49 protein-coding genes (1 of these 49 only partly in view) are annotated in these 57,671 nt (G+C 35.4%); 28 read left to right on the top strand and 21 right to left on the bottom strand.

Annotated elements, in window-relative coordinates:
• Positions 1–523 carry the 3' end of an NAD(P)-dependent malic enzyme gene (locus tag ACX5JI_RS18635; RefSeq protein WP_459502535.1) on the top strand. Its footprint begins 677 nt before the window's first position, so only the last 523 of its 1,200 coding nucleotides appear in the window; its start codon lies off the left edge, out of view; the stop codon is at positions 521–523.
• Between the two features lie 321 nt (positions 524–844).
• Here ACX5JI_RS18635 and ACX5JI_RS18630 read toward each other — a convergent pair whose 3' ends face one another.
• Together ACX5JI_RS18630 and ACX5JI_RS18625 are read right to left on the bottom strand one after the other, a co-directional pair.
• Positions 845–1,384, bottom strand: a complete 540-nt coding sequence (locus ACX5JI_RS18630; RefSeq protein WP_459502534.1) for a DUF4871 domain-containing protein — start codon at positions 1,382–1,384, stop codon at positions 845–847.
• Between the two features lie 120 nt (positions 1,385–1,504).
• Positions 1,505–2,431, bottom strand: a complete 927-nt coding sequence (locus tag ACX5JI_RS18625) for a DMT family transporter (RefSeq protein ID WP_459502582.1) — start codon at positions 2,429–2,431, stop codon at positions 1,505–1,507.
• 119 nt (positions 2,432–2,550) lie between these two features.
• On the opposite strand from ACX5JI_RS18625, the gene pdxR reads away from it, so the two are divergent.
• Positions 2,551–3,948, top strand: a complete 1,398-nt coding sequence (pdxR, locus tag ACX5JI_RS18620) for a MocR-like pyridoxine biosynthesis transcription factor PdxR (protein WP_459502533.1) — start codon at positions 2,551–2,553, stop codon at positions 3,946–3,948.
• 39 nt (positions 3,949–3,987) lie between these two features.
• Here the strand turns inward: pdxR and ACX5JI_RS18615 are convergent, their stop codons facing one another.
• The 3 genes from ACX5JI_RS18615 to ACX5JI_RS18605 all read right to left on the bottom strand — a co-directional run bounded on the left by ACX5JI_RS18615 (position 3,988) and on the right by ACX5JI_RS18605 (position 6,852).
• On the bottom strand, positions 3,988–4,500 hold the full coding sequence (locus ACX5JI_RS18615; RefSeq protein ID WP_459502532.1) for a GNAT family N-acetyltransferase: 513 nt from the start codon (positions 4,498–4,500) through the stop codon (positions 3,988–3,990).
• 160 nt (positions 4,501–4,660) lie between these two features.
• Entirely contained in the window at positions 4,661–6,037 is a 1,377-nt protein-coding gene (locus ACX5JI_RS18610) for a sensor histidine kinase (RefSeq protein ID WP_459502531.1), read from the bottom strand.
• Between the two features lie 143 nt (positions 6,038–6,180).
• Positions 6,181–6,852, bottom strand: coding sequence for a response regulator transcription factor (locus ACX5JI_RS18605; protein WP_459502530.1), 672 nt, complete (start codon positions 6,850–6,852; stop codon positions 6,181–6,183).
• Positions 6,853–7,189: 337 nt separating this feature from the next.
• Here ACX5JI_RS18605 and ACX5JI_RS18600 point away from each other — a divergent pair, with 337 nt between their 5' ends.
• A complete protein-coding gene (locus ACX5JI_RS18600; RefSeq protein ID WP_459502529.1) occupies positions 7,190–7,312 on the top strand; it encodes a hypothetical protein in 123 nt (40 codons plus the stop codon).
• Positions 7,313–8,151: 839 nt separating this feature from the next.
• Here the strand turns inward: ACX5JI_RS18600 and ACX5JI_RS18595 are convergent.
• On the bottom strand, positions 8,152–8,673 hold the full coding sequence (locus ACX5JI_RS18595; RefSeq protein WP_459502528.1) for a GNAT family N-acetyltransferase: 522 nt from the start codon (positions 8,671–8,673) through the stop codon (positions 8,152–8,154).
• Positions 8,674–8,987: 314 nt separating this feature from the next.
• Entirely contained in the window at positions 8,988–9,797 is an 810-nt protein-coding gene (gene fdhD, locus ACX5JI_RS18590) for a formate dehydrogenase accessory sulfurtransferase FdhD (protein WP_459502527.1), read from the bottom strand.
• A gap of 339 nt (positions 9,798–10,136) precedes the next feature.
• On the opposite strand from fdhD, the gene fdhF reads away from it, so the two are divergent.
• From fdhF to ACX5JI_RS18555, 7 genes are all read left to right on the top strand, one after another.
• Positions 10,137–13,079 (top strand): formate dehydrogenase subunit alpha, encoded by a 2,943-nt coding sequence (fdhF, locus tag ACX5JI_RS18585; protein WP_459502526.1) that lies wholly within the window; start codon positions 10,137–10,139, stop codon positions 13,077–13,079.
• A gap of 12 nt (positions 13,080–13,091) precedes the next feature.
• The gene (locus ACX5JI_RS18580) at positions 13,092–13,574 is read left to right on the top strand and encodes a helical membrane plugin domain-containing protein (protein WP_459502525.1); all 483 of its coding nucleotides are present in this window, start codon (positions 13,092–13,094) and stop codon (positions 13,572–13,574) included.
• 153 nt (positions 13,575–13,727) lie between these two features.
• Positions 13,728–15,599: a glycerophosphoryl diester phosphodiesterase membrane domain-containing protein gene (locus ACX5JI_RS18575; RefSeq protein WP_459502524.1), complete on the top strand. Its 1,872-nt coding sequence runs from the start codon at positions 13,728–13,730 to the stop codon at positions 15,597–15,599.
• Positions 15,600–16,005: 406 nt separating this feature from the next.
• Complete coding sequence (gene ald / locus ACX5JI_RS18570; RefSeq protein ID WP_459502523.1) at positions 16,006–17,136, top strand: alanine dehydrogenase; 1,131 nt, start codon at positions 16,006–16,008, stop codon at positions 17,134–17,136.
• Between the two features lie 104 nt (positions 17,137–17,240).
• Positions 17,241–18,656, top strand: a complete 1,416-nt coding sequence (locus ACX5JI_RS18565; RefSeq protein ID WP_459502522.1) for an amino acid permease — start codon at positions 17,241–17,243, stop codon at positions 18,654–18,656.
• Between the two features lie 377 nt (positions 18,657–19,033).
• Complete coding sequence (locus tag ACX5JI_RS18560) at positions 19,034–19,411, top strand: ArsR/SmtB family transcription factor (RefSeq protein WP_459502521.1); 378 nt, start codon at positions 19,034–19,036, stop codon at positions 19,409–19,411.
• A gap of 26 nt (positions 19,412–19,437) precedes the next feature.
• Entirely contained in the window at positions 19,438–21,804 is a 2,367-nt protein-coding gene (locus tag ACX5JI_RS18555) for a heavy metal translocating P-type ATPase (protein WP_459502520.1), read from the top strand.
• A gap of 104 nt (positions 21,805–21,908) precedes the next feature.
• On the opposite strand, the gene ACX5JI_RS18550 is transcribed toward ACX5JI_RS18555, so the two are convergent.
• Together ACX5JI_RS18550 and ACX5JI_RS18545 are read right to left on the bottom strand one after the other, a co-directional pair.
• Complete coding sequence (locus ACX5JI_RS18550; protein ID WP_459502519.1) at positions 21,909–23,333, bottom strand: alpha/beta hydrolase family protein; 1,425 nt, start codon at positions 23,331–23,333, stop codon at positions 21,909–21,911.
• A 240-nt stretch (positions 23,334–23,573) separates the two neighbouring features.
• Complete coding sequence (locus tag ACX5JI_RS18545; RefSeq protein ID WP_459502518.1) at positions 23,574–25,043, bottom strand: nicotinate phosphoribosyltransferase; 1,470 nt, start codon at positions 25,041–25,043, stop codon at positions 23,574–23,576.
• Between the two features lie 293 nt (positions 25,044–25,336).
• On the opposite strand from ACX5JI_RS18545, the gene ACX5JI_RS18540 reads away from it, so the two are divergent.
• Positions 25,337–26,608 carry a helix-turn-helix domain-containing protein gene (locus ACX5JI_RS18540; protein ID WP_459502517.1) on the top strand — a complete coding sequence of 424 codons (1,272 nt, stop codon included), beginning with the start codon at positions 25,337–25,339 and terminating at the stop codon, positions 26,606–26,608.
• Positions 26,609–26,857: 249 nt separating this feature from the next.
• Positions 26,858–28,558 carry a M4 family metallopeptidase gene (locus ACX5JI_RS18535; RefSeq protein WP_459502516.1) on the top strand — a complete coding sequence of 567 codons (1,701 nt, stop codon included), beginning with the start codon at positions 26,858–26,860 and terminating at the stop codon, positions 28,556–28,558.
• Positions 28,559–28,740: 182 nt separating this feature from the next.
• Here the strand turns inward: ACX5JI_RS18535 and ACX5JI_RS18530 are convergent, their stop codons facing one another.
• Positions 28,741–29,289: a TVP38/TMEM64 family protein gene (locus ACX5JI_RS18530; protein ID WP_459502515.1), complete on the bottom strand. Its 549-nt coding sequence runs from the start codon at positions 29,287–29,289 to the stop codon at positions 28,741–28,743.
• Positions 29,290–29,786: 497 nt separating this feature from the next.
• On the opposite strand from ACX5JI_RS18530, the gene ACX5JI_RS18525 reads away from it, so the two are divergent.
• Together ACX5JI_RS18525 and ACX5JI_RS18520 are read left to right on the top strand one after the other, a co-directional pair.
• Positions 29,787–30,305, top strand: a complete 519-nt coding sequence (locus ACX5JI_RS18525) for an RNase A-like domain-containing lipoprotein (protein ID WP_459502514.1) — start codon at positions 29,787–29,789, stop codon at positions 30,303–30,305.
• A gap of 15 nt (positions 30,306–30,320) precedes the next feature.
• Complete coding sequence (locus ACX5JI_RS18520; RefSeq protein WP_459502513.1) at positions 30,321–30,593, top strand: hypothetical protein; 273 nt, start codon at positions 30,321–30,323, stop codon at positions 30,591–30,593.
• Between the two features lie 4 nt (positions 30,594–30,597).
• Here the strand turns inward: ACX5JI_RS18520 and ACX5JI_RS18515 are convergent, their stop codons facing one another.
• From ACX5JI_RS18515 to ACX5JI_RS18505, 3 genes are all read right to left on the bottom strand, one after another.
• Positions 30,598–31,851, bottom strand: coding sequence for a VanW family protein (locus tag ACX5JI_RS18515; protein WP_459502512.1), 1,254 nt, complete (start codon positions 31,849–31,851; stop codon positions 30,598–30,600).
• A gap of 243 nt (positions 31,852–32,094) precedes the next feature.
• Complete coding sequence (locus tag ACX5JI_RS18510) at positions 32,095–33,108, bottom strand: LCP family glycopolymer transferase (RefSeq protein ID WP_459502511.1); 1,014 nt, start codon at positions 33,106–33,108, stop codon at positions 32,095–32,097.
• A 193-nt stretch (positions 33,109–33,301) separates the two neighbouring features.
• Complete coding sequence (locus tag ACX5JI_RS18505; protein WP_459502510.1) at positions 33,302–34,480, bottom strand: NupC/NupG family nucleoside CNT transporter; 1,179 nt, start codon at positions 34,478–34,480, stop codon at positions 33,302–33,304.
• Between the two features lie 91 nt (positions 34,481–34,571).
• Here ACX5JI_RS18505 and gloA2 point away from each other — a divergent pair, with 91 nt between their 5' ends.
• From gloA2 to ACX5JI_RS18485, 4 genes are all read left to right on the top strand, one after another.
• Positions 34,572–34,958, top strand: a complete 387-nt coding sequence (gene gloA2, locus ACX5JI_RS18500; RefSeq protein WP_459502509.1) for an SMU1112c/YaeR family gloxylase I-like metalloprotein — start codon at positions 34,572–34,574, stop codon at positions 34,956–34,958.
• 147 nt (positions 34,959–35,105) lie between these two features.
• On the top strand, positions 35,106–36,422 hold the full coding sequence (locus ACX5JI_RS18495; RefSeq protein ID WP_459502508.1) for a hemolysin family protein: 1,317 nt from the start codon (positions 35,106–35,108) through the stop codon (positions 36,420–36,422).
• Between the two features lie 352 nt (positions 36,423–36,774).
• Positions 36,775–38,208, top strand: a complete 1,434-nt coding sequence (gene aspA, locus ACX5JI_RS18490; protein WP_459502507.1) for an aspartate ammonia-lyase — start codon at positions 36,775–36,777, stop codon at positions 38,206–38,208.
• A gap of 165 nt (positions 38,209–38,373) precedes the next feature.
• The gene (locus ACX5JI_RS18485; protein ID WP_459502505.1) at positions 38,374–39,144 is read left to right on the top strand and encodes a class I SAM-dependent methyltransferase; all 771 of its coding nucleotides are present in this window, start codon (positions 38,374–38,376) and stop codon (positions 39,142–39,144) included.
• Positions 39,145–39,346: 202 nt separating this feature from the next.
• On the opposite strand, the gene ACX5JI_RS18480 is transcribed toward ACX5JI_RS18485, so the two are convergent.
• The gene (locus ACX5JI_RS18480) at positions 39,347–40,966 is read right to left on the bottom strand and encodes a lactate permease LctP family transporter (RefSeq protein WP_459502504.1); all 1,620 of its coding nucleotides are present in this window, start codon (positions 40,964–40,966) and stop codon (positions 39,347–39,349) included.
• 587 nt (positions 40,967–41,553) lie between these two features.
• Here ACX5JI_RS18480 and ACX5JI_RS18475 point away from each other — a divergent pair.
• The 3 genes from ACX5JI_RS18475 to ACX5JI_RS18465 all read left to right on the top strand — a co-directional run bounded on the left by ACX5JI_RS18475 (position 41,554) and on the right by ACX5JI_RS18465 (position 42,410).
• Positions 41,554–41,847: an ArsR/SmtB family transcription factor gene (locus tag ACX5JI_RS18475; RefSeq protein WP_459502503.1), complete on the top strand. Its 294-nt coding sequence runs from the start codon at positions 41,554–41,556 to the stop codon at positions 41,845–41,847.
• Between the two features lie 110 nt (positions 41,848–41,957).
• The gene (locus ACX5JI_RS18470) at positions 41,958–42,137 is read left to right on the top strand and encodes an acid-soluble spore protein H (RefSeq protein ID WP_459502502.1); all 180 of its coding nucleotides are present in this window, start codon (positions 41,958–41,960) and stop codon (positions 42,135–42,137) included.
• Positions 42,138–42,218: 81 nt separating this feature from the next.
• On the top strand, positions 42,219–42,410 hold the full coding sequence (locus ACX5JI_RS18465) for an amidohydrolase family protein (protein WP_459502501.1): 192 nt from the start codon (positions 42,219–42,221) through the stop codon (positions 42,408–42,410).
• Between the two features lie 230 nt (positions 42,411–42,640).
• On the opposite strand, the gene ACX5JI_RS18460 is transcribed toward ACX5JI_RS18465, so the two are convergent.
• Together ACX5JI_RS18460 and ACX5JI_RS18455 are read right to left on the bottom strand one after the other, a co-directional pair.
• On the bottom strand, positions 42,641–44,032 hold the full coding sequence (locus ACX5JI_RS18460; RefSeq protein ID WP_459502500.1) for a peptide MFS transporter: 1,392 nt from the start codon (positions 44,030–44,032) through the stop codon (positions 42,641–42,643).
• Positions 44,033–44,416: 384 nt separating this feature from the next.
• Positions 44,417–45,382 (bottom strand): ABC transporter substrate-binding protein, encoded by a 966-nt coding sequence (locus tag ACX5JI_RS18455; RefSeq protein WP_459502499.1) that lies wholly within the window; start codon positions 45,380–45,382, stop codon positions 44,417–44,419.
• Positions 45,383–45,554: 172 nt separating this feature from the next.
• On the opposite strand from ACX5JI_RS18455, the gene ACX5JI_RS18450 reads away from it, so the two are divergent.
• The 3 genes from ACX5JI_RS18450 to fpuD are packed head-to-tail and all read left to right on the top strand — an operon-like array spanning position 45,555 to position 48,480.
• Entirely contained in the window at positions 45,555–46,559 is a 1,005-nt protein-coding gene (locus ACX5JI_RS18450; RefSeq protein ID WP_459502498.1) for a FecCD family ABC transporter permease, read from the top strand.
• Positions 46,556–47,614 (top strand): FecCD family ABC transporter permease, encoded by a 1,059-nt coding sequence (locus ACX5JI_RS18445; RefSeq protein ID WP_459502497.1) that lies wholly within the window; start codon positions 46,556–46,558, stop codon positions 47,612–47,614. The genes ACX5JI_RS18450 and ACX5JI_RS18445 overlap by 4 nt, the downstream gene beginning before the upstream one ends.
• A gap of 53 nt (positions 47,615–47,667) precedes the next feature.
• Positions 47,668–48,480, top strand: a complete 813-nt coding sequence (gene fpuD, locus ACX5JI_RS18440) for a petrobactin ABC transporter ATP-binding protein FpuD (protein WP_459502496.1) — start codon at positions 47,668–47,670, stop codon at positions 48,478–48,480.
• Between the two features lie 24 nt (positions 48,481–48,504).
• Here the strand turns inward: fpuD and ACX5JI_RS18435 are convergent, their stop codons facing one another.
• The gene (locus ACX5JI_RS18435) at positions 48,505–49,248 is read right to left on the bottom strand and encodes a class I SAM-dependent methyltransferase (protein WP_459502495.1); all 744 of its coding nucleotides are present in this window, start codon (positions 49,246–49,248) and stop codon (positions 48,505–48,507) included.
• Positions 49,249–49,461: 213 nt separating this feature from the next.
• Here ACX5JI_RS18435 and ACX5JI_RS18430 point away from each other — a divergent pair, with 213 nt between their 5' ends.
• Together ACX5JI_RS18430 and ACX5JI_RS18425 are read left to right on the top strand one after the other, a co-directional pair.
• Positions 49,462–50,652, top strand: a complete 1,191-nt coding sequence (locus ACX5JI_RS18430; protein WP_459502494.1) for a glycine C-acetyltransferase — start codon at positions 49,462–49,464, stop codon at positions 50,650–50,652.
• Positions 50,653–50,686: 34 nt separating this feature from the next.
• Positions 50,687–51,661: an L-threonine 3-dehydrogenase gene (locus ACX5JI_RS18425; protein WP_459502493.1), complete on the top strand. Its 975-nt coding sequence runs from the start codon at positions 50,687–50,689 to the stop codon at positions 51,659–51,661.
• A gap of 83 nt (positions 51,662–51,744) precedes the next feature.
• Here the strand turns inward: ACX5JI_RS18425 and ACX5JI_RS18420 are convergent, their stop codons facing one another.
• Positions 51,745–52,023, bottom strand: a complete 279-nt coding sequence (locus ACX5JI_RS18420) for a hypothetical protein (RefSeq protein WP_459502492.1) — start codon at positions 52,021–52,023, stop codon at positions 51,745–51,747.
• A gap of 174 nt (positions 52,024–52,197) precedes the next feature.
• Between ACX5JI_RS18420 and ACX5JI_RS18415 the strand changes: the two genes are divergently transcribed.
• Positions 52,198–52,620: an NUDIX hydrolase gene (locus tag ACX5JI_RS18415; RefSeq protein ID WP_459502491.1), complete on the top strand. Its 423-nt coding sequence runs from the start codon at positions 52,198–52,200 to the stop codon at positions 52,618–52,620.
• Positions 52,621–52,751: 131 nt separating this feature from the next.
• On the opposite strand, the gene ACX5JI_RS18410 is transcribed toward ACX5JI_RS18415, so the two are convergent.
• The 3 genes from ACX5JI_RS18410 to ACX5JI_RS18400 all read right to left on the bottom strand — a co-directional run bounded on the left by ACX5JI_RS18410 (position 52,752) and on the right by ACX5JI_RS18400 (position 57,214).
• Entirely contained in the window at positions 52,752–54,635 is a 1,884-nt protein-coding gene (locus tag ACX5JI_RS18410; protein ID WP_459502490.1) for a vWA domain-containing protein, read from the bottom strand.
• Positions 54,636–54,638: 3 nt separating this feature from the next.
• The gene (locus ACX5JI_RS18405) at positions 54,639–55,532 is read right to left on the bottom strand and encodes an ATP-binding protein (RefSeq protein ID WP_459502489.1); all 894 of its coding nucleotides are present in this window, start codon (positions 55,530–55,532) and stop codon (positions 54,639–54,641) included.
• A gap of 152 nt (positions 55,533–55,684) precedes the next feature.
• Complete coding sequence (locus tag ACX5JI_RS18400; RefSeq protein WP_459502488.1) at positions 55,685–57,214, bottom strand: cardiolipin synthase; 1,530 nt, start codon at positions 57,212–57,214, stop codon at positions 55,685–55,687.
• A 170-nt stretch (positions 57,215–57,384) separates the two neighbouring features.
• Here ACX5JI_RS18400 and ACX5JI_RS18395 point away from each other — a divergent pair, with 170 nt between their 5' ends.
• Positions 57,385–57,657, top strand: coding sequence for a hypothetical protein (locus tag ACX5JI_RS18395; protein ID WP_459502487.1), 273 nt, complete (start codon positions 57,385–57,387; stop codon positions 57,655–57,657).
• Positions 57,658–57,671: the final 14 nt, after the last annotated feature.

Below are 57,671 nucleotides of genomic sequence, written 5' to 3'. Positions count from 1 at the left end.
TGAATCATGGATGAATCCAGCGCAAATAGAGATTGCAAAAGAAACAAATCGTGAACATGTACGGGGAACACTAAAAGAGGCGATCCATGAAGCCGATATCTTTATCGGTGTATCTGCTCCAAATGTGTTATCGAAAGAATTTGTACAGACAATGAGTGAAAAACCAATTGTGTTTGCAATGGCGAACCCAATCCCAGAAATATATCCAGAAGATGCACGAGAGGCTGGAGCAGTGGTCGTTGGGACAGGACGTTCTGATTATCCAAATCAAGTAAATAACGTATTAGCATTCCCAGGTATATTCCGCGGAGCGTTAGATGTACGAGCAACAGATGTTACGGAAGAAATGAAATTAGCGGCAGCATATGGAATCGCTAACATAATTACTGATGCAGAACGAAATGAAAATTATGTCATTCCTAACCCACTAGATAAAAGAGTTGTTCCAAGTGTGGCAGCTGCAGTAGCGAAGGCAGCAATTGAATCAGGTGTGGCACAAATTAAGAAACTACCAATTTATTAAAAAATGTTAAAAAAGTACCTCATTAAAAAGGTACTTTTTTTAATGAGATAAGGGATCAAAATAATGAGGAAACCTTATCTTTTTTTACGTAATTGTATGATTCATGATACATATTCCGCGGTTCATTATTTGTTTAGCTCCATTGCTACTTGCTTTCCGTTTACAAAAACTTCTACTACTGCTACAACTACTTCCATCACTTTTTTCATCTCTCATCTCTCCTTGTTTATTACTTGCTTTCTTACGTTTAGTATAAGGGAGAGAAGGGGAGGCAACCATCGAAGTAGGTGACAAGGTAATTACATTGTTGTAAGGAAAAAATTAAGCTTTGTCACTTTTTTCTACATGAATAGTAATTTGTTCATAATACTTCTCATTAATATATATATTTAATACCCATAATCCAGGAGAAGGTAGCGCCATAAGAAGGGGGATTTCTTTTACATTTGCATGAATGGGAGTAGAGGCAGTCCAAGTCTGTTCGGAAGTTTCATCTTGAAAGAGTACGGGAGTGGGCGCTGTAGCTCCTTGTTTTAGAGCGATAATAGATAGTTTTCCAGATGGCATTTGTGGATCGAGAAAGAACCACATTTGTTTATTTTTCTCACCAGCAACGATACTATTGTCTGCAATTGCAATCCTTCCTTCAATGCCTTTTAACGGCATCTTTCCTTCTACAAAGGACGGGCTTTCTTGCCAGTTCACATCCTTTAAGACACTAAGGTGAAAAAAGGAGGGTGCATTATTTTGAGGTTTAGAAGCTTCGGTTATTTCTTTTATAGGTACTTTGGAATCTTGACCTAGTGAAGTACAGCCAGTAATGAGACAGGAGAAAAGTAGCGCGATTCCAATTTTTTTCATTTTGCCACGCTCCTATTTTTTCATTGTTAGTGTAATTGTATTTGCTAGAAGACGGGACAATTCCTTTTTATTCATAAAAAGAGGTCATAAATTTAGTATGACCTTTTTTGACATTTTGTATTATATTTGTTCAGTTGTGAATGCAGGGGCTGCTTCTTTTTCCGGCATTGTTAAGAAAATAACAGCAATGACTATACATATACCGCCCAGAAGTTGATACGCTCCGAAAGATTCGTTTAGCCAAGTGATGGAAACAATAGCTGCTACAAGTGGTTCAATACTAGATAAAATACTGGTCTCTGTCGCTGATAAATATTTTAGACTACCAATGTAGAGAAGGAAAGAAAGTGTTCCACTTATAATAGTTAAAATCAGCAGAGAGAACGTTGGCCATGTAAAGGTTTGTGAAAGGTGATTCCATTCAAAAGAGCGATTGTAAATAAATAGTGCAATACCTCCGATTAACATACCCCAGCCAATAATAATAGTTGTCCCCCATTGTTTAATAAGGGAAGCTGGGTGAAGCGTGTAGAAGGCAAAGCCAATAGCTGTTAATAGACCAAATAAAACCGCTTCTTTCGATAAAACAATATTTTGGACGGATCCGTTCGTAATGATAAAGTATGTTCCTGCCAACGCAGCGACGATTGCTAATGCTTGCATAGTGGAAGGAAGTTTTTTATGTTGCATCGCAACATAAATAGTAATGAGAACTGGACCTAAAAATTGGAATAGAGTAGCGGTAACAGCGTTGCTAATATGAACTGTTTCGATAAAAGCATACTGTGCGCCAAGCATCCCGAAAATAGAGAAAATGATAAGTTGTAAAAGATGGCGTGGCTTTTGCCAAATACGAAATATATTTTGTTTTTTTGTAAGCAAGAAACATAAAATAAAGCCCCCAGCAAGCAATAGGCGAATTACTAAAAAATCAATAGATGATACTTTAGTATGTTGAAAAAGCCATTGAATCATTGGGCCTGATAATCCCCATAAAGTCGCTCCTGTAATAATCATAATGAGGCCAAGTCGTCTGTTATTTTTCATCATCATGCTGCTCCTTTCTATGATTGATTTTTTTAGATTTACATGATAAAAGGAATTATATATAACTTCTGGTACTGTAAAAAGTGTCAGTATTATGTTTTATAAAGGGGTCAGATTTCATGTTACAATTAACACCCAATCTAAATATGGAGAAAAAGATTCCGTTGTATGTACAGTTATATGAGTATATAAGAACAGAAATAAGAAGTGGAAAGATCCCTCCTTTGACGAAGCTCCCAGCCAAAAGAAAGTTAGCAACATATCTGCAAGTGAGTAAAAATACAGTAGAATCAGCATATGAACAGCTTCTTGCCGAAGGATATATTGAATCTGTTTCACGTACGGGCTATTTTGTATGTGAAATTGAACAACTGGTCCATACAGTGAAAAAAAGAGAAGTCGTTAAGGAAGTATTGTATAAAGAACAGAAATATAAATATGATTTCACACAAACAGGCGTAGATGTGAAAACATTTCCATTTTCTGTATACCGAAAAATTTCAAACGAGGTATGGCAACTAGAAAATAAAGAACTACTCTTTCTTGGTCATCCACAAGGGGAAGTAAGTTTACGTGAAGAGATTGTGAAATATTTATATGAATCAAGAGGTGTGAGATGTTCGGCAAGTCAGATTGTAATAGGAGCCGGAACACAGTTCTTAATAAGAATGTTATTTCAGTTGTTAGAGGGAAGTCATTTTGCAGTTGAAAATCCTGGATATCATCGGAAATTAGTTGTCTTTGAGAAAGGAAAAGAGAATGTTCAAATGCTCTCGCTTGATGAGGATGGGATTTGTATTTCAGATTTAGAAAATAGTAATGCGAATGTTGCATTCGTCACCCCATCTCATCAATTTCCGTGTGGAATGATTATGCCAATTAAAAGAAGAATGCAATTATTGCATTGGGCGCAAAAAGGGAGTGGGCGCTATATTATTGAAGATGATTATGATAGTGAATTTCGTTACTCTGGAAAACCAATTCCAGCATTACAAGGGCTTGATACAGAGGGGAATGTAATTTACATGGGGACACTTTCAAAAGCATTACTTCCATCATTACGAATGAGCTACATGGTGCTTCCAAAACAATTAATCGAGTTGTATCAAACACAATATTTATTTTATACACAAAGTGTTTCAAGAATTGATCAAGAAATCATTAGAAGGTTTTTAAATGAAGGACATTGGGAGAAGCATATTCATAGGATGCGAGTTGTTTATCGAAAAAAGAGAGATGCACTTGTCTCCGCGATAGAAAAATACTTTTCTAACAAGGTGGAAGTGATAGGAGAAGATTCTGGTCTACATATCTTATTAAAGGTTCACAATGGAATGTTCGAAGAAGAATTAATAAAGAGGGCAACTGACAAGAGTATAAAAGTATATCCGGTTTCTATGTACTATGAAGAAGCAAGCACGTTAAAAAATACAGTTTTACTTGGATTTGCTATTTTATCAGAGGCAGAGATTGAAGAGGCAATTCAATTGTTATATCAAGCATGGTTTTTATCGTAAAGTGTAATAAAAAAATCCTCAAGTATATGAGGATTTTTTTTATTTCTCTTCGTCTAAAAATAAAACCATATGTTCTTCATCCCAGTACTGACCGTTATATTTTAAAGAACGCTCTTGTACACCGAATGTCTTAAATCCTAGTGATTCGTAAAGTTTTTTGGCACCATCGTTTCCAACGACAACATCAAGCATAATTTGTTCTACTTCTAATGTTTTAGCAAGCTCAATACATTCTTTAATAAGGGCTTTTCCAGCTCCAAGTCCGCGTGCCTTTGGAGATACATATACGGAACCAATCTTTGCCTTATGTTCTTGTTTTACGTATGGTTTCGTTTCCAGTGTTGCCACGCCAATTAGCTTATCATCTTTAAAGGCACCAAGTGTATAGTTTTCATCTTGTGCTAATTTTTGTGCTTTATATTCAATCGGGCATTCTTTATTAATAATATCTTCATAAGAAGAGCTGAAAGCCTCAGGATTTTGTTTTAATCCTTCTACACGAAGTTCTAAGTAAATTTCTGCTTCGTCTTTTGTTAATACATGGATATCCAATTATATCACCCTCCATATCTTTGACAAGTGTAGTTATATTTTATATTGAAATAAGAATAATTTCAAAAGGTTCGTTCGTACTATTCGTATTTATTAGCTATTAATATAATATCACCAGCAGTTTTAAAGGGAAGATGCTACTGGTGATGTAACTTACGTATTATTCGATTGGTAATTTAATAATAAATTCTGTTCCAATTCCGAGCTCACTTTTTACTTGTATGGAGCCGTTATGTAACTCAACAATTTCTTTTGCCACAGCTAAACCAATTCCTTTACCGCCTGTCGCTCGAGTTCTTGATTTATCAACTCGGTAAAAACGATCAAAAATATGCGGAATATCTTCTTGTGGAATCCCGTCTCCTTCATCTTGCACACATAGAGAAAAAGTATTCTCATTTTGTGATGCGTATATAGTAATAACTGACCCTTCAGAAGAATGCTGATAGGCATTATGTAGTAAATTTAACATTACTTGCTCCATTCGGCGTTCATCCATACAAACATCAGGATTCCCTGCGCAATAACATTTAATTTTCATTTGTTTCTTAGCAAATGTAGTTTTTGTTTTTTCAATCATTCGTTCCAGAAAAGGTGAGAGTGGCACCATCTGTTTTTTTATAATAAATTGGTGTTGTTCTAATTGCACAAGATCAAATAAATCTTGAACGAGCTCTGTTATACTATCGGTTTCATCTTCGATAATTTGTAGGTATTCTTCACGCTCTTCTTTAGATAAAGATTCTCTTTTAGCAACTTTTGCATAACCTTTCATATATGTAAGAGGTGTGAGCAGTTCATGAGCAACACTAGCAAGAAATTCATTCCGTTCTTTTTTCATATAAGTTAATTCGTTTGATAATTCTTCGATCGTTTTGGCTAAACTACCAAGCTCATCATTACTTTTAATTCCTAATTGAACTGGCTTATTTAACTTTAACATTTTTTCAGTTGCTCGTTTCATGTTAATAAGGGGATCAGTAATGACACGAGAAAAGATGAATATGGAAATTATTGTTAAAAAAAGAACTAATATGCCGATAATAATGAATTGGCGTGTTAAACGAAAAATTAGTTTTTCTAAGAAAGCTGTATCTAAAAACATATGAACATATCCGGCAACTTGTCTATGGATGATGATTGGTGTTGCTGTTGAGATAAACTTTGAGCTTTTCCAGTTTTGTTCAACCATCGTTCCATCTGTTGAAATAGATTGTATTCTATGGGCAAGTTGCTTTTTCATTTCTTCTGTTACAAGGTCAGAGGAGGAAAGAACGTTCCCATTCGTATCTGTTATGACTAATTTTGTATCGGAATCAGAGTGGGATTCCATTGCTGCAGCATGCTCTAAAGCTCGTGTGCTATAGCGTCTGGAAATAAATTTACTATAACGTTTGCCTTTTTCTAAAAGGGCTTCTTTTTCTTCTTCGACGCGCATATTTGTAAGACTCGTATGAAAAGATACAAAGGCAATTGTCTCAATACATAGAGCTAAAATTAAAAAGTATGTACCAATCTTGAGGGATAGCTTATTCATTTTTTCACCATACCTTTATTTCACATTAATGGTCAGTGGAAGGAATCTTACCACTGACCAAAGTTTCACCTTATCGCGAGTTGTTTAGCTAATTTTAAGTGTGGGGTGAGCCATGCACTTAGAAATGTTTCACATTATTACTCTTATTCACTTTTCCATTTATATCCTACCCTATATATGGTTTCTAAATATTGTTCAACAGGGAAATCTTTTTTTCGTAATTTATCCCGGATATTGCGGATATGTGAGTCGACAGTACGATATTCAATATCTGTTTGATATCCCCATATTTTTTCAATTAAATCGTCCCGGCTATATGCTCGGTTCGTATTTTGTAAAAACAGCCCAAGTAACGAAAATTCGATAGGTGTAAGTGAAATTTTCTCGTTGTAAACAGTAACTGTATGCTTCGTTTTATCCCATTCAATTCCATTGAAGCTAATAAAACCATCCTTTTTTGTTCGGCGCAGCACAGCTTCAATGCGGGCAACGAGTATTTGTTCATCAAAAGGTTTTGTAATATAATCATCAGCGCCTATTGTAAGGCCTTTTACCATATCATAGTTTTGATTACGAGCTGTTAACATGATGATGGGGACATTACAAATTTGCCGAATTTGATAACATGTATCCCATCCATCCATATTTGGCATCATGACATCTAACAACACCATATCGAACTCTTTTTGCTGAATGAGTTCAAGAGCTTCACTGCCTGAAGTAGCTTTCATACAAAAATAACCACGTGGGCTTAAAAATAAATCTAACAATCGCAACATGCGTTCTTCATCGTCTACTAATAAGATTTTTATCATAGTCTTGTGCACCTCAAAACATTCATTCTACTTTGTATAGTTTACAGGAAAATAATAAAAAACTCTGTTTTTGTGATTGAATTGTAATGTATTTTTCCTACAAAGGCAATTGACATAAAAAATGCACTACTTTTGCACAACTCTTTTTTATAATAGAAGGCGTAGCGACACAAAATACCCTATGTTGCGACATAACGTCATGTCATTTTATTTATAAAATGACAATTCCATTCTATTGTGTATGTGGGATAGTGAAAAATTTCGTATTCACCTCGCATCGGATAAGGGAGATTTCCTATCCCACACTTTTTTTATTGTTATAAAGGAGACTATACACATGAATAAAAAAGAAGAACGTTTTCAAACGGATAAGCAAGAACGCAATGCTGTTGTGATGTGTATTGCCGTATCTATGTTAATCATTGTGACGTGTGCTAATAAATTTTTTGGAATTCTATAATAGATGTATGAGCTCGTTGTTTCGTTTAGAGAAGCAATGAGCTTTTTTATGTGCATGTAAAAATGCCCGTATACTATATAAAGGAGATTTTGTATAGGAAGGAATTAAAAAATGATAGACGCGCTATATAATAAACCAAGGAAGGATTGCTAATCCAGAAGTGACAATTATTGTCCCACAAATTAAAAAAATATGGTGTCTGTGCTGTTTCATATTCAGTGCTCCTCTAATTCCTAAGTGAATTTCATTGTTGGAAACCATTACCGCACAATGATTTCTTTTAGGTGTGATTGTGTACTTTTAGTATAGCCAAGAGGAGGGAATAGAACTATTGAATAAGATGACATGAATATTACATTGTTGTAAGAAAAAAGTACCTTTATGTGAAAAGGTACTTTTCTAGGCCATGGAGAAAGGAAAATGCTACAAAATTATAAAAAGAAGCATGGTGATTTGCCGAGGTTTGTTCGTATAAAATGGTGAATGAAATTTTATCGGCGATTTTTCAAATATATCGACCGTTTCTCACAATATATCGGCGCAAATTTGAATATATCAGCGATTCGACAAAGGATATCGACTAACCAACAAAAAACGACAAAAACAGGAACACCTAGCTTCTGTTTCCCAACAATCTGAAAAAGTACCTTTATATGAAAAGGTACTTTTCGGGGAATTTATATAAAACCATTTTGATTTTTCGATATATAGGTTTTTATAAAGAATAAAAGGTGATTTGCTCTCTTTTTTGCCCGCTGCTTTAAGCTAGGGAGGGGGCAGAAAAAGGAACTAAACACTGGTACTCTTTCCTACTTAAAAAGAAAGGAGGATATTATTTTTCACTTTGGATTTGCTTCGTTATTTAAAAATAAAACCATATGCTCTTCATCCCAATACTGTCCATTATGTTTTAATGAGCGTTCTTGTACACCGTACGTTTGAAAGCCTAGTGACTCGTATAGTTTTTTCGCGGCCATATTTCCGGCAACAACATCAAGCATGAGTTGCTCTACATGTAGTTTATGAGCGTTATCAATAATGGCTGTTATTAACGCTCGTCCAGCTCCAAGACCACGGGCTTTTGGAGAGACGTAAACGGATCCGATTTTTGCCTTATGTTCTTGTTTGATAAATGACTTAGTTTCTAAAGTAGCAATTCCGATTAAATCGTTATCTTTCAAGACGCCAAGTGTATATTTATCTGGATTAGCTAGGCGCTTGGCCATTGCAGCCACAGGATCCTCATGCTTTAGAACGTCTTCATAAGAAGAACTAAAGGCTTCTGGATTTTGTGTTAATCCTTCCATACAAACTTTTAAATAAACTTCTGCATCCTCTTTTGTTAATAAACGAATTTCCATATCGGTAACCTCCTCAGTTTAGCGCACTCTATAAAATGGATACTCTGCCTTAGTATGTAAAGCAGGAGCTTGTAATCCATAAGAGTCTGGTAATCATTTTGATAGAACATCTACTTTGTATTCTTTTACAAATTTTGTACGTACTCGTTCTTAATTTGTAAAAGAATAAGTAGATATATGCGGAAACACAGTTGTCTTCTTTTGTTTTTTTATCATGCACTTTATGTAATGAAATTATATATTAACTTTATTAACTATTCAACAGTTAAATATATTACATTTTTATAACTAAAAAATGATCCCTTTTGTAGGAATCATTTTGTTTCTGGTATATATCCTTCAATTCGTTCAGGATGAGTATAAATATTACAAGAATCATTACGAATAAATCCGACTACTGTAATGCCTAAATCATGAGCAAGCTGCAGAGCTAATTTTGTTGGAGCAGATTTAGAAAGAACAATTTCACAACCGATTTTAGAAACCTTTAGCAAAATTTCAGATGAGATTCGGCCACTAAATGCAATGATTTTTCCTTTAATTGGAATTTGATTACGTAAACAATAACCATATATTTTATCTAATGCATTATGTCTACCGATATCCATTCTTGATATGAGAATGGTATTTCGATCACAAAGGGCGGTATTATGAACACCTCCTGTTTGACGAAACGTAGTAGAGGATTGTTGTAAAGTATTCATTAAATGAAAGCATTCTTCTGGAGTAATTGTTACATGGATATCATGTAACATTTTTGCTTTTGCTGCATCATTTACAAAAACAAATCCTTGTCTACTTTTTCCGCAGCAAGAGGTGACGTATCGTTTGTTGTATAGCGTTTGATAGAGCGGATTGATTTGTGAGGTTTTTACGTGAACAATCCCTTTGTCTTTCTGGATCCATAATTCATCAATATTTTCATAAGAAGCAATAATTCCTTCAGAAATTAAAAAACCTATTACCATATCTTCAATATAATTTGGAGTACATACAACTGTTACATATTCTTCCCCGTTTAATTTAATTGTTACAGGATATTCTGTGACAATGTCATCTTCTTGTTCGAGAAATGCTCCTGTTTGATAACGTACCATTTTACATGTTTCTTGGACAGGCCCCATAGTATTTTCCCCTTTATATGCATTTTCCTTACTATGTATCATAAAACATAAAAAAAATAAAAGCATCTGTTATCTACTTCTATGCAGTATCGGATGTTCTCTTTTAAATAAAAAAGAAGGGCTTTGCGTTTGTTTTCAATCTCTATATATTATTTGGTTATTATTGTATATGTAAGATATAATAGAGCGGTAGAATAGTGTCATTTTGTATACCTTATAGCATCAAGAATCGACTTCTAAGATAGGATTTCAGCAGAGCGTCTTAAAAATGTCCAGCGATATATTTTTGAAAGCGGATTCAAAATATATCGTACAGTTAGTTGTAAGGAGAGGGGAACTATGGCAGAACAAACAGTTCGTGTAACAGTAGATGGAAAAGAGTTTCTTTCATCTAGCGAAAAAACGATATTGCAACTATTTAATGAAAGTCATTTAGAGCATCCACAAATTTGTCATGTACCAGAGGTGGATCCAATTCAAACTTGTGATACATGTGTTGTTGAAGTAGATGGGAAATTGCTACGTGCTTGTTCAACGAAATTAGTAGATGGTATGCATATTGAAAGAAAATCAGAACGTGCAAAATTAGCACAAACGGAAGCGATGGATCGAATATTAGAGAACCATTTACTGTATTGTACAGTATGCGACAATAATAACGGTAATTGTAAGGTTCATAATACGGTACATATGATGGGGATTGAAGAGCAGAAATATCCGTATGAACCGAAAGTTAGTGCAAAAGAAGTGGACATGACTCACCCATTTTATCGTTATGATCCAAACCAATGTATTGCGTGTGGACAGTGTGTGGAAGTATGTCAAAACTTACAAGTAAATGAAACGCTATCGATCGATTGGAGTTTAGAGCGCCCGCGTGTGATTTGGGATAACGGTGTAAGTATTAACGATTCATCGTGCGTTAGTTGCGGACAGTGTGTAACAGTTTGTCCTTGTAATGCATTAATGGAAAAATCTATGCTCGGAGAAGCTGGATTCATGACTGGATTGAAACCAGATGTGTTAGACCCAATGATTGATTTTGTAAAAGATGTAGAGCCTGGATATAGTAGTATTTTAGCAGTTTCAGAAGTGGAATCGGCAATGCGGAAAACGAAGATTAACAAGACAAAAACAGTTTGTACATTTTGTGGTGTGGGCTGTTCGTTCGAAGTATGGACGAAAGATCGTCAAATTTTGAAAGTACAACCTGTAACAGAGGCACCAGTAAACGGAATTTCTACATGTGTGAAAGGGAAATTTGGCTGGGACTTTGTAAATAGTGAAGACCGGATTACGAAACCGTTAATTCGTCAAGGTGATATGTTCGTTGAGGCAACATGGGAAGAAGCTTTAGAAGTTGTTGCGTCCAATATGCAACATATTAAATCGGAGTACGGCAATGATGCATTTGGTTTTATTTCTTCTTCGAAAGTAACAAACGAAGAAAACTATTTAATGCAAAAACTAGCTCGTCAAATATATGGAACAAACAATGTAGATAACTGTTCCCGTTACTGTCAATCGCCAGCAACAGATGGTTTATTTAAAACTGTAGGTATGGGCGGTGATGCTGGGACTGTGAAAGATATTGCTGATGCTGGACTTGTTATTATTGTGGGAGCGAATCCAACAGAAGGACACCCCGTGCTTGCCACACGTGTAAAACGTGCTCATAAATTGCATGAACAAAAACTTATTGTTGCGGATCTTCGTAAACATGAAATGGCAGAGCGGGCAGATTTATTCGTTCATCCGCGCCAAGGAACTGACTATGTATGGCTTGCCGGTGTAACAAAATATATGATTGATCAAGATTGGCATGATAAAAAATTCTTAGAAGAAAATGTGAAGAATTTTGCTGAATATAGCAAAATGTTAGAGAAGTATACACTTGATTATACGGAAAATATTACAGGTATTTCTCAAGATACATTGAAAGAAATGGCCCGTATGGTATATGAAGCCGACGGTACTTGTATACTTTGGGGGATGGGTGTTACACAAAATACAGGAGGAAGCACAACATCTGCTGCGATTTCAAACTTACTTCTTGTAACAGGTAACTATCGCCGTCCTGGTGCAGGCGCATATCCACTTCGCGGTCATAATAATGTACAAGGTGCTTGTGATATGGCAACATTACCAAACTGGCTTCCAGGTTATCAAGCGGTATCGGATGATATACTTCGTGCGAAATTTGAAAAAGCATATGGAACTACAATTCCGAGAGAGCCAGGGCTGAATAACATTGCGATGTTACTTGCAGCAGAAGAAGGAAAATTGCGTGGTATGTATGTAATGGGAGAAGAAATGGCCTTAGTGGATTCGAATGCGAATCATGTACAGCATATTTTAGCAAACCTTGATTTTCTTGTTGTTCAAGATATGTTCTTATCAAAAACAGCTCGCTTTGCCGATGTTATTTTACCGGCAGCACCAAGTTTAGAAAAAGAGGGGACATTTACAAATACAGAACGCCGCATTCAACGTCTATATGAAGTTATGAAGCCGCTCGGTGATTCTAAACCGGATTGGTGGATTTTGCAAAAAGTAGCACGTGCACTTGGTGGGGATTGGAATTATGAGAATCCGGGTGAAATTATGGATGAAATTGCCTCACTTGCGCCGCTTTATTCCCAAGCAACATATGACCGCTTAGAAGGATGGAACAGTTTATGTTGGGGAAGTCATGACGGTAGTGATACACCGTTATTATATGTTGATGGTTTTAATTTCCCTGATAAAAAGGCTCGTCTATCATTAGATGAATGGGTGCCACCAGTGGTAGCACCAGAAGACTATGATTTATTATTAAATAATGGTCGTATGTTAGAACATTTTCATGAAGGAAACATGACAAATAAATCAGCAGGGATTTTATCCAAAATTTCCGAAGTGTTTGTTGAGATTTCCCCTGAGCTTGCTAATGAACGGAATGTAAAAGATGGTGGCCTTGTAGAACTCTCATCACCATTTGGAAAAATTAAAGTGCAGGCACTTATTACAGATCGTGTGACTGGAAATGAGTTATATTTACCGATGCACGCGACAGTAAATGAAGAAGCGATTAATATTTTAACAGGAACAGCGACAGACCTATATACTTGTACACCGGCTTATAAACAAACGATGGTGAAAATGCGTGTATTACGCGAAAAGGGAAATCGCCCACTTCCTGCTTCAAACCCAAGAGATAAAAAACGTCACCCGCAAAATGGTGTTGAAATTCAGCAAAAATGGCAGCGAAAACAATACGTATCACTTGTGGATCAGAATTAGGGGGCGAAGAACGTGGCAAAAGAAATTACATTGATTCAAAAAAAAGTTATAACAGAAGAAGAAAAGAGAAAAGAATTATCCGAGGAACTGTTAACACAATTGGCTGAAAACCGTGAGGCGGTTGAAGAAACGATGCAGTTGTTAGCAGGATTGCAGCAAGCAGGGATATTAGATGCAGCCATTAGCCTCCTTGCCGCAAAAGAAGATGTTTCTAAAATTGCAATTGAACAACTAAATCGTGAACCAGTCAAAAATGCATTAAATAATATGATGGAGGCAGGAGAGGCATTATCTTCTGTGGATCCAGAAATGACAAAACAGATTACATCAAGCTTAGTTACAGGGTTACAATTTGCAACGGATGAATTAAACAATGGAAAGAAAACAAAAGTAATGGATTTCTTTAAAGTATTGAAAGACCCAGATATCAACAGAGCTATTACGTTTGGTTTTAGTTTTTTAAAAGCATTTGGACAAGGATTAGAGAAAAAATAAAAAAGAGAAAGAGTGAAGGGGAAGAACCCGTCACTCTTTTTGTATGTATAAGAGTGTTCATGTTAAGAGGAATATATTATTATAAACAAAGTTGATATGAGATGGAGATATGGAATCCATTTCAAATAATGGTTTTAGAATTTGGAGGAACATATGGATCAAAATAGAAAGCTATCTATATTAGGAGTGATGAGGCGGTCTTCTCAAACAGTCAAATTTGCTTTTTGGAATGTGTTGGCGTTTCAAATCGTTTATAAATTAATAGCAGCTGTTATATTGATACCACTATTCGGTAGGCTTTTTAACAAATTATTATATTGGGGCGGCTATGCAAATGCAACAAATGATGAATTGATAGCGTTCCTAAAAACGCCATATGGCATCGCAGTAATTTTATTTTTATCGATATTAGCACTTTTTCTTATTTTTACGGAGTTTGCGGTGCTTATTATTATTTCTTATTTTGCAAATAAACGGCAAAAGGTGAAATTGCGTCCAATTTTGTATAAAACGGTAACATATTTACCTTCTCTTTTCACATATTGTTTGCCAGGATTTATTTTGTACGCAGTTGTTTTGTTACCTCTTCTAAGTCTTGGATATCAATCTGCATTGATTCCGGAAATTTCCATTCCAAACTTCATTACAGGTGAACTACTTAAAACGACGATGGGACAAATCGGTTATTATACATTTTTTGCTGTTGTTGTCTATTTAAATATTAGATGGATTTTTGTTTTACCTATTATTGTTTTGGAAGAAAAAAAATTCCGCACGGCTGCCCGGAAAAGTGCAAAATTAGTACATGGAAACTTTTTTAAAGTTGTACTCTTTTTAGTCGGATTTTTAATCGCAGTAGGGATTGTTTTTCTTTTATTTATGGGGCTATACTTGTTAGGCTTATGGGGCGTGTATGAATTTACAAACCCAAGTGGAACGTTTGCTTTAGTAGCAGAATCTACACTATCTGTGTTTTCAATAAGCGCACTATATGTATTTAGCTTTATTGTGACTCCATTTTACATTATGGCATTGACAGAGCTTTATTTACGAAAAGCTTCAGTTGGAGAGGTTTTATTAGAAGAAGGTTTGGATTATTCTAAGGTGAAAGCTGAGAAAAGCTTTTTTAAAAAGCATCGTTTCAAATTTATTGCTGTGTACGTTGTAGGAGTTCTTATACTTGGTATGGTAGTTGCGTTTATTGTGACGTTTGTTACGAATTCATATAAAGATCCTATTATTATGGCGCATCGTGGATATGTTTCAAAAGGAGTCGAGAATACGAAAGAGTCCGTGCAAGGTGCGATTGATGCAAAAGCAGATTATGCTGAGATTGATGTATTACAAACAAAAGATGGCAAATTAGCAGTCATACATGATTTAAAATTAAAGCGTCTTGCGAATGCAAATGTACAAGTTTCAGATGTAACGATGGATGAACTTCAAAAACTTACGCTTAGTCAAGATGGATTCACAGGGAAAATTAGTACATTAGATGAGATAATTAAGCTTGCGAAAAATAAGATAAAGCTTAATATAGAATTGAAATTACATGGAAATGAAAAAGATTTTGTAAAGAAAGTATTAAAAACAATTAAGGAAAATGACTTTGAAAAGCAATGTGTGATTCAAACTTTGCATTATCCGCTCATTAAAGAAGTTAAACGTGAAAATCTAGATATAAAGGTCGGATATATTTTGTTTGCAAGTAGAGCAAATTTAAAATACGTGCAAGCGGATTTTTATGTTGCAGAGGAATACATGTTAAATGAATCGTTAGTACAATCCGCTCGAAAATTAAATAAACCCATTTATGTATGGACTGTAAATGATATGGAGAATTTACGGAAATATTATAAGTTAAATGTGGACGGAATTATTACAGACTATCCTGAAGATGCACGAGAGAGCATTAAAATGATGAAAGAGCAAGAAGAGAATGAAACGGATATGTTTGACAAAATTACAGAAGTAACAGAAGATTTATTTTCTACTTTGTTTATAAGTTATTCAGCTGCCGGTTAAATACCAGCAGCTGTTTTTTAGTTACATAAATAGAAATTGAAAAAGCAAATGGATGTATATAAAAAGAATATACTTCTAAAATGTTATAGGAGATTTAAAGTGCATATGTATGCGATTTGTTTTTATTTTTTACATTGTTATATTATTGTCAAATAATAAATGATACATATGTAATTTTCATGGTTATAATAAAAATAGAATGATGGATAATAAAAGCATAGGAAATCTCCTTATAGAATAAAGTTTTTATATTTACACTATTCTAAATATAAAAACTTTTAAAATCTAAGTATGTTAGCGTTTTCATAACTTTGAAGTTATGCTAGAATAAGGACATAAGTTATTAATTATTATAAAAAGAAAAAAGAATTTCTTTTTTCTGTTAATTATAAGGGGGCATTTCATTATGCGTATTGGGGTACCAACAGAAATTAAAAACAACGAAAACCGTGTGGCAATGACACCAGCTGGTGTTGTACATTTAGTTCGTAACAATCACGAAGTATTTATTCAAAAGGGTGCAGGTTTAGGATCTGGTTTCACAGATGCTGAGTACATTGAAGCAGGTGCAAAAATCGTTGACACAGCTGAAGAAGCTTGGAACATGGATATGGTAATGAAAGTTAAGGAACCAATTGAAAGCGAATACAAACATTTCAGTGAAGGTTTAATTTTATTCACATATTTACACCTAGCTCCAGAACCAGAATTAACAAAAGCTTTAATTGAAAAGAAAGTTGTAGCTATCGCTTATGAAACAGTACAATTAGAAAATCGTTCATTACCATTACTTGCACCTATGAGTGAAGTAGCTGGTCGTATGTCAGCGCAAATTGGTGCACAATTCCTTGAGAAGAACAAAGGTGGTAAAGGTATTTTACTAGCAGGCGTTCCAGGGGTAAAACGTGGTAAAGTAACAATTATCGGTGGTGGACAAGCTGGTACAAATGCTGCTAAAATTGCAGTTGGACTAGGCGCGGATGTAACCATCATCGACTTAAGTGCAGAACGTCTTCGTCAATTAGATGACATTTTCGGTAACCAAGTGAAAACTTTAATGTCTAACCCTTACAATATTGCAGAGGCTGTAAAAGAGTCTGATCTTGTAATCGGTGCGGTATTAATTCCAGGTGCAAAAGCGCCAAAACTTGTAACAGAAGAAATGATTAAATCAATGGAACCAGGTTCTGTAGTAGTAGATATCGCAATTGACCAAGGTGGTATTTTCGAAACAACTGACCGTATTACAACTCATGATAACCCAACTTATGAAAAACACGGCGTTGTTCATTATGCAGTTGCAAACATGCCAGGTGCGGTTCCACGTACATCAACTCTTGCATTAACAAACGTAACAGTGCCATATGCAGTGCAAATTGCAAACAAAGGCTACAAAGAAGCTTGCCTAGGCAACTCTGCATTATTAAAAGGTATTAACACATTAGATGGCTATGTAACATTCGAAGCAGTTGCAGAAGCTCATGGTGTAGAATACAAAGGTGCAAAAGAATTACTAGAAGAAACAGTATCTTGCTAATTGAAGCATAATACAAAAAAACAATCGAACAATATTTAATACAACATGATAAGAGCTAAGAGTGAAGACCTCTTAGCTCTTCTTAGTAAAAGGGGGCATACATCGTGGCCAACCTATTTAGAAAGAAATCCGTTACGCAATTGTTAAGTGAAAGTAAAAGTAAAACTTTGACGAAAACACTAGGGGCATTCGACCTAACAATGCTAGGGATTGGTGCGATAATCGGTACAGGAGTTCTTGTATTAACTGGATTAGTAGCAGCAAGAGATGCTGGTCCAGCAGTTATTTTTTCATTTATGATTGCTGCAATTGTTTGTGGATTTGCAGCATTATGTTATGCAGAGGTTGCTTCTACACTTCCTGTTTCAGGTAGTGTGTACACATACTCTTATGCAACAATTGGGGAGTTTGTAGCGCATTTAATGGGATGGACCTTACTATCGGTATATGTTGTAACAACAGCAGCGGTAGCTGGCGGATGGACTGGTTATTTCCATAACTTAGTAAGTGGATTTGGATTAGAAATTCCAAAAGCGCTGTTAACGATTCCATCTCAAGGTGGTATTGTGAACCTGCCAGCGGTAATTATTACATTAGTATTAACATGGTTGTTATCACGTGGTACGAAAGAGAGTAAACGTGTAAATAACGCAATGGTATTAATTAAAATTGGTATTGTTGTCTTATTTATTGCGGTTGGTGTATTTTACGTAAAACCAGAAAACTGGGTACCATTTGCACCGTATGGTTTAAGCGGAGTCTTTGCTGGAGGAGCGGCAGTATTCTTTGCTTTCTTAGGTTTTGATGCATTAGCAACTTCAGCTGAAGAAGTAAAAAATCCGCAGCGTGACCTTCCAATTGGTATTATTGCTTCGTTAATTATTTGTACAATCATTTATGTTGTAGTTTGCCTTGTTATGACTGGTATGGTTTCTTACAAGGAACTAGATGTACCAGAAGCAATGGCCTATGTACTAGAAGCTGTTGGACAAGATAAAGTAGCTGGTGTAATTGCTATCGGAGCTGTAATTGGTATTATGGCTGTAATTTTCGCTTATATCTATGCAACAACACGTGTATTCTTTGCAATGAGTCGTGACGGTTTATTGCCAGAATCTTTCGCGAAAATAAATAAGAAGACGGAAGCACCAACATTTTCAACTTGGTTAACAGGAATTGGTAGTGCTTTAATTGCTGGATTTATCGATTTAAAAGAATTGTCGAATTTAGCGAATATTGGAGCGCTTTTAACATTTGCGATGGTTGGTGTATCAGTTATCATTCTTCGTAAAACACATCCGAAATTACAGCGCGGATTTATGGTACCGCTTGTACCAATTTTACCAATCATTTCAATCGTATGCTGTTTATTCTTAATGGTGAACTTACCATTAACGACATGGATGTACTTCGGTGCGTGGTTAGCAATCGGAGTAGTTGTATACTTTGTTTATTCGAAAAAACATAGTCATTTAAAAGACGATGGAAGTTCGCAAGATAGCTTAGAAAAAGCTAACTAAGGGGATATAATCAATGGTAAGCCTTGTGCGTTTAGGGAGCGCGCAAGGCTTTTTCTTTTGGTGGACGAGGGGGGAAATAATACGTTGTAAAATTTTATGTTGAGATATAGGGTGACATGATGGTTGTAAAAGATAAATTAAAAATCGTTATTGATGTATGAAAAAGGGGTATATGAAAGGATGAAAACTTTCATATATCCCTTTTTGTATGAGGAATATATGGGGTGTGGAAAATAAGTTATATGTTTTAGGTGTGAACAAAATGTTCAAACAATTTAGTGCGGATTTTATTGACATATATGAATAGGCGCTCATATAATAAAAGTATAAGACATATGAATGATTGTTCATATGTTCAAATAAAGAGGTGAGCTATAATGGCTGAAAATAAAGTAGAAACATGTCAAGAAGCATGTTCTCAAACAATTATCCATGAAGAAGTTGTGCATCAAGTAAAACGAACAATTCCAGCAGATGAAAGCTTAAGTCAAGTAGCGGAGTTATTTAAAGTATTAGGTGATCGTACGCGTACAAGGATTTTACATGCATTATTTGAAGCGGAAATGTGTGTATGTGACCTAGCGTATTTACTCGGAATGACGCAATCATCTATTTCTCATCAACTACGTGTATTAAAACAAGCAAAACTGGTGAAAAACCGTAAAGAAGGAAAGGTTGTTTATTACTCATTAGCGGATCAGCATGTAATTCATATCTTTGAGCAAGCATTTGAACATGTGAATGAGGAAGAATAAAAAGAAAAGCACAAGGAGGGAGAAGAATGGCAGAGGCAATCGTAAAACGAAAACTTGTGTTAGAAGGGCTAGATTGTGCGAATTGTGCAATGAAAATTGAAAAAGGTGTCGGAGGTCTAGATGGTGTTTCCTCCTGTTCTGTAAACTTTGCAACAAAGACGATGACTTTAGAAACAGAGCAAAATAAAGAAAATAGTGTTGTTGCGGAAGCGGCAAAGCTTGTTATGAAATTAGAGCCGCATATTAAAGTGCAGGACGAAAAGAAATCAAAAATCGCAAAAGAAGTATTTGTATTAGAAGGATTAGACTGTGCAAATTGTGCGATGAAGATTGAAACGAAAGTAAAAGAAATGCCTTCAGTTTCAAACGCCGCTGTTGACTTTGTATCAAAAAAATTAAAGATAGAAGTTGCAAATAAAACGGATCTTGAAACGACTGTGCAAGATATAGAAAAGGTTATTTATAAGTTAGAGCCTGATGTAAAAGTTATTCGTGAAGAAAAGATAGGGCATGACCATGGACATAGCCATGATCACGGTGAAGGAAATGTAAAAAAAATGCTTTGGCGTTTAGCAATTGGTGGTATTTTAACAGGAATTGCTGCGCTTGCAGGATTACCACAAATGATGACAATTCCCCTTTTCATTGCTGCATATTTACTAATTGGGGGAGATATCGTTTGGCGAGCTGTTAGAAATATAACACGGGGGCAAGTTTTTGATGAGAATTTTTTAATGGCTATAGCAACGTTAGGCGCATTTGCGATTGGGCAATATCCCGAAGCTGTTGCGGTTATGCTATTTTATCAAGTAGGAGAGTTATTCCAAAGTATTGCTGTGAATCGTTCGCGAAAATCAATTACTTCATTAATGGATATTCGTCCTGATTATGCGAACGTGAAAATTGGAAACAAAACAAAACAAGTCTCACCAGAAGATGTGCGAATCGGAGATTATATTATTGTAAAACCAGGTGAGAAAGTACCGTTAGATGGTAAAGTTGTTGAAGGCACATCCATGGTAGATACGTCAGCATTAACAGGTGAATCTGTGCCGCGTGAAGTAGAAGTGGGCAATGATGTGTTAAGTGGTTTTGTAAACCAAAATGGCGTGTTAACAATTGAGGTAACAAAAGAGTTTGGTGAATCAACAGTATCTAAAATTTTAGATTTAGTGCAAAACGCAAGTAGTAGAAAAGCGCCGACAGAAAACTTTATTACGAAGTTTGCTCGTTATTATACTCCAGCTGTAGTTATTACAGCGGCTGTACTAGCGTTTATTCCACCTCTAATTTTAGAAGGTGCTACATTCTCAGATTGGATTTATCGTGCATTAGTGTTCCTCGTTATTTCTTGTCCATGTGCATTAGTAGTATCCATTCCGCTTGGATTCTTCGGTGGGATTGGTGGAGCATCTAAAAATGGTATTTTGATCAAAGGAAGTAACTATTTAGAAGCACTGAATGATGTGAAATATATTGTCTTTGATAAAACAGGAACGTTAACAAAGGGCGTATTTAAAGTAACAAAAATGGAGCCAAGTGGAACAACTTCAAAAGAAGAGCTCCTTGAATATGCAGCATTTGCCGAAGTGTATTCAAACCATCCAATTGCACAATCTATTCGAAATGCATATGGAAAATCGATTGATGAAAATATCATTCAAGATTATAGCGAAATTTCTGGTCATGGTACTGTTGTAAAAGTACAGGGGAAAGAAATTTTTGCAGGTAATGCAAAATTAATGAAAAAAGAAAATATCACATTTGAGCAACCGAAAACGGTAGGTACTCTTGTTCACGTTGCTGTAGATGGTGTATATGCTGGTTATATTGTCATCTCAGATGAAGTGAAAGAGGACTCTAAACAAGCGATTCAAAAGTTAAAAGGACTCGGTATTAAGAAAACGGTCATGTTAACTGGTGATGCAAAATTAGTTGGAGAAGCTGTTGGTAAAGAGCTTGGTTTAGATGAGGTGTATGCGGAGTTATTACCGCAGCAGAAAGTAGAAGAAATTGAAAAAATTGACGCAGCAAAACAGGCAAAAGAAAAAGTTGCATTCGTTGGTGATGGTATTAATGATACACCAGTATTAGCGAGAGCAGATGTTGGGATTGCGATGGGTGGTTTAGGATCGGATGCAGCAATTGAAGCGGCAGATATCGTAATTATGACAGATGAACCTTCAAAAATCGCAACAGCTGTTAAAATTGCTAAGCGTACTCGTAGTATTGTATGGCAAAATATTATCTTTGCACTTGGTATAAAAGGACTTGTTCTATTGCTCGGTGCGTTCGGAATTGCCACAATGTGGGAAGCTGTTTTCTCAGATGTAGGTGTTACATTGCTCGCTGTATTAAATGCGATGCGTGTGCTTAGAGTGAAAGATTTGTAAAATAAAAAGAGTTTATATCACGGTCTTTTCTTGATATTATATCGGGAAAAGGCCGTGAAGTTTTTCTTGAGAAAGTTGTTGAGTATAATCCTAATACTTTGTATCTATCCCTCTTTTAGATTGATTTCAGGATAATGTTTTTTTAGTTCTTGTAGCGAATTTTTATTATTACCTTTGAGGTACTTATCAAAGAACAAAAGGCTAGTTTCGTTAATAATCCGATGAGTAATAGCGGTATTTTCTCCTTTTCCTTTCAATAGGAAGGAATACAACGGAGCATCAGTATAGCTTGCATGATTAGTATGGGGAATTACCATATAATATCCTCCGTTGGCTACTGCAAGATCTGTTCGGCGTCCTATTTCATACCATATGCCTTCCACACTATCTATGGGAGCAGATGAATTTTTTTTATTAACTTGTATAAATTGATCAGTGTCTTGTGACATTATCATCATAAATGGCTTCCTAATCCCATCATTTGGGGTCTCTTTTCCATAAGGACCACCATCCATATCAATCCCCGCTTTTATACGAGAATCTTTCATTAACATTTGCAAAGTAGTTGCTCCCCCGTACGAATGGCCAAGCATTCCAATACGATCCATATCGATAGTTCCGTAAAATTGATTGGACGAATCTTTAGTATTTAGTTCCTCCAATTTGTTTAAAGTAAAGGTTACATCTTCTACCCATAAAGGGATATGTTCGTCTAAATCACGAAGTCCGTCATCTAATTGAGAACGAGCAAGTGCAATTTTCCCATCTGGAAATACGGTAGCTGCAGCATCGTAAGTGTGGTCAATTGCTACCACGATATATCCATGGCTTGCTAGTTCTTCTAGTTGAAATGTATTTTGGTTACGAAATTGATTCATACCGTGGGAAAATATTAATAACGGCCAAGCGTTTTTTTCTTTATATATCTTTGCATCTTTGTAGGAGTGAGTTTTTACATATTTTAAGTAATCAAATAGGAAAGAAGGATAGTTTTTAGTAAGATCTAGACCAGAAGCGAGTATTTTAGGATTAGTGAGGTAAGGGGCTAGTTGATCATTACTCTTTTTGTTCGCTGGATACCAAATTTGTACCATTAACTCTCTATGATCATCAGGTGAGTCTGTGTATGTTTCAGGACGTCCTTTGTCTATAAAATGTAGAGTTTTTGTACCAATTTCATAGCGCCCAGTAGGTTTTTCGAATGAAAAAATAGGAAAAAGTAGCGGTATTGAGATTGTAATAATTAAATACAAAGTTACTCCTAATATTTTAGCGATTTGAGTAGGGATTGAAGTGGTTATCATATGTTGACTAGGGAAGGCGAAAATGAGTATTGCTATAATTAATAAAGCTACATAAGCTGGGGTCATCTGCCACCTATATCCTTCCAAAAACACATGTAACAAAACAAAGGTACCGCAAATTCCTAATAAGATATAATTACTGAGTGTTCTATCCCCATAAAAAAACAATAATCGAGCTAATGTGAAAAAATTTAATACGATTACGACAAATTCTAAAATTCTCATTATATTCCGCCCCCTTCAGAATCTTTTCTCTTTACCATATAAGTATTCATTTGAATTTATTATATGGATGTAAAATAGAAAAATGGAATAAAGAAGCTGTTAACACAAAGTATCTTTTTTGTGTTAACAGCTCCTGAAATTTTCTGATTCACTGAAAGAGAGAATCCATCTATGAATAAAAGAATTTTGGTGTGGAATTTAAAAACATATGTAAGAAATCTCTACAGTGAGAGGGGAAGATTAATCATCTCCACCTACTCTTTTAGAAATTTGATCTCGTACACTTTGAATATAATTCATTTTATGATCCCAACATTCTTGACTTAAATCTACAGGATATTCTTCAGGATTTAGCGTTCTCATATACTCTTCCCAAAACAGAGCTAAGCTACTTTTTGCATAATTTTGAATGTCTAATATAGTAGGCATTTCATATGTTCGCTTACCGTTTATGAAAATGTCCTGATGAAGCTCACGAGCCTCAAAATTTGTTACAAATTTACTAATATACGTATGAACAGGGTGGAACATTTTTAAACGTTCTTCCTGCCCAGGCTCTTCTGACTCTAAAGCGATATAATCGCCTTCTGCATGCTCATTCACGCGATTAATAATACGATATACACGTTTTAATCCTGGTGTCGTAATTTTTTCAGGGTTAGAAGAGATTTTAATCGTATCATTTAATGAGCCGTTCTCGCCTTCAATTGCAACTAATTTATAAACAGCTCCTAATGCTGGTTGCTCAAACGAAGTAATGAGCTTTGTTCCGACGCCCCAGACATCGATTTTTGCACCTTGTGATTTTAAATGCATAATTGTATATTCATCTAAATCACTAGAAGCGATAATTTTAGTATTTGTAAATCCGGCTGCATCGAGTAGTTTTCTTGCTTCTTTTGATAAATAAGCCATATCGCCACTATCAAGACGAATACCGTAAAAATCAATACGGTTGCCGAACTCTTTAGCAACGCGAATCGCATTTGGGACACCAGATTTTAATGTGTCATATGTATCAACAAGAAAAACACATTTTTCATGTGTTGCAGCATATTTTTTAAATGCAACATATTCATCACGATATGCCTGGACAAAGGAATGGGCGTGTGTACCAGCTACTGGAATGCCAAAGCGTTTTCCAGCACGCACGTTACTTGTGGAAGAGAATCCTCCAATAAAGGCTGCGCGAGTGCCCCAAAGTGCAGCATCAAATTCATGAGCACGGCGTGTACCAAATTCTAAAAGTTCATCATCGTTTGCTGCATGTTTCATACGAGCTGCCTTTGTAGCAATTAATGTTTGGTAATTCACAATGTTTAATAAAGCAGTTTCGATAATTTGTGCTTCCCCAAGAGGAGCATCGACACGCAACAATGGTTCGTTATTAAAGACAACTTCCCCTTCCTGCATACTACGAACAGTCCCCGTAAACTTCATATTTTGTAAATAATGCAGAAATTCTTCTTCAAATTGTAGTTCTTTTAAATAGGCGATATCACTTTCAGTAAAACGAAAATTCTCTATGTACTCTATAATTTTTTCGAGGCCAGCAAAAACGGCATAGCCATTTTTAAATGGAAGCTTCCGAAAATATAAATCAAAAACAGAGCGGCGATTATAAATGCCGTCTTTCCAATATGTATAAGCCATGTTAATTTGATATAAATCTGTATGTAAGGCGTAACTATCGTCTTTATAATGATTCATTTTGAAAACACCTCCGTAATTTAGTTATATTATATCGTTTATCATTTTAATTGAGAAGCCTCCTTCCTCTAAACGAAGTGAAGGTGGGGGTAGTTCAATTGTAGTTTATGCCAAAAAAGCTACTACCATTATTGAGACTATAGACTTTGAATGGATCGTTATACACATAACTTATATAAGTTGTAACAAATGAAACGAAAATATTTTAGAAAATTTACATTTATCAATTTATATTTCTGCCATTTTTATGTATTATTAAAGTAGTGAGGGTAAAATGAGAATGGAGGAGGACAATGCAACAAACGTTAGAGAAAATCGGCAAACAAGTTTTTTATAAACGGCTACAGCAAAAAATGACACAAGAAGAATTATGTCAGGGCATTTGTTCCGTCTCATATTTAAGTAAGATAGAAAATGGAAAGATAGAAGCCTCAGAGGAAATCTTACAGCTGCTCTGCGCGAGGTTAGAGATTGCTGTGTCGGATTTGAGAGATGTGGAAGAAGAAGTAAAAGAAAAGCTGGATGAGTGGTTAAATGCATTGGTTCATTTAGATAAGCAACAGGTTGAACGCACATACAATGAATTAAAGGCTGAAATGAAGCATGTTTTAGATTTTGAAATTATAAATTATTATAAGCTGCTTTATACTCGTTATTTAATTATGAAGCGAGATCTTCCAGCGCTTGAAGAAGAACTGGAGAAATTAAAAAAGGTGTACAAGAAATATTCTCCGTTTCAGAAGTTGTTGTATACGTACAGTAGGGGTTTAATGTATTTCATGAAACATAAATATAAGGCCTCACTTGAATGCTTAATCCAAACAGAGTTAATGGCAAAAGAACAAGGTTATTATGAGACTGGGATTTATTATCATTTAGCGCTTGTATATAATTATTTAGAAGTTCAACATATGTCATTACATTTTGCTCATATTGCATTAGAAGGGTTCCGAAATGAATATAAGTTCCGAAATGTAATTAATTGTCAATTCATTATTGCTGATAGTTATATATACAGGAAACAATATAGTGAAGCATCCCAAATGTATAATAATATTTTAAGAGAGGCGAATTCTTTTGCTGACAAAGATAGCATCGTAGCGATGGTTTTAAATAATATAGGGTGCTTACATTACCATAAAAAAGAGTATGCGAAAGCAAAGGAATATTATTTACAGTGTTTACAGTATAAACAAGAAGATGATTTTAAATATATTGATGCTACATATGAGATAGCATTACAATGTGTCCAATTGCAAGAGTTTGAAGAAGCGAAGGAATGGATTGCAAAAGGAATAGCTGTTGCGAGAAAAGAGGAAAGATATAAAAGATTACTATATTTGCTCTTAATGCTTCAGTATAAGTATTTTGAAAAAAAAGAAATATATAAAAGGTTTTTAGAATTGGAAGCAATCCCCTTTTTTAAGGTAGAGGAAAATACAAAAGACTTGAAGAAAGTTTATTTAGAGATGGCGGAATATTTCGAAGAAGTGTCGGAATTTGAAGAAAGTAACCGTTATTATAAATTAGCAATCGCTTTGCTAGAAGAAACAGGAGGAAAATGATTATAGGCACATTCGCTTCTAGCATGTTAGTGGTGACGGGATTAGTAGTGCAGTATAAGTATAGTTGAAATAATAACATCGAAAAAGGCCCTTTCCAAATCGGAAAGGACCTTTTTCAATATTTGTTCCTCAAAATTCTACAAAACTTGAGAAAAAAATTATTTGAATTTTTAGTATATTAATGTTGGAAATGTAATGCTAATATAAAATTACTCTTTTTCAAAAATTTTTTATTAGGGGGAAGGTTATATGAAAAAGAAGAGTTTAGCATTTGCGTTAGCAGCAGGAATGGCAGTTACAACATTTGGAGGGACAGGCTCTGCATTCGCGGATTCAAAGAATGTGCTCTCTACAAAAAAGTACAATGAAGCAGTACAATCACCTGAGTTTATTTCTGGGGATTTAACAAAAGCAACTGGGAAAAAAGCAGAATCTGTTGTGTTTGATTATTTAAATGCAGCAAAAGGAGAGTATAAGTTAGGAGAAAAGAGTGCAGAGGATTCATTTAAAGTAAAACAAGTGAAAAAGGATGCTGTAACAGATGCGACAGTGGTACGTATGCAACAAGTATATGAAGGTACACCAGTATGGGGATCTACGCAACTAGCTCATGTTAGTAAAGATGGTTCTTTGAAAGTATTATCAGGAACAGTTGTGCCTGATCTGGACAAAAAAGATAAGTTGAAAAACAAAAATAAAATTGAGGCGAAAAAGGCAATTGAAATTGCACAACAAGATTTAGGAATTAAGCCGAAATATGAAGTAGATCCATCAGCAGATCTATATGTATATCAAAATGGTGAGGATACAACTTATGCATATGTTGTAAAACTAAACTTCTTAGAGCCAAAGCCAGGTAATTATTATTATTTCATTGAGGCAGATAGCGGTAAAGTATTAAATAAATACAATACGATTGATCATGTAGCAGGTGAGGATAAATCACCAGTTAAGCAAGATGATGTACAACAAGATGCAAAAGCAGTTATTAAACCTGTAACAGGAACAAATAAAGTTGGAACGGGTAAAGGAGTATTAGGAGATACGAAGTCTATTAATACTACACTATCTGGATCTACTTATTATTTGCAAGATAATACACGCGGGGCAACAATTTTCACCTATGATGCGAAGAACCGTACTACGTTACCTGGAACATTGTGGGCAGATACGGATAATGTTTTCAACGCAAGTCGTGACGCGGCAGCTGTAGATGCTCATTATTATGCAGGTAAAACATATGATTATTATAAAAACACATTTAACCGGAATTCCATTAATGATGCAGGAGCGCCGTTAAAATCAACAGTCCACTATGGCAGTAATTATAACAACGCATTCTGGAATGGCTCGCAAATGGTATATGGAGACGGAGATGGTTATACATTTACTTCATTATCAGGTGGAATCGATGTAATTGGACATGAATTAACACACGCTGTTACAGAATATAGCTCAAATCTTATTTACCAAAATGAGTCAGGAGCATTAAATGAAGCGATTTCTGATGTTTTTGGTACTTTAGTAGAATATTATGATAACCGAAATCCAGATTGGGAAATTGGGGAAGATATTTATACGCCTAGTCAAGGTGGAGATGCTCTTCGTTCTATGAGTGATCCAACGAAATATGGTGATCCAGATCATTATTCTAAGCGTTATACAGGTTCAGGTGATAATGGTGGCGTTCATACGAACAGTGGTATTATTAATAAAGCTGCTTATCTTCTTGCAAATGGCGGAACGCATTATGGTGTGACAGTGAATGGGATCGGAAAAGATAAAGTTGGAGCGATTTACTATCGTGCCAATACATTATATTTCACTGAATCCACTACATTTGGCCAAGCTCGCGCTGGTTTAGTACAAGCAGCAGCAGACTTATATGGTGCAAATTCTGCTGAAGTGACAGCGGTGAAACAGTCATATAGTGCGGTTGGTGTACAATAGATTTATAGATAAAAAAGGAGCAATTGCTCCTTTTTTTTGTGTGTTTTTTGTTGGCTAGTCGATATCCTTTGTGGAGTTGCTGATATATTCGAATTTATGCCGATATATTGTGAAAAATGGACGATAAAATTTCAGGAACCATTTTATACGAACATCTCTCGCCAAATCACCGTGTTTCTTTTTTATTTTTTATTCCACTTCTTCCATATATATAATACTCCGATACAGCCGGCAATTGCTATAATCCACTTTGCTTCATTTGTTCCGTTCATTACATGGTATGCAGAATACACTTCAATGAGTAATGCCGGTATTTTTCCTATTGTACTGGCAATACTGAAAGAGAATAGTGACATTTTCCCTAATGCTGCGAATAAAGTGATAATACTTGATGGAATAAATGGGACAAGTCGAAATGATAGAACGAGTAAGAAGGCTTCTTTTCCTTGTACATAAAGAAGTCGTTCTACTTTTGGATAGTTGTTTATTTTGTTTTGAGCAAATTTTTGAAAGCCAAGTCGATAGAAATAAAATGAAACAATTGCTCCTAGTGCTTCGCCTGCAATCGAAATGATTGTTCCATCTGTTAAACCGAAAAGTTGTATGTTGATTGCAGTTAAAAATATGCTTGGAATAAAACCAGCCAAGCTAATGATGATGTTAAATAGAATGCTGAGGGGAATTGCAATCGTATAGTGATCTGTGAGTAAATCGCGAATCATTTCTTGCATATCGTTATATTCCTTTGTCTTTTTTTAGCATTACACCATATTTAGTCGAGATAGGCAAGTGTAGGTTTTTAACTTTAAATGAACGCTTTTATATCGCTATGTTAGGGCAGTAACATGCTAACTTCAAAGCGCAGTAAAAGCTCAATCTGTGGAGGAAAACATGAGAATTGCCATTTAATGACTAAAACATAAAAATATACCCCTTTCAGGTATATGGTATATTAAAAAGGGGGTATATTTACCTTGTAAAAACATGATTAAATCAAGGTTTTAATTAATTGAATGGAATAAACCCCTAATAATTAAAGGTTTATTTGATGGATTGTGGCTCTTCTGTAGAAAAATTGGTTCTGTGAACAGGTGGAGAACAGTTTTATCCGGTAACAATACGAAAGAAAGAAGAAAAAGCGTGTAGAATTTTAGAATGCTACATGCTTTTTCTATCCAAAATTGACTTTTGATGAAGTTCCGATAATAATCATGGAAGAGGTGATACGATGAAGCGATTATGGAGTATTGTTTTTAGTAGTTTACTTGCGATGATTCTTGTCTTAAGTGGGTGTACGGCACAAGAGCAGAAACAAGCGAACAAAAAAGAAAATAATTCAACATCATTAGAAAAAATTCAGGATACCATTTTAGATGAAATGGAAGGGCCACCGAAAAATGGCCATACGATAGAACGGCATGTTGGGAAAACAGAAGATGAGTTGAAGAAGCGATTGCAGACAGATAAAGTATCAGCTGCAAGTACGTATTATGATAAAGCGACAGCAACAAAAGCTGTCAAAGATAGTTTAAAGCAACATGAGCAGGAAATTGAGAAGTGGTTAAAGAATTCCAAAGAAAATCGTCTTGTATTAAATACGAAGCACGCATTTCCTGTTGGGAAGACGGTATTAAAGAGGGACATGAGTGTAAAAGATAAACTTATGAATACAGTTACTGTTTTAGCAAGAGATAAATCAGGATCATTAGGATTTAAAATCATTACTTCCTATCCATCAGATAAGTAAGAAAGGGGGAGTAGTATGTATCCAACACTCCAATATTTCCTAAAAGCATATTGTACATTAAGTGTGCAAGAAGATGAGATAATAGGTGTATTGACTGAGTTTTTAGAGGAAGAGGAGCAAGAAACCGTTGCGAAATTACAACATGAGTTATTACATATACGGCAAGCAGAAGCATGGGAAGAAGGTAGTGTATTAGCAGCTAAACAAGGAAATCGTATATGGTCATTAGAAGAGACAAGGGAGCATATAGAGGGATTTATACGTTTACTGCAAAACAAAAAGGCGTGAGTTATCACGCCTTTTTGTATATGCTTTTTGAAATTTGGCCATCGGAGATGACTTGACCGTTTTGTGTTACTTTTTTATATGTGACAGCTGTAATTTTATTTTGAGTATCGCTAATTACTTTTGAAGAAACTTCTACGTTCTTACCAGTAGGTGTGCCGAAAATACGTGTAGTGATACTACTGCCATTAGAGACTGCTTGAATATAAATATATTTCCCTGTATTATTTTTAAATTTTAAATCTGGTCCATAATCTGCTACTGCAGCATCTTGACCGAGTGGTAAGTAATGAACAGGCATAGAATGATTACTACGAGCAACCACTCCTAAATCAGCACGTAATGCCGCTCCGTATAGTGTACTACTAACTTGACATACACCGCCACCAGCACTTTGGACAACTTTTCCATTTAAATATACAGCAGCAGATTTATAACCATGCTCAGCATCGGTAATGCCAACACGTCCATTGAAGCTAAACGTTTCATCAGGTGCGACAATTGCCCCGCTTAACGTATTAGCAGATTTGTTTACGTTAAAGGATTGACTCCCGTTTCGACCAGCCATAGGAGTAGAGTATTCAGCAATTACTTGTGTAATTCCCATGTTTTTAATATCTTCTGTAGATCGCGTTGGATTTATGGGGGTAATTGGGATTTGAATATCTTGCGTACTAGCAGTAATTGCTTTCGCTGTTAATTCTTTTAACTTTTCTTTATCAACTTTTTCACCATTTTGACTTTGACTAATATTTACCGTTGTCCCAGAAATACTTAATTCAGCATTTACAGGTTCTTTTAAGGTTTCATTATATTTATCTTTTATAAAAGCTTCATAAGTTGCTGTATTTAGCTTAGGTGTTAATTTATATTCTCGTTTAAGTTCACCGTGTTCAGCTTGTTTTCGCATGTTATAGCGATTCATAACATTTCCTTGCTGTTCTTTAAAAATTTTTTCAATAATGTCTTTTTCTTTATATTCAATGCCTAAATCATTCCATGTATAAGTTGTTTTGTTGTCTTGGAATGCATAGTTAAGAGATTTTTTATTTAATTCCTCTACTTGTTTTTGAATGATTTCTGTAATTTCTTTTTTGTTTTTCCCGTCGAGAGAAGTGCCTTCAAATGTAGTGTGTGGTAATACAGTTGTATCAAGTTGTTTGTTTAATTTAGAAACGTATTGATACCCCAAAATCCCACCTGTACATAGTAATACTCCACCTGCAATAGCAGAACCGATCAGTAAATTACGTAGTTTCATTTACTTCCCCCCAAAAAAATAATCTAAGACCATAGTGTTCGTTTTGTATGTATGCATGATAAAAATAGTATTATGTATGTATTAGTATACTATTATTTTAACAGTTGGTGTAATATTTTTATAAAAAATGTTACAGTCCTGTAATATTTGTCTCTTTTTGTCATTATTTGCGGAAGAAAATTACAGCATTTTGTTGGAAATTATAATAAAAAGGCTGCTAGAACTTTTCTAGCAGCCTTTTTATTATAATTTTTTATGTTCCGTTTTATTCGTAACACTGAGATGTTTTTGTAATGTTTTAGATATGCTTTGTACACTCTTTTCATCAGGGATGTAATAATAGATACCATCTATATATTTATCAGTACCTTCTACTTGGAGTTTTTCCATCTGTAAGCCTGATCCCATCGTGTTTTTCGTAATTGCCATCATGTCGTCAAACGTTAAGTTTGTTTTTAAATCATGATCAACAGCATCTAATAAGTTGCCAATTTTAGTAATGGAATTGCTGGAAAGTGCTTTTTGAGCAATTGCTTCTAAAACAAGTTGTTGACGTTGACCACGCATATAATCACTGTCAATGTGACGTGTTCTTGCTAAAGCAAGTGCTTCTTCACCATTTAAATGTTGAAGCCCTTTTTGAAGATGAATTGCATTTTGCTCATCTTTACTGTTTTGTTCTGTAAACTCAACAGGAACGTCTACATCAATCCCACCGAGGGAATCGACAATTTTTATAAATGATTTGAAATTAAATTTCACATAATAGTCAACAGGAACATTTAAAAAGTTTTCGACTGTATCAATTGTACTATCTACGCCCCCAAATACGTGAGCGTGTGTAATTTTGTCTTGTTTGCCGCGTGATTTAATATATACGCGAGAGTCGCGTGGTATACTAACAAGTTCTACTGACTTATCATTTTTATTGATTGTAGCGAGTAATAATGCATCTGTACGCGTCGCTTTACCATAAGATGTTTCGCGGATGTCACTTTCATCAACACCCATAATAAGGACAGAAATATTATCAGTCATTGGCTTAACAGCCTTTTCTCGTTTATCGGATTTATTTCCTCTCTCTAGTTCGGAATATGCATTACTTACAATTGCTTTTGCTTTACTGTATATGTGGAAAGAATAGCCCCCGCTACTTAGCGTTACAATAAGTAAGGGAATAAGAATAAACCATAGTAATCGTCTTTTTTTAAAGCGCCTCTTTGAGGTTGTATTACTGTTTTCTACATCTGAGGTCATTATTTCGTTCTCCTTTAAATCGTTCCAAGTGTATATTTTTTATAATGTGTAAATGAAACACATAACAGATATTGTACGCTAAAGAGACGGTGTTGTACATGTATAAAAAATAGATGTCTCGATTATTTATGAGACATCTATTCGTATTGTATACAAAAAGTATAAATAAAAAAAGAATTAAATTTTACCTGGTTTATAGCATAATGCTTACAATAATGGCAGATAAAATGCTAACGAGTGTTGCACCATATAACAATTTTAGACCGAAGCGAGCAACGACATTTCCTTGCGCTTCATTTAACCCTTTAACTGCACCAGAGATAATCCCGATAGAAGAGAAGTTTGCGAAGGATACAAGAAAAACTGAAATAATGCCTACTGTACGAGGAGAAAGACTGCTTGCGAGTTTGCTGAGATCCATCATGGCTACAAATTCATTCGTTACAAGCTTTGTAGCCATAATGCTTCCTGCTGTGACCATTTCTTTACTTGGTACGCCAATAAGAAAAGCGATAGGTGAGAAAGCATAACCAAGTAACTGCTGAAAGGTAATTCCGAAAATAAGATGGAATAAATCATTAATACAGCTCATTAAGGCAACAAATCCAATTAGCATGGCGCCAACAACGATAGCAACGCGAAATCCATCTAGAATGTATTCTCCAAGCATCTCAAAAAAGGTTTGTTTCTCGCCTTTAATTTCTAAAATATCTTCTTCTTCTTTAACTTCATATGGATTGATAATGAGTACAATAATAAAGCCGCTAAATAAATTTAAGACGAGAGCCGTTACGACGTATTTTGGCTCAATCATTGTCATATAAGCACCGACGATAGACATTGATACGGTCGACATGGCTGAGGCACATAGCGTATAAAGGCGGTGCTTTGGAATTTGTGCAAGCTGTTTTTTAACGGTAATGAATACTTCTGATTGACCTACAATCGCAGATGCGACAGCGTTATAAGATTCTAGCTTGCCAAGTCCGTTTATTTTACTAAGAAAAAAACCAATCCAACGAATACAGAATGGGAGTATTTTGAAATGCTGTAAAATACCGATTAAGACGGAAATGAAGACAATTGGTAAGAGTACATTAATGAAAAACGGCATTTCGCCCTTGTTTGTAATACCACCAAATACAAAGTTTATCCCAGTGGCAGCATAATCCAATAATTTCGTAAATAAATTGGAAATCACGGTTACGAGTATGAGACCGATTTCTGTATTTAATAGTAAAAATGTTAAAACTAACTGTATAATAAGCATAATGAAAATGGGTTTACATTTAATGTGCTTTTTATTATTACTTGCAATAAAGGCAAGAAAAAAAACGACGGCAAGACCGAGAAAAAAAGTAATAAATTTCATAATCAACCTCCTTATGAGATGTTCTGTTATATAGGTTTTTCATTTCGAGGAAGAATATGCATATGTGGTAAAGAGAGGAAGGAGATAGAACGTGAATATATTAGGAGTGCATCATATTGCAATCATTTGTTCTGATTATAAAACATCCAAGAAATTTTATACTGAAATATTAGGATTTAAAGTGTTGAATGAAGTTTATAGAGCTGAAAGGGATTCTTATAAATTAGATTTATGTGTAGGGGGACAGTACCAGATTGAGTTATTTTCCTTTCCAAATCCTCCAAAACGGAAAAGTTTCCCTGAGGCAGCTGGCCTTAGGCATTTAGCATTTGCAGTTACAAATATTCAAGAAGCAGCTAGGCATCTAGAGCGATATGGGATAGAAACGGAGCCAATACGTGTAGATGAAATAACAGGAAAAAAATTTACGTTTTTTCAAGATCCTGATGGTTTACCATTAGAGTTATACGAGAACTGAAAAATTGGGGAATTTTATATAGGTTTGCTTTTTGACAAATGAAGAGAATAAGAACACAGTGAAACTTCCAGTAGTCTTCTTTCAAAATCAATTTTTTTGCTTTTAAAAAGGAGGTGTAACTTTAGCTAAAAGAGCTAAAGGTGTTCTTTGGAAATTATCAAATTAATGATAGTGATTCTTCTTATTGCACTAACTGGTTTTTTTGTGGCGGTTGAATTTGCAATTATAAAGGTGCGCAGTAGTCGGATTGATCAGCTTGTAGGAGAAGGAAAGCGAGGGGCACTAGCCGCAAAGAAAATAATTTCAAATTTAGACGAATATTTGTCAGCATGTCAGCTTGGAATTACCATTACAGCTTTAGGATTAGGATGGTTAGGTGAACCAACAATAAAACATGTGTTAGAGCCGCTGTTTTTAAGAATAGCTCTTTCACCGGCAGTTGCTAGTACTGTATCTTTTCTTATTGCGTTTGCTGTTATCACCTTTTTGCATGTTGTAATTGGAGAATTAGCACCAAAAACATTAGCGATTCAAAAAGCAGAGCAAGTAAGTTTAGTACTAGCTCGGCCACTTATTTATTTTTACCGTATTATGTATCCGTTTATTTGGGCTCTAAATGGAGCGGCTCGCCTTGTAACCGGTATATTTGGATTACATCCGGCTTCTGAGCATGAAGTTGCACATTCAGAAGAGGAATTAAGACTTATTTTATCGGAGAGCTATGAACGTGGTGAAATTAATCAAGCCGAATTTAAATATGTAAATAATATTTTTGAATTTGATAATCGGTTAGCAAAAGAAATTATGGTTCCGCGCACTGAAATAGTCGGTTTATATGAAGATGAACCGTTTGAGACACATATTAAAGTAATTGGACAAGAAAAGTATACAAGGTATCCTGTATTTGCTGAAGATAAGGATGATATTATTGGAATGGTTAATGTAAAAGATTTATTCATTCATTATATGGATGAGGGGAGAAACGAAGAATGCTCCATTGCACCATATACGAGACCTGTTATTGAAGTGTTAGAAAATATTCCGATTCATGATTTGTTACTGCAAATGCAAAAGAAAAGCATTCCCCTTGCTGTTTTATATGATGAATATGGCGGCACAGCTGGGATTGTGACATTGGAAGATATTTTAGAGGAAATTGTTGGTGAAATTCGAGATGAATATGATGAAGATGAACACCCACCTGTTGAGCATATAAGCGAGATATATAAAATAATTGATGGAAAAGTGCTTATTAGTGAAGTAAATGATTTGCTCGGTTTACATTTACTTACTGACGATGTAGATACGATTGGTGGTTGGGTTATGATGCAGAAACAAACCGTTGCTGAAGGTGATGTTATTGAGAACGATGGCTGGGTATTTAAAATCCTTGAGAAAGATATGCATCAAATTAAACGGATAGAAATAAAGAAATGTGAAACAAAATATCCGGAAACTTCTTAATCTTTGTCATTCAATGGGAGGAGAAAGGCTCACTGATTAAACTTTCGATGAGGTGCTATTGTGAAGGCATGTATGAAAATATATAAATCCATTTTGATTTGCTAACAGATACATTATGGTTATGAAGAACAGACGAAGACCTTCACTCATTTTCTCCTTCTGTTTTCACAGGGAATGGGGCTAAAAAAGGCACTGACCGCTTCTATGCATGGCCGGGTGCTCTCATCCATCTGAAAAGAATGGTTTGATGTTAGTTTTTTAATTTGTATTTATATATCACGTATAAAAATCTTATTTTCATAGAAGATATTTTCAAGTTATCGATTAGAATGAAAAGTATAGGTGATGGAAAATGATAGAAGCGAAAGATATACGTATAGAAAAAGACTTTCTAGGAGAAAAGGAAGTACCAAGTGCAGCTTATTATGGTGTTCAAACATTGCGAGCTGTAGAAAATTTTCCGATTACAGGATATCGTATTCATACGTCATTAATTAAAGCAATGGCAATGGTCAAAAAAGCTGCAGTACTTGCAAATATGGAGACAGGTTATTTACAAGCAAATATTGGGGAGGAGATTGCAGAAGCGGCTCAGGAAATTATTGATGGGAAGTTTCATGAGCAGTTTATTGTAGATCCAATTCAGGGCGGAGCAGGTACTTCTATTAATATGAATACGAATGAGGTTATTGCAAACCGTGCACTTGAAAGACTGGGGTATGAAAAGGGTAACTATGCCATCATTAGTCCGAATACACATGTGAATATGGCGCAGTCAACAAATGATGCGTTCCCAACAGGAATTCATATTGCGGTGCTTATAATGCTAGAAGAACTTCTGATTACAATGGATGCACTCTATCGTGCATTTACCGATAAAGCAAAAGAATTTGATCATGTAATTAAAATGGGGCGTACGCATTTGCAAGATGCCGTTCCAATTCGCTTAGGGCAAGAATTTGAAGCATATAGCCGAGTGCTTGGGCGCGATATAAAACGTATTAAACAGTCTAGGCAACATTTATATGAAGTGAATATGGGGGCAACGGCTGTTGGAACAGGATTAAATGCCAACCCAACTTATATCGAGCAAGTTGTAAAACATTTACGCAATATTAGTGGGTTTCCACTCGTTGGTGCGGAGCATTTAGTAGATGCGACGCAAAATACAGATGCCTATACAGAAGTATCAGCGGCACTTAAAGTATGTATGATGAATATGTCTAAAATTGCAAATGACTTGCGCATTATGGCATCCGGACCACGCGTTGGATTAGCTGAAATTCAATTGCCAGCTCGTCAACCAGGATCGTCTATTATGCCAGGAAAAGTGAATCCAGTTATGGCAGAAGTGATTAATCAAGTAGCCTTTCAAGTGATTGGAAATGACCATACAATATGTTTAGCATCAGAAGCAGGACAATTAGAACTAAATGTAATGGAGCCAGTGTTAGTATTTAATTTAATTCAATCCATTAGTATTATGAATAACGCATTTCATGTATTTCGTGAGTATTGTATTAAAGGTATTACTGCAAATGAAGAGTTGTTAAAACAATATGTTGAGAAAAGCGTTGGTATTATTACGGCGGTGAACCCTCATATTGGGTATGAGACGGCATCTCGCATTGCTCGTGAAGCAATTGAAACAGGGAAATCTGTTCGGGAACTTTGTTTAGAACACGGTGTGTTAACAGAAGAAGAGCTCGATATTATTTTAGATCCTTATGAAATGACACATCCCGAAATTGCGGGTGCTTCTCTATTAAAGAATAAAAAATCCTGATACATGTGTATCGGGATTTTTTTCGGACAACGGGCAGGGTTATTTTATAATGATGTTGAGCAACTATTCGTAAAAAAGAATATCTTTAAAGATCAACAAAGGATTATTAAGTTCCTTTATAATTATACCAAACAAAAAATAGATTATGTAAGGGTGGCTGCTAACTTGAAAACAAAAGCTAAATATCAAACTTGGATACGAATTTACAAACTACTTATTTTTTTGGCTATTTCATTCAGTTTGCTCTTGGTAACATTATTACCTGTTAGTTTATATATGCGAGTCCTGTCAGGGGTTTTTGCGATGCCTTTTATTTATATAGCATTTATACTTTCTTATTCTGTTTATCAATTCGCAGCATTTGGGGGGGATTATCAGTCAAAAATACATGATTTAATTGTTGCCAAGGTGAATGGGGATGGAAAAGGAAAAATATTAGATATAGGAACAGGCAGCGGTTCACTGATTATTAAACTGGCAAAGACTTTTCCTAAGTCCTTTTTAACTGGAATAGATTATTGGGGCGGAAATTGGGAATATTCGAAAGCGCAATGCCAACAGAATGCTGGAATAGAAGGGGTCTCTGATAGGATTGATTTTCTGAAAGCAAGTGCTGCAGAACTCCCTTTTCATGATGATGAATTTGATATAATTGTAAGTTGTCTAACATTCCATGAAGTAAAAGATAACGAGAATAAAACTGAAGTAATTAAAGAGGCATTAAGGGTGTTAAAACCTGGTGGTGAATTTGTCTTCTTAGATTTGTTTATGGATGAAAAGGTATTTGGGGATGAAAAAGAGCTCTTTAATGACTTAAAGAAACATGGTGTATCTGAATTGAATGGCTACAAGCTTGCTAAAGAAATAAAATTGCCAAATCTTTTATTGAACAAAAAAGTATTAGGAAATGCAATAATTTTGAGCGGAAGGAAATAAGCGTATACTACGCGGACTTCTCTATTATAAGGGTAACTACTGTATGCAACTAACGAAGGCTTTAATTGAAGGTGACATTATTTAAAATAAAAGAGACCGACTTTTTCAAGTCGGTCTCTTTTATTTTAAATGTACTATGGTTCCACGGGAGATTTTTCTTTGTTTGCACCTCACAAGTGAACCAAGGGATCGTTTCCACTTTTTAAAAGATATTAAATATAGAGTTAAGTTGAAGTAAACTAATGACAACTAAGAAAATTAAACTATATTTCATTGCTGTTTTAAATAGAGCTGATTCTTTACCAACTAGTCCAACTGCTGCACAAGCAACTGCTACAGATTGTGGTGATACCATTTTTGCCATTGTGCCGCCAACTACATTTAATGAAACAAGTGTAGAAGGTACGATATCTAATTGTGCTGCAGTTACTGCTTGAAGCGGTGCGAATAAAGAACCACTTGATACGACAGAACCAGTTAAGAATACGCCGATCCAACCTAGGATTGGAGAAAGAATAGGGAACGCATCGCCAGTAGATGATAAAGCTAGTCCAAGAGTAGAAGACATCCCGGAGTAGTTTGTTACATAAGCTAATGCGATTACACTACAAATTGTATAAATTGGAGCTTTTAGCTCTTTTAATGTTTCAATAGTTAGTTCTTTAATCAGTTTTCCTTTTGCGCGATACACAAGTAAAGATACGATAATTGCTAGTACGATTGCAGTAGTTGTAGATGAGAATACATCTAGCTTAAATATTGCTGCAAATGGTGTATCCACATTTACAATTGGTGTTGTTTTTATAACGTGATTGTGTAAACCAGGAATCTGGATATTCCATACTAAGTTTGCTAATGCACCATTTGGAGCAAATAAATTTTTGATTGCTTGTAAATTGAAAATTGTTACGAATGCAGTTAAGAATGCAAATGGTGACCAAGCGTATAAGATTTGTTTCATTGTGTAGCTATGTTTTTCTACTTGTTCTTCAGTTTTAGTTGAAGATTTTGGTTGCCATACACGTAGGAATAATGCAAGTGCAACCATGCTGACAACTGCAGCGAAAATATCAGTTAATTCTGCACCAAGGTAGTATGTTACAACAAACTGAGTAATGGCGAAAGAACCACCACTTACAAGGATACCTTGCCAAGTTTCTTTAATTCCTTTAAAGCCATCTACCATTGCAACAAGTAGGAATGGTAATACAAAGCTAATGAAAGGTAATAATGTTACAGTTTGACGACCAACAGTTAATGCGTCTATTTGTGTTAGTTGAGCAGGTACTGTAACTGGAATACCCATTGCTCCCATCGCCCCGCCAGCAATATTTGCAACTAAACAAATACCTGCTGCTTTTAATGGATTGAAGCCCATACCTACAAGTAATGCTGCTGTAATTGCAACAGGGACACCAAAACCAGCTGCACCTTCTAAGAAAGCACCGAATGAATAAGCAATTAATAAAACTTGAAGACGACGATCGTTTGTAATACTGGAAATACTGTCACGAATAACATTAAATTGCTCAGTTTTTACTGTTAATTTGTATAGAAAAATCGCTGCAATAACAATTGTACAGATTGGATAAAAACCAGCTGCTACTCCAAAGGCAGCGGATGATACGGCCATTGTTGCAGGCATTTTGTAAACGAATATGGAAAGAATGATTGCTAAAATTACACTATAAAGTCCTGATAAATAGCCTTTCATCTTAAAGACTGTTAAACAAAGAACAAAGAACAGAATTGGAAGAGCAGCGACAATTGCTGACAACCAAATATTGTTTAATGGATCATAAATTTGTGTCCAAGTACTCATAATAATGACAACTCCTATTTATAATTTGTGAAGAAATTCACATTATTTGTGAAAGAATTCACAATCACCTTACATCGCTAAGTATATTCCCGTTCAACACTATTGTCAACGTAAAAAAGTATACTTATCTCATAATAGTTTTAACTGTAAAAAAACTGCTACATTTTGTTCATAAACTGGACAAAAAGAGGAATCGTATCTATTTGAATACACAAATTTGGGTTGCACCCAATATTGAGAAGGAGGTCAACAGGAGAACGAAAAAGATTATATTTATATATCATTTCAAAGTAATAATTTACCATATGATTACAGAAAGGATTTTAGGTGAAAAATATAACGAAAGGCTTGAGAAAACAGCTTTTAGAAGCAAGGTATTCTTATTTGTATGTTTTGCTTTTTCAATAAGTCGTGTAGTATAATATTCAAAATCAACAAGGGGCTTTTTTCTTGAAGTGTATGTTGATCAAAGGAGGAAATAAATTTTTATTTTAGGTTGATAAAGTTGTGTCGTAACAGGGAATTTAAAAACAGATATATAAAAATAAATAAAGAGAAAATAAAAATGAAAAAATGAGGGGAACTTTATGAACCAAAATCAATTTGATTGTCGTATTTCAGAAGAGGATGTACAAATGTTACGAGCATTAGCCCACCCGCTCCGTCTTCGTCTTGTAATGGAGCTCATGGAACGTGGCACTTGTAACGTAACGCAATTGCAAGAAGTTTTAGAAATTCCACAATCTACTGTTTCACAACATTTAACAAAGTTAAAGCAGAATAAAGTTGTTCGTTTTGAAAGACGTGGCTTAGAAGTATATTATCAAGTGCATAATGAGAAAGTAAGTGAAGTTTTAAAAGTATTATTTTTAAAAATTTGAATATTATAGGAAGCGACGTGTAGAAATGTACGTCGTTTTCTTATGGAATATATTTCAAAGAAATATGAAAAGATAGAAAGGAGTGTCATAAGTAGAAGGAGAGATGTCGAATGGACGTAAAGCGTGTAAAACAAATTTTGTCATCTTCAAGTAGAATTGATGTAACTTACCATGGTGTACCGGTTTGGATTGAAAGTTGTGATGAGGGACGTGGAATCGCAAATGTCCATGATGTGGAAACACCAAATGAAACGGTACAAGTAGATGTTACATCGTTGGAAGAGCAATAAAAAGAGAAAGTTAGCTTTTAGGAGCTAACTTTCTCTTTTTATTTATAAAAGTGACAAGTAGTATGCAATTATTCATACTTTATGCACATTGGTATATTTCGTGAGGATGAACTTGGAACAATAGCAGAAGGAAAGTTAGCTGATATTGTTGTATTGGACCGGAATCTATTTCGTGTACCTGTGACAGAAATTAAAGAGACTCCAGCTATTTTTACAATGGTAGATGGAAATATTGTCTATCAGGATAGAAAACAGGTTGTTCAAAATTATTAGTATTCACAATGGTGTATTTGTCGCTGCGACAAATTGAGTAGAGCAAGAAAAGAATATGCCTGTTTATGGAAGGAGTTTGATCAGTAATCCAATGGGAGAAATCATTTGTTCTTTAGAGGAAGAGGAGAGGATACGTATTTAACATTATTAGAAAAAGAAGCTTTTGGATCAGTCAAAATATAGTAATAAAAAAGGACCCTCGTATTTGAGGATCCTGTCTTATTGAACTGTTATTCCATCATATGTGCGATTTTTTTAGAGAACATAAGAAGAATTAATCCAAGTACAATTACGATAATACCGATACTTGCGAATACTTCTAAGTATCCTAAAGATTGCGTGAAAGCAGCTAATTGTCCTGCTAATAAGTTTGCACAGCCAGTACCTGCTAACCATACACCCATTAATAGGGAAGCTAATTTGACAGGAGCAATTGCACTTACCATGGACATACCGATTGGTGATAAGAATAACTCACCAATTGTATGGAATAAATATGTGAACACGATGAATAGTAGATTTGCTTTCGTAACGATATGTGTTTCATCGCTTCCAGTTTTTAGAACAGCTAATGTTAAAACAAGATAGCCAATTCCAAGTAAAATCATACCAAATGCCATTTTTGTTGGGACTTTTAAGTCGCCACGTTTCGTTTTAGATAGTTTAATCCATAACATAGATACGAATGGTGCGAGTAGTACGATAAATGCTGGGTTAACAGATTGGAACCAAGATGTTGGGACTTCCCATCCGAAAATTGTACGATCAACAAATGTGTTTGTATATAGTGTTAAAGAGCTACCAGCTTGTTCAAAACCTGCCCAGAAGAAAACTACGAAGCAAGTTAAAATAACGATTGCCCAAGTACGGTTTTTCTCTTGTTTTGTTAAAGGTTTCTTTTCAATTACTTTTGCATTTTTATCTTTTGACTTTTTACCGACAACTGTTGTTCCAGCATCCCCAAGATAGCGTGGAGCAACAAAGTTAAAGATGATTTGGCCGATAATCATACCGATACAAGCTGCTAAGAATCCATATTTATAACCCATAACCATAACGCCATTAACGCTTGTTTTAAAGAAGTCTTCTGCTAGGAAACCACAAACTAGTGGTGCGAAGAACGCTCCTATGTTGATACCCATGTAAAAGATTGTAAAAGCACTGTCACGACGTGAATCATTTTCACCGTACAGTTCACCTAACATTGTAGAAATATTTGGTTTAAAGAATCCATTACCGATAACTAGTAATCCTAATCCTAAAAAGAGTCCAGTTTTTGTATTCATCGAGAATAGTACAAAGTTACCAAGTGCCATAACGAGACCGCCAATAGTAATGGCATGACGTCTTGTAATAAAGTGGTCAGTTAACCAACCACCCGCAATTGGAGTGAAATATACTAATGCTGTAAAAATTCCGTATAATTGCACGGCAAAAGCTTTATCTAATCCTAGACCGCCACTTACAACAGTTGTTGTTAAATAAAGAACTAAAAGACCACGCATTCCATAATAACTAAATCTTTCCCACATTTCTGTTAAGAACAACAAATATAATCCAGGTGGATGTTTTTTTGGTGATTGCTGCTCTTCAGCTTTTTTTAATTTTAAAGCTGCATCCATTTTTGTTTCCCCCTAATCCTGTATAACGGATATTTATGTAATCATTTTAATTTACAAAATATTTAGAAGTCAATAGAATTATATGGAAATAGTAAGAAAACTTCTTGAATAATCTATTAAATCTTCGACCGTTATTATATTTTTTCCTTAAAATTAGATACTAAGCGTTTTCAAATGTAATATTTAAATTCCAAAAGAAAACAAAATAATGATTAATCAGAAAATTTAGACTATAAAAACTCTTCTGATATAGAGAAAATATATTCTTTTTACTTTTATAATATAACATATTGAGAATAAAAATACAAAACGAAAATTGTGACAGTTTATGTAAGGATAACGAAAGAAAACAGCTCTCAAAAGAGGAGCTGTTTTCGAAAAATATTATTTTACAAATCGTTTTTCAATATCATCTAGCATTAAGTTTGCAGCCATTACACCGCCAGCTGTATTCCAAATAACATCGTCAACTTTGTATACTTTACCGTTTTTAGAAGCATTTAAGTTTTTGAATAGAGGATCGTTGATATATTCTTTCTCTAATTCAGAACCTTTTTTCTCATTTCCTTGATCGTATGTGAAGTAGAAGATAACATCGCCGTCCATTGCAGGGATACGTTCTTTAGTTAGATTGCGTTCTGCAAAGTCATTTTTGTTTTGATCACCAGGGCGTTTGAAACCAAGCTCTTTTAAGATAACGCCAGAGAATGTATCTCCATGATAAATACGAACATCACCTGGCATAAAGCGTACCATAGAAATTTCTTGATTTACTTTATCTCCAAGTTGTCCTTTTAAGTCATTGATGCGTTTGTCGTAATCAGCTAATACCTTTTGACCTTCTTTTTCTTTATTCAATGCTTTTGTATAAAATTTGAAGTTATCTTTCCATTCACCGCGCAATGTCTCTGAGAAGACAGTAGGAGCGATTGCGTTTAATTGCTCGTACACTTTTTCTTGACGCATTTTGTTACCGATAATTAAATCGGGTTTTAACGCAGCAATTGCTTCGATATTGACTTGACTTTCATTACCGACAGATTTTACATTTTTCATTTTGTCTTTCATATGTGGATACCATCCATTACTAGTTGGTGGTTGTATAGCACCAACTGGTGTTACCCCAAGTGAAAGTAACGCTTCTGTTCCTTCATTTGTTAAAATGACAACGCGCTTTGGATTAGCAGGAACCTTCGTTTTCCCCATTGCATGTTCTACAGTAATCGTTTCTTTGTTATCTTCTTTTTTTGTTTCTTCTTTCTTTTCCGTATTACCACATGCACCTAAAAGGAGTGAAAATGATAGTACGAATGCAAATAATGCAAACGATTTTTGTTTGATGAAGTTCATTATGTATCCCCCTAATATTGAGAATAATTTTCATTAGCAAAACTGATATTACGGCTTTATAAATATATTGTCAATAGAAATAATTGACAGTAATTATCAATATCATTGACAACGTAAATTAAGTTGCAATACACTAACAACGTATCATTATACATTGAAGGAGAAACACTGCATGTTATTAAAAACAAATCAAGCAAAGTGGGTTGGATTATTTGTTGGAATCGTTGCAGTTATTATGTGTATTTGGGGAAGTATTATTTACGGATATACAAATACGAGTTGGAAATTAGCATTAGATGCTTTTTTCCATTTTGATGGTTCGAATGAACATATTATTATTCAAAATGTACGTCTTCCGAGGGCTTTAATTGCTGCTAGTGTTGGTGCTAGTTTAGCTATTGCTGGTTGTTTGATGCAAACTTTAACAAAGAACCCGCTTGCAGCTCCAGATTTTATCGGATTAAACTCAGGTGCTGCTTTTTTCATTGTTGTAGCGATTAGTATTTTTTCGGTAACATCTTTGTCAGCATTTACGTGGATTGCTTTTTTAGGTACAACAGTGGCTGCGGTACTCGTATTTGCATCTAGTTCTTTAGGAAAAGAAGGGACAACTCCTCTTAAGTTAACGTTAGCGGGAGTAGCAATTAGCGCCTTATTTTCATCTTTAACACAAGGATTACTTGTATTAAATGAGAAAGCATTAGAAGAAGTCTTATTTTGGCTCGCTGGTTCTGTACAAGGAAGAAAGTTAGAAATATTGCAATCTGTATTCCCTTACTTATTAATAGGGTGGATAGCCTCTCTTATGGTAGCAGGAAAAGTAAATACATTAATGATGGGAGAAGATGTTGCCAAAGGATTAGGACAACGAACGATTTGGATGAAATCCTTTATACTACTCATTATTGTTTTACTGTCTGGTGGTTCTGTTGCGGTCGCGGGCCCTATTGGATTTGTGGGTATTATTATTCCACATTTTGCAAGAGCGCTTGTTGGTGTCGATCATCGATGGAGAATACCTTATAGTGGCTTGCTAGGTGCGATCTTGTTACTCCTTGCAGATATTGGAGCGAGATATGTAATTATGCCACAAGAAGTACCGGTAGGGGTTATGACAGCATTTATTGGTGCACCATTCTTTATTTATATTGCACGTAAGAGAGGGCTTAGCAAATGAAGAAATATATTCCGTTTCGTATAGGAAAAGATGGCCTCTCGTTTTTAATGTATAAACGAGCTGGTCTCGTCTTATTAAGTTTATTATTTGTTTTAATTGGATTATTCTTTGCTAGTGCAGGGATGGGAGATATGAAAATAGCACCATATGATGTATGGCAAGCGATCACTGGGAATGGTGATGCGATGTCAAATATGGTTGTAAACAAGTTTCGTATGCCGCGCATTTTAATTGCAATTCTTGTAGGGATAGCACTTGCTGTTGCAGGATGTATTTTACAAGGACTTGTTCGAAATCCGCTTGCATCCCCTGATATTATTGGAATTACGGGCGGGGCAAGTGTAGCGGTTGTGCTATTTCTTGCTGTATTTAGTGATAAAAATAATGCATTAACAGTAAGCATTCACTATATGCCCCTTGCGGCCTTTATTGGGGCGACGGTTGTCGCATTTTTTGTATATATATTCGCATGGAGAAATGATGGATTATCGCCAATTAGTCTTGTTTTAATCGGCGTTGGGTTTTGGGCTTTAACTAAAGCTGCAACAACGTTATTTATGTTATTGGCACCAATCTATCAAGCGAGTCAAGCAAATGTGTGGATTACAGGTACTGTTTACGGATCTTCTTGGCAAAACGTAGGGGTGTTAGCACCTTGGGTTCTCGTTTTAACAGTGGTTGCATTTGTATCAGCGAGACATTTAAATGCACAAGAGCTTGGTGACGATGTTGCTACCGGACTTGGTATTCGCTTAACGAAATCACGTTTTTTCCTCTTGCTCCTTAGCACAGCTTTAATTGGAGGCGCGGTTGCTTTTGCTGGTGGGATTGGCTTTGTCGGTTTAATGGCACCCCATATTTCAAGAAGGTTAGTAGGCTCTTTATATGGTGCTTTACTGCCCGTAGCAGCTATTGTAGGTGCTATTTTAGTACTTGCTGCTGATTTAATTGGACGTACAGTCTTTTCTCCGCTTGAAGTTCCAGCAGGTGTATTTACATCAGCAATTGGTGCTCCGTATTTTATTTATTTGCTCTATAAAAGTCGAAATTCATAAAAGTACATAGATGGTTAAATGTCTATTTAAAAATGGAGTAAAGGGAGAGGAATATGCAAAAAGCATTGGAGACTAAATCGTTAACATTGTCTTATGGTGAAACAATTATTATTGATGAATTAAATTTAGAGATCCCAAAAGGGAAAATTACGATTTTTATCGGTTCTAACGGCTGCGGAAAATCAACTTTATTACGTTCGCTTGCTCGGTTATTAAAACCAACATCGGGTAATATTTTATTAGATGATAAAGCGATTCAAAATATGCAAACGAAGCAAATTGCTCGTCAAATGGCAATTTTACCACAAGGACCTCAAGCGCCAGAAGGACTGACTGTACTGCAACTTGTGAAACAAGGACGTTATCCATATCAAACGTGGCTTAAGCAATGGTCAGAAAAAGATGAAGAGATGGTGCAAAAAGCACTTGCGGCAACAGGGATGACGGAATTTGCTGAGCGTGATGTTCATGCCCTTTCAGGTGGACAACGCCAGCGTGCTTGGATTGCAATGACGCTTGCACAAGATACCGATATTATTCTATTAGATGAGCCAACGACATATTTAGATATGACTCATCAAATTGAAGTGTTGGATTTATTATTTGAGTTAAATGAAACAGAGCAGAGAACGATCGTTATGGTACTACATGATTTAAACTTAGCATGCCGCTATGCAGATAACATTGTAGCCATTCAAGATAAACAAATTTATGCACAAGGCAAGCCAGAAGAAATTGTTGATTGTAAGCTCGTTCGTGATGTATTTCGTATGGATTGTCAAATTACAACAGATCCGTTATTTGGGACGCCGCTATGCATTCCGCAGGGAAGAGGAAGATGTTTACTTCCGCAAGCAGTGAAATGAAAACAGCGCTAGATGTAGATACATCTAGCGCTGTTTTATTTTTTTACAAGAAAATAAAAGAAAGAGGGGAATACGCAAACGGCGTGTATATTCTTCTTCACTTTGAAAATGCTCTCGCTCCGGTGTTGCTTCTCGGAGATCCGTAATCGTAAATCCAGCTCGTTGTAAGAGAATGAAATATTGTTCGGTGGTACGGTGATATTTAATGACCTCTTGCTCAATCCATGGTTCAATTCGTTTTCCAGTTTTGAAATAATTGTCAATATGCCAACTCGTTCTCTTACCATTCGATTGTAAGCTCTTAAATGAAGAGGTAATAACGGGATGTTGAACGCTAAAGGTGAAGGTGCCGCCACTTTTTAACGTTTGATAAACATTTTGAAAAATAATATTGAGATGTTCAATATAGTGAAGAGCAAGTCTGGATGTAACGAGATCAAAAGCAGCAGAAGGATATGCATAGTCTTTGAGGTTCATGAAATGGACCGTGCCATTTACGTTTTCTAGTTGTTTTATAGCTTCTGTATACATAAGATGAGAGTCTTCAATACCAGTGTAAGATAAAGCATCTTTTCGCAATAATTCTACACCGAACTGGGCATCACCACACCCTAGATCAAGAATTGTCTTTCCTTTTGTATCACCGATAAGTTGTAGTAGAGCAGGTTTTTCGATTGTATCATTTGGATTATCTTGTCGATATCTACGCTTCATGTACTGTTCAAAAAAAGAGTCATCGTTATATACTTCAGATTCTGTAAATACCATTTTTTAACCCCCGTTACATATTTTGTTTATTCTATCAAACTTTAAAAGTTAGTGATAGATTTCTTTTGTTTTATCCTATATAATTTAAAGTTGTAAGCGTTTTCTTTAAACTATTTTTCTATAATAAATTTTGAAAACGTGTTAAGCTAGTAGAGGGATTATTAGCATTATTAAGACAATAATGCGCTTACATGAACGATGGGAGGCTTCACGATGTCTAGTAAAACACTTGCAAACTTTTTAGAAGAAAATTTAGAGGATTTAAAAGCAAAGGGGCTTTATAACGTAATTGATCCGCTAGAAAGTCCGAATGGACCGATTATTACAATTGGCGGAAAAGAATATATTAACTTGTCTTCAAATAATTATCTTGGTTTAGCGACGGATAATCGTCTGCAAGAAGCTGCAATTGGCGCGATTCATAAGTATGGCGTTGGTGCAGGTGCGGTCCGTACAATTAACGGTACGCTTGATTTGCATATCAAATTAGAAGAAACAATTGCAAAGTTTAAGCATACAGAAGCAGCGATTGCATATCAATCAGGATTTAACTGTAATATGGCAGCGATTTCAGCTGTTATGGATAAAAATGATGCAATTCTTTCAGATGAATTAAACCATGCGTCTATTATTGATGGTAGCCGTTTATCAAAAGCAAAAATTATTGTTTATAAACATTCCGATATGGAAGATTTACGTAAAAAGGCAACTGAGGCTAAGGAATCAGGTCTTTATAATAAATTAATGGTTATTACAGATGGCGTATTCTCAATGGATGGTGATGTTGCAAAACTACCAGAAATTGTCGAGATTGCAGAAGAGCTAGATTTAATGACATATGTAGATGATGCACATGGTTCAGGTGTACTTGGAAAAGGTGCAGGTACTGTAAAACATTTCGGGCTTTCTGATAAAGTAGATTTCCAAATTGGTACATTATCAAAAGCAATTGGGGTAGTCGGTGGATATGTAGCAGGAAAGCAAAACTTAATTGATTGGCTAAAAGTTCGTTCACGTCCATTCCTATTTTCAACAGCTTTAACACCAGCAGATGCAGCAGCTTGCATGAGATCGATTGAAATTTTAATGGAAAGTACGGAGTTACATGATCGTTTATGGGAGAATGGTCGTTATTTAAAACAAGGTTTAAAAGAGCTTGGCTTTAATATTGGAGATAGTGAAACACCAATTACACCTTGTATTATTGGCGATGAAGTATTAACACAAGAGTTTAGTAAACGCTTAAATGAGGAAGGCGTATATGCGAAATCAATTGTGTTCCCAACTGTATCAAAAGGAACAGGTCGTGTTCGTAATATGCCGACAGCAGCACATACGAAAGAAATGCTAGATGAGGCAATTCGTACGTATGAAAAAGTAGGTAAAGAAATGGGGATCATTTAGCACATTACACCTTTTGAAAGCTTGCAAATGAGGAGTGGGGAAAATGAAAAAAATTCTAGTAACCGGTTCTTTAGGTCAAATTGGTTCTGAACTTGTGATGAAACTTCGCGATGCATACGGTGCATCAAACGTTATTGCAACAGATATCCGCGAGACAGATAGTGACGTAGTAAAATCTGGTCCGTTTGAAACGTTAGATGTAACAGACGGTCAAAAACTACATGATATTGCGAAACGTAACGAAGTGGATACAATTATTCATTTAGCAGCTTTACTTTCAGCGACTGCAGAAAAAAACCCGTTATTTGCTTGGAATTTAAATATGGGCGGACTTGTAAATGCATTAGAAGCAGCACGTGAATTAAACTGTAAATTTTTCACGCCGAGTTCAATCGGGGCATTTGGTCCAACAACACCAAAAGACAATACACCACAAGATACCATTCAGCGTCCAACTACCATGTATGGGGTAAACAAAGTAGCAGGAGAATTATTATGTGATTATTATTATCAAAAGTTTGGTGTTGATACGCGCGGGGTACGTTTCCCAGGTTTAATTTCTTACGTAGCTCCTCCAGGAGGCGGTACTACTGATTATGCGGTTGAAATTTATTATGAAGCAATTAAAAAAGGATCGTACACTTCTTATATTGCATCTGGCACATACATGGATATGATGTATATGCCAGATGCATTGCAAGCGATTGTTTCTTTAATGGAAGCAGATCCAAGTAAGTTAATACATCGTAATGCTTTTAATATTACGGCAATGAGTTTTGAGCCAGAACAAATTGCGGCATCAATTCGTAAGCATATCCCTACGTTCACAATGGATTACGCAGTAGACCAATCTCGTCAAACGATTGCTAACAGTTGGCCAAACTCAATTGATGCAACAGCAGCAAAAGAAGAGTGGGGCTTTAAAGTGGAGTATGATTTAGATAAAATGACAGCTGATATGCTAGCAAAATTAAAAAAAAAATTAACAGCTGAGTTAGTATGTGGTTAATGAAGAGAGCCGATTCAATTCCTTGAATCGGCTCTTTTGGTTAGCATATTTAAATGTATTATGGGAAGAAATAAATTTTCTCGTTATATAGACTTTACAGGGTTCGCATCTAGACGTTCTAGTTCGCTGCTAGCTTCAGGATATTGTTGGTCTGTTTCCTCATATTGCTTTTCATATTCGTAGCTAAGTGCGGTATGTCTTTTTTGGTTTTTCTCCCAAGGAGTCGATTTGCCTAACTTTCTGTTAGTGGAAGAACCGTAAGGACCTTCAGGAAATTCTTCAGGAATGACATATTCATGTCTTGCTTCAGCAGCTGTAACATCTGTATATTGTTTATCCTTTTTTGGAGACAAATGAAACATCCTTTCAAATATATTTAATGGAAAACTTCTTTTTTAATATACCCAAAAAGATTTCTATGAACGTTTCATTGCTGTTGCTTCTGCACTTGCATAACTGGGGGACAAGCAATTAGCATTAGATTGAATATTGAACCAGGATTAGATACGTGAAAAATACAATAGGAGGAAATATGTATGAAAAGAGTCGACGTTGTTTATGCACTTATTTATGACAAGGAACGAGATCAAGTATTAATGGTACATAATGTAGAACAAGATGCGTGGTCATTGCCAGGTGGGGCAGTGGAAAAGGGAGAAACATTAGAAGTGGCAGTTGTAAGAGAGGTAAAAGAAGAAACCGGATTAACTGTAGAGATACAGGGGATTGCTGCAATAAACGAAAAATTTTTTACTGAAGTAGGCAACCACGCATTATTGATTACTTTTCACGCCAATGTGATAGATGGCGATATTATTGTGCGGGATGCAGATGAAATTTCGGCAATAGAATGGGCCGATATGAAAACGGCAAATGAGCGCTTTCCATATTATGATGGAGGACTTGAATCATTATTACAGGCGTCTATTCCATATAAATTTCAACAGGAAACAAAGTAGTAAATAAAATTTTATCAACGATTTTTCAAATATATCGAACGTTTCTCACGATATATCAGCGATTCGACACGAGATATCGATCTCTTGACAAATAACGACTAAAAACCAGGGGCCAGACAAGCCCCTGGTTGCTATTCAATCGTCTTCAGTAATAATTTCTTCAATAACGGCTTAATCTTCAAGCGTAAATCTTCAGCATGATTGGCAACTAAGAAGTGATGATTATAAATATTTTTCATCAATTGATAAGTAGCTTCTTTTGCTTCACCTTCTTCGATGAAAATCCCGATGACTTCCATACCGCTTTTACGAGCGAGCTTAACAGCTTCATGTGTATCTAAAATACCATCTTGCTGATAGTCTAAGGCAGAAGGTTCACCGTCTGTAAATACGAGCAAGAATTTGTGTTTCTCTGGCCGTTTAGCAAGTTTTTCAGAAACGATACGGATAATGTAACCATCCCGATTATCTTCTTCTTCACGAAGTTGCATAATTTCTGGACCAATGTTTGGCAATGTTGAGTTTTTGTACGTTACAACTTCATGGATGACGTTTGGTTTATCCTCTGGTGTCGCACTGGAAGCATCTTCCCAAAATCCGCTAATGGCATGCGGGATTTTTAATGATTTTAATGCTTCGTGGAATAGAACAACACTTTTTTTCGTTTCTTCCATTTTGTTGTACATTGAGCCAGAGCAGTCCACTAATAACTGAAAAGCAACATCAAGCTCTTGTGATTCTTGTCCTTTTTTATAAAACATACGTGGTTGTTTTTCTGTATAAATACGTAAAAACTTTTTACGAAGTCTTCCGTAATATTTATCGCTATTTGCGTTTGTTTTATTTTCAATCGTTTTTTCAATAATTTTCTTTAATTCTTTTACGTCTTTATTAATGACGGACTTGATAACTTGGTAATCTTTCTTTTCATCAAGTTTCGGCTTTCGAGCTTCTTTACATGTATGAGAGGCACCGACGTTATATTTACCGTATATGCCTTCATTTTGACTAGAAGCATGGGACGCTTTTGCATCTTGCGCATCTGCCTGATCGAAGTTTGATTGTGTACTTTTTTGCGAAGTACCTTGCACAGAACCTAGTGCTTGATCGCCATCTTCAGACTCACGAGCTGTGTCACCCATCATATTTGTTTTTGTACCACTTTCTAATTCAAAGCGTAAGAAGTTTTCGTTTTCATTATTTTTATTTTCGCGATGCCATGTAGAGAAGCTTTCATTCATTTTGCTTTTATTCTCATCGTCATCTACAATTTGGGTATCGTCATTGGCTAAATCTTCTACGCGCCCATCTTTTTCTTCTGCAATAACAGACAAGTAGAGCGGGGCATGACCGAAGTAGTTGTTAATCATATCATTTTCCAAAAATCCTTCTAAACGATAACGAATTTTTTCAACAATATACATTGTATCTTCCGTATTACGAGCTTGGAATGCATCATGTAAAATGGATTCGACTTGTTCAAAATAGTCGTTGTGAAACATTTCGTATTTATCGCTTGTTAAAGAAAGATAACATAAGCAAAATAGACGATCTCCATGATAGTTACGAACACGGTTTATTTCATTTTGTGAACTGAAATAATTACGATACATTTCTTTTCTTCTTCTAAAAATGTGTTTCGTACCAGGGCGTAAGCTTTTTACAATTTCCTCAACTCGTAAATCTTCTAACAGAACAAATAATTGTGTTAAAAATTTCTTAAGAGGAGACTCTTGTAATTCGATTGCATAAGAGCGAATTAATTTCATGTCTGAGTAATGTTTATTACCAAGCGCTTTTAAAAACACTTCGCTTTTTAAACCGATTACCGTATCTTCTTCTTTCCGATCATCCCAAAAGTGACTGATGACAACTTTCTTTTCGATTTCGTCATAATATGCTTTATAGCCATATTCTAAATAAGCATCGTCTTCTTTTAGAAGGGCATACATCAAATTTTCCATTTGCAGAAACAGCGACGCATCAATTTTTTTGTCACTAAAAATTTGTCTCATGAATTATCCCTCAAAGAAATAGCTTTCTGCTAATTCACGGACAGTCATTTGTTCTGTTTCATCATTTAACTTCGCGATAATGCTTCGCTCAATTGCACGCATAACAGGAATATATACGCCTAAGTCACATGCGTCGATAATACCACGAATACTTGCTGCTTCTTCACTTACACGTCCGTCACGAGCGAGTGGCATGAGGTCACTTGCGAATGCTACAAATTTTTCAATGATTGCAGTGTTTTGTAATTTGGATTCGGCTAATAATAGTTGTTTTAATGTATCGCCTTGAATGTAAGGAACTTCAATGATAACAAAACGGTTTTTTAATGCTTCATTGAGCTCACTTGTTCCAACATAACCTTCGTTGATTGCAGCGATTACACGGTATTCTTCATCACCATATACAACTTGTTGTGTGAATGGGTTTGTAATCATTTTACGGTAATCTAATGCACCGTGAAGAAGCGGAAGTGTTTCAGGTTTTGCCATATTGATCTCATCTATATATAAGAAATGTCCATTTTTCATTGCTTTCATAAGAGGACCGTCAACGAAGGAGACTTCAGATGCTCCATCTTTTGTTTTTAACGTATTGTATCCTAAAATACCTTCCACATCTAAGTCAACAGAACAGTTAATACTGTGCATCGGCTTTTGGAATAAGGAAGATAGTGTTTCAGCAAGAACCGTTTTTCCGCTTCCAGTTGGTCCTTTCAGTAGAATGTTCTTGCCAAGAAGCAATGCTGTAATCGCATCTTCAATAATACTGTTATCAGATGCTTTGTACATTTTTGTTCCAATTAAATGTGTATTTTCACCAGCTTCTTGCTTGTTTTTTTCGTGAATGGTTGTTAATTGCTGTTTTAAATCAGCATGTATATGAAATTGATCTAACATGTATGTCCCACCTAACATTATTTTCATAAAGTAAACAATACATCTTATGATAACTTGTTTTCATATGGTATGCAAAGAAAAGGAGAGTAAGATGAACGCTCCATATAAAAAGAAAAAAGCAATCAATTTTGTTTTGATTACTTTTTAAAAATTTATAATAGAGGGGAAATCAAGCGCATAAGGGATTCTAATATGCGTTTACGAATACTACGTTTTTTGAATGATTCCCATTTAATTTGTATCGAGTCGTTAAAGTCTTTTTCAAAATCATGTTTAATATCGAGAACTGTTTTGGATTCGTATAACATTGCAATAATTTCATAGTTAAGTTCAAAACTACGGATATCCATATTTGCAGTTCCGATTGCTGCAATTTCATCATCAATAAGTACAATCTTCGCATGCATAAAGCCATCTTTATAGCGATAAATGGAGGCGCCAGCTTGTAAAAGTGGCGTGAAGTAGGACTGAGACGCTTGATCACTAATGATGCTATCACTTTTGCCTGGATATAGAATGCGGACATCAATTCCAGAGATTGCACTTAAACGCAGCAATGTTAATGTTTCTTGGTCTGGAATAAAATATGGTGTGGCAATCCAAATTGATTTTTTAGCAGAAGTCATAGCTGTTAATAAAGCATTACGAATGCTTGCATCATCTGAACTTGGCCCACTTGCGATAATCTGGACCGCGCCGTCTGCACTTGGAATACTTTTACCAGGAAAATAGTCTCGGTTCAAAAATGGTTCCCAAGAATAAGAATTTAAGCCACTAGAAGCGTACAGCCAATCTTCAAGGAAGATTGCTTGTAGTTTGTACAATGCTTTACCTTCTATTTTTAAATGACTATCGCGCCAAATAGGAAATTTTTTTGATCGTCCAAGATATTCATCACCAACATTGAGTCCGCCAGTAAATCCAACTTCTCCATCAATAATGACGATTTTTCGGTGGTTACGGTAATTTACTGTTTCTAAAAGCCAAGGGGATAGAATCGAATCAAACTCTATCATTTCAATTCCAGCTTCTTGCATCGGTTGTAAGAAGCTGCTTTTTAATGTATTACTTCCAAGGCCATCATATAGAAAGCGTACGATAATGCCGGTTTTCGCTTTTTTTATTAATGCATCTCGAAGCTGGGTGCCAATTTCATCTGATCGATAAATATAATACTGCACATGAATATGATGAGTGGCTTTTTCGATCGCTTGTATAATTTCAGTAAAGGTTTCTTCTCCATTTGTTAATAACGTAGTCGTTGTTTCCTTTGCAACAGGGCCACCACCAAATTTTTGAATAGCATTTGCTAAATAAGTAGATCGCTCATTCAATATGGAGGGGACGGTAGGATTGAAGCGTTTCATTGCTAAAATTTCACGGAATACATTTCTTTGTTCTTCCGCGCGGTGTAAGTGCTTCCGTCTTCTCCACCGGCTCCGGCCGAATAATAAATATAAAAATACACCAACTACTGGTAGAAGTGCTAATACTAAAAGCCATGCTAATGTACTTTGTGGAGAGCGATTTTCAATAAAAATCACGAAAGAAATTCCAATAATGGTTATGGTGGATAGTACACCAATAAATGTGTATATAGATATGACAGATTTATTTAAGAGTACGAGGATTATCGCTACAATTGTAAATACAAACAATAATTGAACAACACGATTTTTCATATGTACATAGTTCACCCATTCTTTCTTGTATGTTCGTGATAGAAATATATTACAACACTCTCATTATAAAATGTTTTGCAATATCTGTGCAAATATGTATAAAACGCCCACGCTTTCCGCATTTGTCCAGCATATTGTGATAAGAAATAAGGTATAAAGGAGATGAAAAAATGGACCACATGCGAAATCACGGTGGCCATCACCATCACGGTGGCCATCATCATGGTTATCATGGTGGCGGTGGTAGCTGGGGGTGGGGAGGAGGTCCGTTCTTTCCAGGAAGCTTTGTTGGAGGAGTATTAGGAGGTTTGACAGCTGGAGCATTAACGAGTGGTGGAGGCGGTTATTATCCAGCGCCGTATCCTGTCGCGTACCCCGTAACATACCCAACAACATATCAAGTATCATATCCAACGCAATATCCATACGGGGGATATTATTAAATTACGAAAAAAAA

The organism is Bacillus sp. C1 (assembly GCF_054570475.1).
This window is presented reverse-complemented; position numbering and strand designations above follow the sequence as displayed.

Bases quoted from the DNA above. Each gene is read 5' to 3' on its own strand.
- ACX5JI_RS18630 (WP_459502534.1), bottom strand. From the start codon at position 1,384: ATGAAAAAAATTGGAATCGCGCTACTTTTCTCCTGTCTCATTACTGGC.
- ACX5JI_RS18625 (WP_459502582.1), bottom strand. From the start codon at position 2,431: ATGAAAAATAACAGACGACTTGGCCTCATTATGATTATTACAGGAGCG.
- pdxR (WP_459502533.1), top strand. From the start codon at position 2,551: ATGTTACAATTAACACCCAATCTAAATATGGAGAAAAAGATTCCGTTG.
- ACX5JI_RS18610 (WP_459502531.1), bottom strand. From the start codon at position 6,037: ATGAATAAGCTATCCCTCAAGATTGGTACATACTTTTTAATTTTAGCT.
- ACX5JI_RS18605 (WP_459502530.1), bottom strand. From the start codon at position 6,852: ATGATAAAAATCTTATTAGTAGACGATGAAGAACGCATGTTGCGATTG.
- ACX5JI_RS18600 (WP_459502529.1), top strand. From the start codon at position 7,190: ATGAATAAAAAAGAAGAACGTTTTCAAACGGATAAGCAAGAACGCAAT.
- ACX5JI_RS18595 (WP_459502528.1), bottom strand. From the start codon at position 8,673: ATGGAAATTCGTTTATTAACAAAAGAGGATGCAGAAGTTTATTTAAAA.
- fdhD (WP_459502527.1), bottom strand. From the start codon at position 9,797: ATGGGGCCTGTCCAAGAAACATGTAAAATGGTACGTTATCAAACAGGA.
- fdhF (WP_459502526.1), top strand. From the start codon at position 10,137: ATGGCAGAACAAACAGTTCGTGTAACAGTAGATGGAAAAGAGTTTCTT.
- ACX5JI_RS18575 (WP_459502524.1), top strand. From the start codon at position 13,728: ATGGATCAAAATAGAAAGCTATCTATATTAGGAGTGATGAGGCGGTCT.
- ald (WP_459502523.1), top strand. From the start codon at position 16,006: ATGCGTATTGGGGTACCAACAGAAATTAAAAACAACGAAAACCGTGTG.
- ACX5JI_RS18560 (WP_459502521.1), top strand. From the start codon at position 19,034: ATGGCTGAAAATAAAGTAGAAACATGTCAAGAAGCATGTTCTCAAACA.
- ACX5JI_RS18555 (WP_459502520.1), top strand. From the start codon at position 19,438: ATGGCAGAGGCAATCGTAAAACGAAAACTTGTGTTAGAAGGGCTAGAT.
- ACX5JI_RS18550 (WP_459502519.1), bottom strand. From the start codon at position 23,333: ATGAGAATTTTAGAATTTGTCGTAATCGTATTAAATTTTTTCACATTA.
- ACX5JI_RS18545 (WP_459502518.1), bottom strand. From the start codon at position 25,043: ATGAATCATTATAAAGACGATAGTTACGCCTTACATACAGATTTATAT.
- ACX5JI_RS18540 (WP_459502517.1), top strand. From the start codon at position 25,337: ATGCAACAAACGTTAGAGAAAATCGGCAAACAAGTTTTTTATAAACGG.
- ACX5JI_RS18535 (WP_459502516.1), top strand. From the start codon at position 26,858: ATGAAAAAGAAGAGTTTAGCATTTGCGTTAGCAGCAGGAATGGCAGTT.
- ACX5JI_RS18530 (WP_459502515.1), bottom strand. From the start codon at position 29,289: ATGCAAGAAATGATTCGCGATTTACTCACAGATCACTATACGATTGCA.
- ACX5JI_RS18525 (WP_459502514.1), top strand. From the start codon at position 29,787: ATGAAGCGATTATGGAGTATTGTTTTTAGTAGTTTACTTGCGATGATT.
- ACX5JI_RS18520 (WP_459502513.1), top strand. From the start codon at position 30,321: ATGTATCCAACACTCCAATATTTCCTAAAAGCATATTGTACATTAAGT.
- ACX5JI_RS18515 (WP_459502512.1), bottom strand. From the start codon at position 31,851: ATGAAACTACGTAATTTACTGATCGGTTCTGCTATTGCAGGTGGAGTA.
- ACX5JI_RS18510 (WP_459502511.1), bottom strand. From the start codon at position 33,108: ATGACCTCAGATGTAGAAAACAGTAATACAACCTCAAAGAGGCGCTTT.
- ACX5JI_RS18505 (WP_459502510.1), bottom strand. From the start codon at position 34,480: ATGAAATTTATTACTTTTTTTCTCGGTCTTGCCGTCGTTTTTTTTCTT.
- aspA (WP_459502507.1), top strand. From the start codon at position 36,775: ATGATAGAAGCGAAAGATATACGTATAGAAAAAGACTTTCTAGGAGAA.
- ACX5JI_RS18480 (WP_459502504.1), bottom strand. From the start codon at position 40,966: ATGAGTACTTGGACACAAATTTATGATCCATTAAACAATATTTGGTTG.
- ACX5JI_RS18475 (WP_459502503.1), top strand. From the start codon at position 41,554: ATGAACCAAAATCAATTTGATTGTCGTATTTCAGAAGAGGATGTACAA.
- ACX5JI_RS18470 (WP_459502502.1), top strand. From the start codon at position 41,958: ATGGACGTAAAGCGTGTAAAACAAATTTTGTCATCTTCAAGTAGAATT.
- ACX5JI_RS18465 (WP_459502501.1), top strand. From the start codon at position 42,219: ATGCACATTGGTATATTTCGTGAGGATGAACTTGGAACAATAGCAGAA.
- ACX5JI_RS18460 (WP_459502500.1), bottom strand. From the start codon at position 44,032: ATGGATGCAGCTTTAAAATTAAAAAAAGCTGAAGAGCAGCAATCACCA.
- ACX5JI_RS18455 (WP_459502499.1), bottom strand. From the start codon at position 45,382: ATGAACTTCATCAAACAAAAATCGTTTGCATTATTTGCATTCGTACTA.
- ACX5JI_RS18450 (WP_459502498.1), top strand. From the start codon at position 45,555: ATGTTATTAAAAACAAATCAAGCAAAGTGGGTTGGATTATTTGTTGGA.
- ACX5JI_RS18445 (WP_459502497.1), top strand. From the start codon at position 46,556: ATGAAGAAATATATTCCGTTTCGTATAGGAAAAGATGGCCTCTCGTTT.
- fpuD (WP_459502496.1), top strand. From the start codon at position 47,668: ATGCAAAAAGCATTGGAGACTAAATCGTTAACATTGTCTTATGGTGAA.
- ACX5JI_RS18435 (WP_459502495.1), bottom strand. From the start codon at position 49,248: ATGGTATTTACAGAATCTGAAGTATATAACGATGACTCTTTTTTTGAA.
- ACX5JI_RS18430 (WP_459502494.1), top strand. From the start codon at position 49,462: ATGTCTAGTAAAACACTTGCAAACTTTTTAGAAGAAAATTTAGAGGAT.
- ACX5JI_RS18420 (WP_459502492.1), bottom strand. From the start codon at position 52,023: ATGTTTCATTTGTCTCCAAAAAAGGATAAACAATATACAGATGTTACA.
- ACX5JI_RS18415 (WP_459502491.1), top strand. From the start codon at position 52,198: ATGAAAAGAGTCGACGTTGTTTATGCACTTATTTATGACAAGGAACGA.
- ACX5JI_RS18410 (WP_459502490.1), bottom strand. From the start codon at position 54,635: ATGAGACAAATTTTTAGTGACAAAAAAATTGATGCGTCGCTGTTTCTG.
- ACX5JI_RS18405 (WP_459502489.1), bottom strand. From the start codon at position 55,532: ATGTTAGATCAATTTCATATACATGCTGATTTAAAACAGCAATTAACA.
- ACX5JI_RS18400 (WP_459502488.1), bottom strand. From the start codon at position 57,214: ATGAAAAATCGTGTTGTTCAATTATTGTTTGTATTTACAATTGTAGCG.
- ACX5JI_RS18395 (WP_459502487.1), top strand. From the start codon at position 57,385: ATGGACCACATGCGAAATCACGGTGGCCATCACCATCACGGTGGCCAT.